We start from the raw sequence: 57,671 nt of genomic DNA, 5'->3' as shown, positions 1-57,671 counted from the left end.
CCGGGCTGCTGTTGGCGAATCCGCATTTCCCATGGGTGACCGCGCTGCGCTTCTATCAGCTGCACCTGACGATCCCGGGCAAGCTGGATGTGATGGGCGCGTCGCTGACCGGCTTTCCCGGGGTCAACATAGGATTCAACCGGAACGTCGCTTGGACGCACACCGTCAATTCGTCGCGGCATTTCACGCTGTTCTATCTTGCGCTCGATCCGGCCGATCCCACCCGCTACCTGATCGATGGGCAAAGCAAGCCGATGACGCGCCGAACGCTGACCGTCGAGGTGCCAGACGGCAAGGGCGGCTTCACCCCGGTCACCCGGACCCAGTACGCCACCGAGCACGGCCCGCTCATCAAGATCCCGGGTCAGTTGGAGTGGACCGCGTCTGCCGCCTTCGCCCTGCGTGATGCCAATGCCGACAACGACCGGCTGTTCATGCAGTGGTGGGAAATGGACAAGGCCGACTCGATCCAGGCCTTCAAGTCCTCGGTCGAAACGCTGCTGGGCATTCCCTGGGTGCAATCGATCGCGACCGACAAAGCGGGCAATGCCTACTACGCCGATCTGACGCCCGTGCCGCATGTGACTGCAGCGAAAGAGGCCGCGTGCATCGGCGCGCCGTTCAGGCCGCTGATCGCGCAAGGGCTGTATGTGCTGGCGGGCACCACCGCGGCCTGCAACTGGGGCGACAGCGCCGATGCGCCCCAGCGCGGCATCTTTGCCGCCCGTGAATTGCCCAGTCTGATGCGCACCGACTATGTCCAGAACAGCAACGACAGCGCTTGGTTCACCCATCCGGCTCAGCCGCTGACCGGCTTTCCCTCCATCGTCAGCATCGACGGCAAGGAACTGAGCGGCCGCACCCGCATCGGCTTGAGCCAGATCGCCGCGCGCCTGGCCGGCAGCGACGGGCTGCCGGGCAATCGATTCGACATGGCGTCGCTGCAATCCATCGCGTTCTCCAACCGCTCCTACTTCGCCGGCCAATTGCTGGACGACCTGCGGACGGCCTGTGCGGGCGGCGGAAGCGTGACGGTCGATGGCAGCGCCGTCGACATCACCCGCGGCTGCCAGGTGATGGCCTCCTGGGACGGCAAGGCCGAGTTGAGCAGCGTCGGCTGGCCGCTGTTCTTCGCTTGGCAACAGTCGATCAAGGCGAGTGGGGTGAATTTCTGGACGGTGCCGTTCGATGTCGCCGATCCGGTGAACACCCCGCGCGGCCTGCGGGTGAGCGACGCCGCAGTGACCGAGGCCGCACGCGTGGCGATGGCGCGCGCGATGCGCTCGCTGGACCAGCAATCGCTGGACTACACCCGGCCTTGGGGCGAGATCCAGGTGGCGGTGCGCGGGGCCAAGCGCATCCCCATGCATGGCGGCAACAGCGCCGACATCTATAACGCCATCGTGAGCGTTCCGATCGGGGATGGACAGTTCGATGTGCGCTTCGGCTCTTCCACCATCTGGACGGTCTCTTTCGATGGCGATGTGCCGCGGGCCGAAGGCTTCCTCACCTATTCGCAGTCCACCGATCCGACCTCTGCGCATTTCTCGGACCAGACCGAACGCTTCAGCGCCAAGCAATGGATCCGCTTTCCCTTCACGGAGGCCGCGATCAGCGCCGACCCGACGCTGACCACCCAACGCCTGCGGGAATGAGCCGTGGCCGAGGACGGGATGAGGCGTGGTGGAGGCGTGATTGACGTGTGGATGAGGTGCAACTGAGGCGAGGTCGCGTTCGCCGCGCTGACGTCCTCGGGTGGACGTCAGCGCGTGGACGTGTCCCTGCAGGTTCGATGCGAACACCGGGCAGGGTCAGGTGTTTACAGTCCGGATCGAACTGAGGTACACCTCAGCCTCCCACCCTGGAAGGCGCCGCGAGCAAGGGGCTTGGATGCGCGCCAGGGACGACAACCCGCTGATCGTTGGCTTGCCCGTGCAGCGTACGGGGCCGGCCTTCGGTCCTGGCAATTGACGGCGCCCGACGCACGATTCCTTCATGGCCATGTTTGCGCAGCATCTGTTGAACACCGGCGTGCGCAAGCGCGAAGTGCTGGGCTGGTCGATGTACGACTTCGCCAACTCCGGCTACACGACCGTGGTCCTGACGGCCGTCTACAACGCCTATTTCGTCGGTGTGCTGGCCAAGGACCATGCCTCGGCCACCTTGCTGTGGACGTCGTTGATCGCCTTCTCCAGCTTCCTGGTGATGGTCACCATGCCGGGTCTGGGCGCCTGGGCCGACGCGCATGGGTCCAAGAAGCGCTTGCTGGGGATCTGCACCGTGGGATGTGTGCTGTCGACGGCGGCCCTGGCCTGGTTCGGCCCGGCGCAGCTGTGGTGGGCGGCTGCGGCGGTGGTGCTGTCCAATCTGTTCTTCTCCTACGGCGAATCGCTGATTGCGGCCTTCCTGCCGGAGCTGGCGCGGCGCGATGCGCTGGGTCGGGTCTCCGGCTGGGGCTGGGCGTTCGGCTATCTGGGCGGCATGTTGTCGCTGGGGATCTGCCTGGCCTATGTGCTGCGCGCTCAGGCCGCGGGGAACACCGCGGAACAGTTCGTTCCGGTGGCCCTCTTGATCACTGCCGGCCTGTACCTCATGGCCGCCGCGCCGACCTTCCTGCTGCTGCGCGAGCGCGCCGATCCCTGCGCCACCCGACGCGCGGGCCGCGTGGGTGCGGGGCTGGGCCAGCTCTGGGCCTCGTGGCGCCGGGCGCGCGCCTATCCGGACTTCCTGCGCCTGCTGGCCTGCGGCACCAGCTACCAGGCCGGCATCGCTGTGGTGATCGCCCTGGCGGCGGTGTATGCGGAGCAGGCCTTGGGGTTCACGCAGGCGCAGACCATGTCGCTGGTCTTCCTGGTCAACATTGCCTCGGCCGTCGGCGCCTTCGGCTTCGGCTATTTCGAGGACCGCATCGGGCACCAACCCGCGCTGGCCTACACGCTGGTGGGATGGATGCTGATGACCGCACTGGCCTACCTGGCCACCAGTGCCTGGCTGTTCTGGATTGCCGCTGTCATTGCGGGCCTGTGCATGGGATCGAGCCAGTCCTGCGGGCGGGCGCTGGCCGGCGCCCTGGCCCCGCATGACCGGCTGGCGGAGTTCTTCGGACTCTGGACCTTCGCCACCCGGCTGGCAGCGATCATCGGCCCGCTGACCTACGGCGCGGTCACGGTGCTGACCGCAGGCAACCATCGCCTGGCGATCCTGTCGACCGGCGTGTTCTTCGTCCTGGGATGGTGGTTGCTGCGCCGGGTGAACATGGCCCGAGGCCTGGCGCGCGCGCTGGTCTGAACGTCTGGACAGGATCGCTGACCGCAGCGCGCGCCGCCAGCTCAGAACGCGCTCTTGACGACGCCGCCGTCGACCCGGAGCGCGGCGCCGGTCGTGGCCGATGCCAAGGGACTGGCCACATAGGCCACCAGCGAGGCCACCTCCTGCGGCGAGGCGAAACGCCGGATCAGCGAGGTCGGGCGCACCTGGTCGAAGAACTCGGCCTCCACCTGTTCGAAGCTTTTGTCGCTCGACCGCGCCATGCCATCGACGAAGTCCCCCACACCGCGCGACTTGGTGGGCCCCGGCAGCACGCTGTTGACGGTGATGCCGGTGCCTGCCACCGACTCGGCCAGCCCGCGCGACACCGCCAGCTGCGCGGTCTTGGTCATGCCGTAGTGAATCATCTCGGTCGGGATCTGCACCGCGCTCTCGCTGGAGATGAAGATGATCCGGCCCCAGTTGGCCTGCTTCATGCCGGGCAGTACGAGGCGGGACAAGCGCACGCCGCTCAGGACATTCACGTCGAAGAAGTGCAGCCAATCGGCATCGGGAATGTCCTCAAAGGCCTTGGCCTCGAAGATGCCGAGGTTGTTGACCAGGATGCTGATGCCGGGATGGCGTCGCACCAGCTCCTCGGCCGCATCGGCGCGACTGAGGTCCCCGGCATAGCCCAGCACCGTGCCTGAGGTCTCGGCGCGGATGCGGGCCACCGCGTCATCCACCGCCGCCTGCGTGCGGCCGTTGACGATCACGCGGGCACCTTCCCGCGCCAGCGTGAGCGCAATGGCGAAGCCGATGCCTGCGGTGCTTCCGCTCACGAGGGCCAGTTGGTCGTTGAGTTGCAGGTCCATGTCGATCTCCAGGAGGGTTCGGATGAATCAAAGGGGGCTCGATCCGCTGCGCCATCGCGCCAGTGCACGGCGTGCCTCAGCACACGGCGCACTGGTTGTTGCGTCGCGGTACTTGGCGTGAGGGTGATGATGGCGGGGAATCGGCCACTGCGTTGCGCCGGCCGGACTTGCCCCTCGAGCCACACCGCCTTCGGACCTCTGTCCCACGGCGATGCGCCGATGCGCCCGTCATCTCGTGACGAGGACGTTCTGGACGGCGCGGCCCCTCGCTCCGAGCTCATCCTGAGACTGGAGCGGTCGCCGGTCGCTCAATGGGATGTCGTCGAGGCGGCCGTATCGGCAGCGCCGGGCTCACTGGCCGCGCGGCCGTTGGGATCTTCCGATGACACCGCCTTCATGTCGGCGAACGAGATCGGCACCGACGTGTGCTGATGCACCACCCGCCATTGGCCCGCCTCGCGTTGCAGCACGGCCGACAACCGGTCCTCCATGGACCGCAAGGTGGCGCCGGACCGGTCGATGGCCGCGAATCGCAGCAGCGCGCTGCCGGCGGCGAGATCGCCCGACGACCAGGCCGAGACCTGGCGCCAGGTCACCTGCACGCGCTCCTCGCCCAGGCTGCCCAACCAGTCGTCGATCATGGCCCGCCAGGCCGGCTTACCCTCCAGCGACCAGCGCTCCCAGCAGTCGAAGACCTTCAAATCATCGGCGTAGAGCGCGGCGCAGCGGCTGGCGTCCTTGTCGAAAACCGCGCGGGCGTACTGGTCCAGGAAGTCGTCGAAAGGGGAGCGGCTCATGGCGGGATCCGGTGGGTCGAGGAAGGCCCTCGGTGAGACGACGTTCAATGGCGTCGGTTTTCGACGGCGCCGCATCCAGCGCCACATCGCGGGCCCCATCAAGCGCCGTGCCCGTGCTCCGTGCGCCGCGCCTCGGCCGCCTCAGGCGCTGATCTGCGTCGCCTGGAGATCCGTCCACCCCAGCGCTTCGTGGGCCAGTCGTTCCAGGGGCACCGGGTCGCCGGTGCTTTCCAGCACGATCGACGCTTGCGCCGGTGCGGGCAAGCCCAGCGCCTCCCAGCGCCGCTGGGCCTGGCGGGCGACAGCGTCCTCGATGTTGAGCACCTGAACTTCCGGCCCCAGCGCGGCCTGGATCTGCGGCTGCACCAGCGGATAGTGGGTGCAGCCCAGCAGGACGGTGTCGACGCCGGCGTCGCGCAGCGGGGCGCAGTAGGCGTCGATCAGCTGTTGGAGTGCCTCACTGCGCAGGTCGGCTTTCTCGATCAGCGAGACCAGGCCTGGGCAGGCCTGGCTGATGAGCCGGACATCCCCGGCATGGGCGGCCACCAGGTCCTCGTAGCGACGGCTGGCGATGGTCGCGGTGGTGGCCATCACGCCGATCCGGCCGTTGCGGGTGGCCGCGACCGCCGGCTTCACGCCGGGCTCGATGCCCACCACCGGCCAATCCGGCCAGCGCTCGCGCATGGCGTTGACCGCATGCGCGGTGGCAGTGTTGCAGGCCACCACCACCATGCGCGCCCCCGCCGTCCGCAGATGCTCGGCCACCCGCAGGCTGCGCTCGCGGATGTAGTCGCTGCTGCGTTCCCCATACGGGGCGTGCGCGGCATCAGCCACATAGTGAAGCGGGACATCGGGCAGCCGCGCGCGCAAGGCCTTCAACACCGTCAGACCGCCCACGCCGGAGTCGAAAACGCCGAGACTGGGCGGCAATGCCGCGCCAGCCCGCGTGATGGGCACGGCCGAGGTGGAAGGCGCCAGCGGTGCGCCGGAAGGCGGAGAGGTGGATGGCGAGGTCAACGACGAGGCAGCCGGCGGCGCGCCGAACGCCCCGGCCGAGCGGGGCAGGGCGGGGGCGGTCGAGTGGCCATGCGAGGGGGAGGCGGCATCCAGCGGCGAACCGCGGCCGATGGGCGGGAGGTCGGGCGTCGTCATATCAGGGGGAGCAGTCTAGAAGATTCCCGCTTGGCGGCGCCGGCGTCATGGCTAGAATAGAACGATCGTTCGTTTTATTTTGATCCCAGGCCGTCGCGGGTCGATGCGACCTGACGGCTGAGTGACACGGGTGCGGCGCAGGCCTCCCATAGAATCGAATTAACGTTTACGTCAATCCGCCTGGAGTGCTTCGATGAAGGTATTGGTCCCCGTCAAACGAGTCGTCGATTACAACGTCAAGGTGCGCGTCAAGAGCGACGGCACCGGTGTGGACATCGCCAACGTGAAGATGTCCATCAACCCCTTTGACGAGATCGCCGTGGAAGAGGCTGTGCGCCTCAAGGAAAAGGGTGTGGTCACCGAGGTGATCGCCGTGTCCTGCGGCGTCACGCAGTGCCAGGAAACCCTGCGCTATGCGATGGCCATCGGTGCCGATCGCGCCATCCTGGTCGAGACCGCCGCCGATGCCGAACTGCAGCCGCTGGCCGTGGCCAAGCTGCTGAAGGCGCTGGTGGACAAGGAGCAGCCGCAGATGGTGATCCTGGGCAAGCAGGCCATCGACGACGATTGCAATCAGACCGGCCAGATGCTGGCCGCGCTGACCGGCATGCCGCAAGGCACCTTCGCTTCCAAGGTCGAGGTCGTTGAGGGCAAAGTCAACGTCACCCGCGAGGTCGATGGCGGCCTGGAGACGGTCAGCCTGTCGCTGCCGGCAGTGGTCACCACCGACCTGCGCCTGAATGAGCCGCGCTATGTGACGCTGCCCAACATCATGAAGGCGAAGAAAAAGCAGCTGGACGTGGTCAAGCCGGCCGATCTGGGCGTGGATGTGACGCCGCGCATCAAGACGCTGTCGGTGGCCGAGCCGGCCAAGCGCGGCGCCGGCATCAAGGTGCCGGATGTGGCGACCCTGGTGTCCAAGCTCAAGACCGAAGCCAAAGTGATTTGACCCACCCCCATCCCGCCTCGCGCGCGTGAGGCGAGCGCACCCGAAGACGCCGGCTGTGCCGGCGTCGCGGGATCCGCAGGGTTAAGACATCGACGTCGGCCAGGCCGACGCGCATGGAGATAAGACATGACCTCTCTCGTCATTGCTGAACACGACAACACGTCCCTGAAGGGCGCCACCCACCACACCGTGACCGCCGCCGCTGCGCTGGGCGGCGAGGTGCATCTGCTGGTGGTCGGATCGAATGCCGCCGGCGTGGCCGCGGCCGCCGCCAAGATCACCGGCGTGACCAAGGTGCTGCATGCCGACGGCGCCCAGTTCGCCGAAGGCCTGGCCGAGAACGTCGCCGCGCAGGTGATCGCGATCGCCAAGGACTACAGCCATCTGCTGTTCCCCGCCACCGCGGCCGGCAAGAACGTCGCCCCGCGCGTGGCTGCGCTGCTGGATGTGGCGCAGGTCAGCGACATCACCAAGGTGATCAGCCCCGACACCTTCGAGCGTCCGATCTACGCCGGCAATGCAATCGCCACGGTGCAATCGCTGGATGCGGTGAAGGTGATCACGGTGCGCACCACCGGTTTTGATTCCGCCGCAGAAGGCGGCAGCGCATCGGTGGAAACGCTGACGGCCGCCGCTGACAGCGGCAAGAGCAGCTTCGTCGGCCGTGAGGTCACCAAGAGCGACCGTCCGGAACTGACTGCCGCGAAGATCATCGTCTCGGGCGGCCGCGCGATGGGCAGCAGCGACAAGTTCAATGAAGTCCTGACCCCGCTGGCCGACAAGCTGGGCGCGGCCCTCGGTGCCTCGCGTGCCGCGGTGGATGCGGGCTATGCGCCCAACGACTGGCAGGTGGGCCAGACCGGCAAGATCGTGGCGCCGCAGCTCTACATCGCCGCCGGCATCTCGGGCGCGATCCAGCATCTGGCCGGCATGAAGGATTCGAAGGTGATCGTGGCGATCAACAAGGATCCGGAAGCGCCGATCTTCTCGGTGGCCGATTACGGCCTGGAAGCGGACCTCTTCACCGCCGTGCCGGAGCTGGTCAAGGCCCTGTGATCGGGGTCTGAGTTCCGCCAACGGACGGCAGACGGCCGCGCGCGGTCCCAGGACCGACGCCGCCACACGAACAGGGCGCCCGCCGACGAAGCGCGGCGCCCTTTTTTCATCCGGAGACAAACCATGACTTACCGCGCCCCGATCAAGGACATGCTGTTCGACATGCAGGCCCTGGCTGGCCTGCAGACGCTGTCCGAGCAGATTCCCGCCTTTGCCGATCACGGTCTGGATACCGCTCAGGCCGTGCTGGAGGAGTCGGCGAAGCTGAATGAGGATGTCATCGCCCCGCTGAACTTCGAGGGCGACAAGCATCCGTCCACCTTCAAGGACGGCCAGGTGTTCACCACGCCGGGCTTCAAGGACGCGTTTCGTCAGTATGTCGACGGGGGATGGCAGGGGCTGCAGCATCCCGAGGCTTACGGCGGCCAGGGGCTGCCCAAGACCATCGGCACGGCGTGTGGCGAGATGGTGCAGGCGGCCAATGTCAGCTTCGCGCTGTGTCCGCTGCTGACCGATGGCGCGATCGAAGCGCTGCTGACCGCCGGCAGCGAGGCTCAGAAGCGTCTCTTCATCCCGAAGCTGCTGTCGGGCGAGTGGACCGGCTCGATGAACCTGACCGAGCCGCAGGCCGGTTCCGACCTCGCGCTGGTGCGGACCCGCGCCGAGCCGCAGGGCGACGGCACCTACCGGGTCTTCGGCACCAAGATCTACATCACCTACGGCGAGCATGACCTGACCGACAACATCGTCCATCTGGTGCTGGCCCGGGTGCCCGGTGCGCCGGAGGGCGTGAAGGGGATCAGCCTGTTCCTGGTGTCGAAGTTCCTGGTGAACGAAGACGGCTCGCTGGGGGCGCGCAACGATGTGCACTGCGTGTCCATCGAGCACAAGCTCGGCATCAAGGCCAGCCCGACGGCGGTGCTGCAGTTCGGCGATCACGGCGGCGCCGTCGGCACGCTGATCGGCGAGGAGAATCGCGGCCTCGAATACATGTTCATCATGATGAATGCGGCCCGCTTCGGTGTGGGCCTGCAGGGCATCGGTGTGGCGGACCGGGCCTATCAGAAGGCGGTGTCCTATGCGAAGGACCGGGTGCAGTCGCGTCCGGTGGACGGCTCGCAGCCGGGGCCCGCCGCGATCATTCATCATCCCGATGTGCGCCGCATGCTGATGACGCAGCGAGCGTTGGTGGAGGGGTGCCGGGCGATGGCTATCGATGCGGCCGCCGCCTACGACATCGCCCATCACCACGAGGATGCCGACGCCCGCAAGGAAGCGCAGGCCTTCTATGAATTCATGGTGCCGCTGGTCAAGGGCTACAGCACCGAGATGAGCCTGGAGGTCGCCTCGCTGGGCGTGCAGGTGCATGGCGGCATGGGCTTCATCGAGGAAACCGGCGCGGCGCAGTACTACCGCGACGCACGGATCCTGACCATCTACGAAGGCACCACCGCGATCCAGGCCAACGACCTGGTCGGTCGCAAGACGGTGCGTGACGGCGGTGCCTTCGCCCGCGGCGTGGCCGCACAGATCGAAGAGACCGAAGGCGCGCTGGCGGCCAGCGGCAGTGCCGATGCGCAGGCGGTGCGGACGCAGTTGGCGGCGGCACGGGCCTCGTATGTGCAGGTGGTGGACTTCATTGCCTCGCATGCCAAGGCCAAGCCCAATGCCGCCTTCGCCGGTTCGGTGCCGTATCTGATGCTGGCGGGCAACCTGATGGCGGGCTGGCAGCTGGCCCGTTCGCTGCTCGCGGCGCAGGAGCGGCTCAGCGCGGGTGACGACACCCAATTCATGACGGCCAAGATCGCCACGGCGCGCTTTTATGCCGAGCACATCCTGCCGCGCTGCCATTCGCTGCGCGATGCGGTGGTGAACGGCGCTGACAGCACGATGGCGCTGCCGATCGACGCGTTCTGACCCGTTCCGAAGCGTTCTGACGCGCGTCCGAAAGCGAAGCGGCCGCGGCGTCGGGCGCCGGCTGGGACCCGGTCGGCGCGACGATGCTTCGCGATCCGCCCCGACGCACGGTGACTCATTTCCAACGAACCGAAGCACCGGTGCGTCGAAGCCTCGACGCACCGAACCCAAGAGGAGACCTCAGGTGGCACTTCCCGCGTTGTTCAACTCATTGCGCTTGCCGGTGATCGGCTCGCCGCTGTTCATCATCAGCAATCCGAAGCTGGTCATTGCCCAGTGCAAGGCCGGCATCGTCGGATCGATGCCGTCGCTCAATGCGCGGCCGGCGGAATTGCTCGACGACTGGCTCGCCGAAATCACCGAGACGCTGGCCGCGCATGACCGGGCGCATCCGGAGGCGCCGGCTGCACCGTTTGCGATCAACCAGATCGTGCACAAGAGCAACGACCGTCTGGAGCACGACATGGCACTGTGCGCCAAGTACAAGGTGCCGATCGTGATCACCTCGCTGGGCGCGCGTGAGGACGTCAATGCGGCGGTGCACGGCTGGGGCGGGGTGGTTCTGCACGACATCATCAACAACAAGTTCGCCCACAAGGCCATCGAGAAGGGCGCGGACGGCCTGATCGCCGTGGCGGCAGGGGCCGGTGGCCATGCGGGTGTGAAGAGCCCGTTTGCGTTGATCCAGGAGATCCGTGAATGGTTCGATGGCCCGCTGGCGCTGTCGGGCTCGATCGCCAGCGGTGATGCCATCCTCGCGGCGCAAGCGATGGGAGCGGACCTGGCCTACATCGGCTCGGCCTTCATCGCCACCGAAGAGGCGCGCGCGTCGGACGACTACAAGCAGATGATTGTCGAGAGCAACAGCGACGACATCGTCTACAGCAACCTGTTCACCGGTGTTCACGGCAACTACCTGCGCGGCTCCATCGTCAAGGCGGGCCTGGATCCGGACAACCTGCCTGAGAGCGACCCCACGAAGATGAACTTCGGCGGCAACGGTGCCAAGGCCTGGAAGGATGTGTGGGGCAGTGGACAGGGCATCGGCGCGATTCGCGAGGTGCTGCCTGCCGGCGAACTGGTCGCCCGCTTCGATCGCGAGTACCGCGCTGCCCGCCAGCGCCTGGCGATCGCCTGAAGACCGCTCCGTAGGCCGCCGCCGCCCCGACAAACCGAGGACGGACCGGCCACCCTCTCCCCATCGATGACCCGTTCGTCGAGTCGCTCTGGGGATCGTTCGTGGAACCGCTCAGTGAACCGCGCGGTGAATCGATCGATGAATTGATCGGTGAACGGTGCGGTGATTGGTGTGGGGCAATTGCTCGGTGATTCGAGCAGGCGATGCCGGCCTCCCTGGGAGTGAATGCGAAGCGCCTGAACGGACAGGGAGGCCGGCATTGCCTGCGACTGCGCTGTTGGCGGAAGGAAGGGGTGACCGACGCGATGGCGGAGAGCCTCCGCCGAGCGCCGCTTCTGCTTGAAGGCGGTGAGACGAGAACGCGCAAAGGGGGAAGCTCGGTCGTGATTGAAGCGGACGATGCCGGCCTCCCTGGGAGTGAATGCGAAGCGCCTGAACGGACAGGGAGGCCGGCATCGTCTGCGACCGCGCGGTTCGTGGCGGTGCAGGACCCTTGTGCGCCATAGCGCGAAGGAATGCCGCGCAAGATCACTGCACGAACGAAAGAAGAAAGAAGCCCCGTCATTTCGCAACCCACCCAGAAAGCTCCCCTTCGAGGAGCTTTTTTCATTTCCGAAAGGAAAAAACAACCGTCCGATCGGTCGAAACGGGCGTTTTTCGCCCGTTGGTTGCGCTATCCGCATCCTTGTCGCGCCATTGACCCCCTGAAACTGCGGAAAACTGCGCAGCTTTCGGCACTTCAAATGAGGGATTGACCTTCCATGTAAAAACCGGGCTAGACCTGAAATGTAAGCAATGGTTTGATGGACGACATTCCAATCATTTCAAGTCGTCAGGGAGAGCCTCATGAAGTTGGCCGACGTCCGAATCGGATCACGTCTCGCGGTGGCATTCGCCGTCATCATTGCCTTGTTGCTGGTCATTTTGGGCGTGGGCATCCGCGTCATCAACGGTGTCAATGACACCATGAGCCGGGTGGTCGAGGACCGCTATGCGCTGATCGCGCTCACGACTCAGGTCAAGAGCGTGGGCGACCGAGGCGCCATCACTATTGGCCGCCTGCTGCTGGCGTCCACGCCGGAAGCGACCAAGAGGTACATGGACGACTACGCCGGTATCCGTCAGACCAACTCGGAGAACCTGGCCAAGCTCGAGAAGATGCTGCGCACCGATGAGAGCAAGAAGCTCTTCGAGGAGCAGTCGGTCGCGCGCAAGGAATACGGCGCAGTCGTGCGGAAGATCTTTGACCAGCTCGCCGCCGGCCAGCGCGAATCGGCGATGGCGCTCTACCAGGATGAGTTGCCCGGTCCCCAGGCTCGCTATTACGCGCTGATCGACAAGATGGTCGACTATCAGGCCGCCAGCATGGCCGGCGATGTGGCCGAAGCTCTGGATCGGTCCAGCAGTGCCAAGCTGGACATGGTCGGTGCCTCCGCCCTGGCGTTGCTGATGGGCATCGGCACGGCGCTGTTCATCACCCGCTCCATCACCCAGCCGATCGAGCGCGCCATCAAGCTGGCGGAATCGGTGGCCGCGGGTGACCTGACCTATCGGATCCAGGTGACCGGCAAGGATGAAGTGGCCCGTCTGATGACGGCGCTGCAGAACATGGTCGAGAACCTGCACCGGATCGTCACCGAAGTCCGCACCGGGGCCGACACCATCTCCAATGCCGCTCAGGAAGTGGCCCAGGGCAACCAGGATCTGTCGGCCCGCACCGAGCAGCAGGCCAGTGCGCTGCAGCAGACCGCCTCCGCCATGGAGCAGCTCACCGCCGCCGTGCGCATGAGCGCCGACCATGCCGGCGAAGCGAACCGTTCGGCCACCTCGGCCTCGGGCATTGCCACGCAAGGCGGCGAGGTGGTGGGTCAGGTGGTGGAGACGATGACCTCGATCTCCACCGCCTCGCGCCGCATCGTCGAGATCATCAGCGTCATCGATGGCATCGCCTTCCAGACCAACATCCTGGCCCTGAATGCGGCGGTGGAAGCCGCTCGGGCCGGTGAGCAGGGCCGCGGCTTTGCGGTGGTGGCGGCCGAGGTGCGCAGCCTGGCGCAGCGCAGCGCCACGGCGGCCAAGGAGATCAAGCACCTGATCGACGACTCGGTCCATCAGGTCGACACCGGCAGCCGCATGGTGCAGCAGGCCGGCGAAACCATGCAGCAGGTCGTGACCAGCATCCGCCAGGTGAGCCATGTGGTGGCGGAGATCACCGCCTCCAGCCGCGAGCAGAGCGACGGCATCGAGCAGGTGAATTCGGCCGTCATTCAGATGGATGACTCGACGCAGAAGAACGCCGCGATGGTGGAGCAGAGCACGGCCGCCGCGCGTGCGCTGCAAGACCAGGCCAGGCAGTTGAATGACGCGGTGCGTGCCTTCGCCCTCTGAGGCGGGCCGCACGCGACAGGCAAGGCGCCGCGAGCCCGCGGCGCCCCAGGCGGTGATGCCAGGCCCACGGCCTGATGCAGGCACCGCCGCCGGCCGGTGACACACCACCGGGCCGGCACGACAGGTGGGTTGGAGGGGACTGGAGACAAGACCGGCCACAGAGCCGGAGGTCACGCAGCCCGGGAGGAATCCGACCGCTGTCCGACCGCCGTTCATCGAGGACGGTGGATCGGTTGGCACAGGCGCCGTTCGAGCGTCGAGGGTCACCCGTGGGCGTGAAGAGCCCGTCTCAGCCGAGCAGCCTCTTTCATCGTCAAGGGAGTCGACATGTCAGTCCACACATCGTTCGGGCGTCACGCCTGGGCGCTTCGCTGCAATTTCGATCGCGATACCGATCCGTCGGACGCGACGGTTTCCGAATCGCCGCGCCTGCGGCCCGGCATCGCCGCGCTGCTCGAGGCATTTCGCCGCAACGGCCATCAATGGGCGCGACTGGATCCGCTGGCGATGCCCGATGAAGCCAGCGCCGAGGCGCCGGCCTTGGGCGACCGGTTCGACGATCCGCTGCTCCATCCGGCGCAGTTCGGGCTGTCACCTCACGACCCGGTCGCGGACGATGGCGCCACAGTGCTGGGCGCCTCGGATGTGGGGGCCTTGCGAGAGCGGTTGCAGGCCCTGTATTGCGGCACCTTGTCGCTGGACCTGTCCGCGGTGCGGGATGAGGACCGTCGCCGCTGGTGGCAGCAGCGCATGGAGGCGCCCCAGGCGCCGCTGACCACGGCCGGCGCGCGCGATCTGCTGGCCCGCCTGGCGCGGGTGGAAGGCTGGGAGCGCCATCTTCAGCAGCGATTCCCCCATGGCAAGCGCTTTTCGCTGGAGGGTTGCGAAGCGCTGCTGCCGTTGCTGGATGCGGTACTCGACGCCGCCGCAGGACAGGGCGTCGATCAGGTGCTGATGGGCATGCCGCATCGCGGCCGGGTGAATGTGCTGGTCAACCTGATGGGCCGTCGCGTCGATGAGATCACCGACTACTTCGAGACCGCGCCGGCGCATCCGGAGCGGCAGCGTGATCTGGTCTATCACCTCGGCGGCGAGTCGCAGGTCCAGACCTCGAACGGCCCGGTGCGGGTGCGGCTGTCGGCCAATCCTTCGCATCTGCAGAGCGTCTATCCCGTCGTTGTCGGCATGACGCGCGCGGCGCGATCGACCGCCGCCGATCGGCCCGACCGCTGCATGGCGGTTGTGATGCACGGCGACGCGGCCTTTGCCGGCCAGGGCGTGGTGATGGAGACCTTGGCCATGGGTCAGAAGCCCGGCTATGAGGTGGGCGGCGTGGTCCACATCATCATCAACAACCAACTCGGTTTCACCGAGCCCAACCGCATGGATGCGCAGGCTGCACGCTACTGCACCGATCCCACCCGCATGGTGGATGCGCCGGTGCTGCGCGCCAGTGCTGATGATCCGGAAGCGGTGCTGCGGGCGGCGCGTCTGGCCGTGGACTACCGCGCGCGCTTCGGGACCGACGTGGTGATCGACCTTGTCGGCTATCGACGGTTCGGCCATTCCGAGCATGATGTGCCGGCATTGACCAGTCCCGACCTGTATCGGCGCATCCCTGCCAAGCCGGGGGTGACGACGCTGTATGCGCAGCAGCTGGCGGCCAGCGGTCGGCTGGCACAGGCGGTGGCCTCTCAACTCGCTGATGAGGTCAATGCCTTTGATCCCGCGAGTCCCCTGTTGAGTGCGACGCCAATCGGTGGCGAATCGACGACGCCTCCGAACGGCGCCGTCAATGGCGCGGCGAACGCATCTTCCGCTGCAGGCGCGTCGAAGGCACCGAGCGATGTCATGCCGCTGCACGAGCTGCTCACCGCGCTGGCCGATCTGCCGCCCTCGTTCCAGCCGCATCCGCTGCTGCGTGACCAGTTGGCACGCTGGCGCGCCATGGCGGCGGACGACCGACAGCCCGCGGACTGGTGCACCGCCGAGGCGCTGGCCTGGGCACAGGTGCTGCAGGCCGGCGTGGGCGTGCGCCTTTCGGGTCTGGATGTGCAGCGCGGCACCTTCTTGCATCGGCATGCGGTGTGGCATCACCAAGGTGGCGAGGGTGCGACCTCGTCGGCCCCGGCGCCGTCCACCTGGACGCCGCTGGCGCGCTTTGCCAGCAAGGCCGCTCGGTGGGAGGTCCACAACTCGGTGCTTTCGGAAGAAGCGGTGCTGGGCTATGAATACGGCCACAGCGTGCAAGGGCGCGATGTGCTCACCGTCTGGGAGGCGCAGTTCGGCGACTTCGTCAACGGCGCGCAGGTCTATCTCGACCAGTACATCAGCTCCGGCGAAGAGAAGTGGGGCGTGGACGCCTCGCTGACCGTGCTGCTGCCGCATGGCTATGAAGGTGTGGGGCCGGAGCATTCGAACGGTTTCCTCAGCCGGGTGCTGCAGCTCTGCGGTGCGGACAACCTGCGGGTGGCCATGCCCTCCACCTCGGGCCAGTACGCGCAGCTGCTGCGTCGTCAGGCCTTGGACCCGGTGCGCAAGCCGCTGATCGTGCTGACGCCCAAGGCGGTGTTGCTCGGTGAGTCCCGCAGCCATACCCCGGTGGGCGAGGTGGCGGGCGGCCACTTCCAGACGGTGCTGGACGATGCCAGCCTGGATGAGGCGCAGGCCGGCGCGGTGCGGTCGATCGTGCTGTCCAGCGGCAAGGTGCATTACGACCTGCTGTCCGGTCGGGAGGCGCAGCCGGAGGCCGCATCGACCGCGCTGGTGCGGGTGGAGCAGCTCTATCCGTTCCCGTCGGCGGCGCTGGCGGCCGTGTTGCGTCGCTATCCGCAGGCCGAGCAGATCACCTGGGTGCAGGAAGAGACCCGCAACCAAGGCGCCTGGCACTTCGTCCGCGATGAACTGACGTCGCTGCTGCCGGCGGGCGTGGCCCTGCGGGAGGTGTCCCGCGCGGTGACCGCCGCCGGCGCGACCGCGTCGGCAGCGATTCACCGGCAGCAGCAGGCGGCGTTGGTGCGTCGCGCGCTGACGGTCGATCTGAGTGCCGACATCGACTGACGGACGCATCCAGCGGCGAATCCGGCGGCGAATCCGTCGGTCCATGCGCTGACCCATGCGCCGGCGGAGCGCGGCGGTCCGGCCTCGGTGCGACATCCCATCGCGCCGAGGCGGGCGTCACTTCATCGTCGTGAAGCGGCCCTGCGGCCGATCGTCCGATCGATGCACCGCCTGCACCGTGTTCTTCCTCGCCCACGGCATGCGGGCAGATCTTTCGATCCGCGCGTATGGCACTGTCCGGTTTAGCGGGCCGCCGGGGGCGTCTCGCCGACAGCGACCGGGGTAGACATCGCCATCGTGAAGATGTCCATCAGCCCCTTTGACGAGATCGCCGTGGAAGAGGCTGGGCGACTCTAGGAAGAGGGGGGGGATTAAAGCACTGTGGAATCCAGTGTGAAATGGATGGTGGAAGACATACCAATATTGCCAGAGGAATCTTGCGCCTGCACCATCAGATATTTCTCACCGTCGGTACCGAAAACGCTGGAAGCAATCTCACGCGTCTTGGACCAATCAGACCACGACAGCCCATTATCCTCGCTGTAGCGGATTTGATCATCGGTGAACAAGCCTGCGACCTGGATCGTTCCGTCAGACGTGATGCCGTCCGTCGAAGAGGCGCCCGTGTCATTTTTCAGCGAGAGAATTGGGGCCTTCGGAGGAGTGCCGTCGTAGACGAGCGTGAAGGTACGTGTCGCCACGTTCCCAGCCTCATCGGTCGATGTCGCCATCAGCGTATTAACACCTGGCTCTAAATAGCCCGCAATCCACACGGCCGAACCTCCGGCGTCAATGTTGTATGTTTGTCCGGCGAAGGTGACTTTCGTTTGGCCATCAGATGTCACTTTGAATGAGCTATATGTGTTCAGGTACACAACTTGTGACGCTGGCCAGAATTTCACTTCTTTAATGGGGATGATTTCAATGAGCGGGGCTACCGTGTCCACTTTCAACGTCACCGTGGTTTCAGCACCTGCGTTGCCAGCTTCATTGACTTGACGGACGAGCACTGTGTTGCTGCCCTCTTCGAAATATCGGGTGGAAAGAACGCCGTTGTCAGTCCCCAGGCGCCAATGATCATCCCCACCCACCTTGAATTCCCAATGCGCGTTGGGGTCCAATGCGCCAATTGCAAGATAACCGTTTGCTGAGATCAGATTGTTGGTTGCCACGGTGCTGCTGTTTTTCATCACAGACGCTGACAACAGCCCGGGCGTTGAAAAATCGACGGAGAGGTCGAGTGACTGGATGTTGCTCACATTGCCTGCGCCATCCGTCTGCCGGACGTCAACCCTCTGACTTCCTTGAAGTAGATCGGTCGATGGCAGTGCACTGCCTTGCCCATGATGCCAATCGCCGCCGTCCACGCGCCATTCCCACGTCCCGCCTGCCTCGAGTTGGGACAGGTTGACAGAGCCAGACGCGTTCAGCACCGGCACGGCGCTGCTTGTCGTCAGAACAGGCGCGTCGGGCGCTGTCTGATCCAACTGAACGACCAGCGTTTTAATGATCACGGTTTCCGGGTCATCGCCCTGCTGGTAAACCTCAACGACATTGCTTCCGTCCTTCAAGGCTTCCGCGGGGATCTGGGCATGTGTCCCCAGTGTCCAGGTCGCACTGCCATTCACCCGGTAATACCAGGGGGCGTCGTTGGCCAAGCCGGTCACCGAGATCGTGCCGTCGTGGGTCAAGCCGTCGGTCGGTGACATACCGGTGTCGTTGACCAATGCCAACTCCGGCGAGGAGTCAGGCGCACGCACGCGCACCGCCATCGTCGCGATATCGCCGATTTGCCCTTGATCATCGATCTGTGCCACTGTCACCGCATGCACGCCCCTGCTGATCGCATCGGCGGGAATGGACTGACCCTCGCCTGTTACCCAGACCGTGGAGTTGTCCAATCGGTAGACCCAGCGATTGCCGGGCGAGGTCAATTGAACGTCGATATGGTCGGACGGATCAATCGTGCTCCGTCCGCTGCCAGTAGACAGGCGCGGCGCCTGTAAAAGCGGATGCGCTGCCGAATCAGCCGGTGTCATCGAACGGTCGGGTTGGGATGACGAGGCGGATTCGGAGGGGCTTCGTCCGGGCACTGTTGATGGCGACACCAAGCTGGGTTGCTGCCCTGCGGCGCCGCTTCCGCTGCCTAGCGCGGCAGCTGCGAATGCCACTCCGCCGACACCGCCGATGAGCCACGGCAACGGCAATAGCGCACCACAATTCTGATTGTCATCGCCTGCCTGCCCCTCTTTGCGACATGAGGTGTCGGTGGCCTCGGTCGGTTCGCTCAAAGACAGGTCCGGCTCACTGGAAGGCGCCGAGTCGGCGGGGGCGGTCGGAGGGTTTGGAGCCCCTGCGTCAGCGATGTTGTGCTCGAACAGGTCGCTGGGCTCTCTGTCAACTTGCGAGACAACCGCGTCCGGGAGGCCCGTCTCATTGCCTTTGACGGCTTTTGACGTTTGACGGCCTGCAGTTTTCCTCGAAGCAAGTTGGGCGGCGTTGATGGCTTGGACGGGTTGGTTCACAGGTATTACTCCGTTGGGTACTGGTTACGAAAGCGCAGGCATCAGTTTCAGCGCCTGAGCTGTCACATGGCACCTCAACAAATCCGTGGTTTACGGAGCTCGAATGGCAAAAACCTGCAGCATCGTGTGCAGTTAATAGTTATTTCGAGTCCGAGCTACCCGCGCTCACCGCGCCACTCAACCGCTACGCTCAGCCGCTGTACTGCGTCGATTCCCGGGGACGGCGGCAGTCTCCAGTCTCCACGGCGGCCGTGGGGGTCGCCTGGGCGGGTCGAAGCAGGTCTTCTCTTGAACGACTGGCGACGGCCGTTGGCTGAAAGCCAGCGACGAGTGAGCGACCAGCGGATCTGCATGTCGCTCGTCCGCTTCTGCTGTGATCCATGGCCCGCCCCGTGGGGGAGAGGGAGGGTGAGTGCCTCACGCCGCAGCGTCGGGCGAAGCGCGCCATCGGCGCCTGTGAGCAAGCGGCTGAAGCCCCGGCACGCCCTCCCGGGCACGCCGAGGACCGCCTCACTTCATCGTGGTGAAGCGTCCTTCCGGTCGGTCATCGGAACGATGCACCGTCTGCACCGACTTTTGCATCGCCCAAGGCCGCACTTGATGGTGCGGTGGTTAAAGCACTGTGGAATCCAGTGTGAAATGGATGGTGGAAGACGCACCGATATTGCCAAGGGTGTCCATCGCCTGCACCATCACGCGTTTCTCACCGTCGTTACCGAAAACGCTGGAAGCAATCTCACGCGTCTGTGACCAATCAGACCACGACAGCCCATTGTCCTCGCTATGGCGAATTTTATCCTCGTACTGCAAACCTAACACCTCGATCGTTCCGTCAGACGTGATGCCGTCCATCGAATAAGCGCCTGTGTCATTTTTCAGCGAGAGAACTGGGGCCTTCGGAGGAGTGCCGTCGTAGACGAGCGTGAAGGTACGTGTGGTCACGTTCCCAGCCTCATCGGTCGCTGTCGCCACCAGGGTATTGGTGCCTTCCTTCAAATAGCCCGCAACCCACACGGCCAAACCTCCGGCGGCAATGTTATATGTTTGTCCGGCAAAGGTGACTTTCGTTTGGGTGTCAACTTTCACTTTGAACGAGCTATCCGCATTCAAGTACATGTAATGTTCATTTGGCAGGAAAGACGCCTCTTTAATGGGGATGATGTCGATGACCGGGGCCACCGTGTCCACATTGAACGTCACCGCGGTTTCCGTACCTGCGTTACCGGCTTCATTGACTTGACGGATGAGCACTGTGTTGCTGCCCTCGTCGAAATATCGGGTGGAAAGAACGCCGTTGTCATTCCCCAGGCGCCAATGATCATCCCCACCCACCTTGAATTCCCAATGCGCATTGGGGTCCAATGCGCCAATTGCAAGATAACCGTTTGCAGAGATCAGATTGTTGGTTGCCACGGTGCTGCTGTTTTTCATCACAGACGCTGACAACTGCCCGGGCGTTGAAAAATCGACGGAGAGGTCGAGTGACTGGATGTTGCTCACATTGCCTGCGCCATCCGTCTGCCGGACGTCAACCCTCTGACTTCCTTGAAGTAGATCGGTCGATGGCAGTGCACTGCCTTGCCCATGATGCCAATCGCCGCCGTCCACGCGCCATTCCCACGTCCCGCCTGCCTCAAGTTGGGACAGGTTGACAGAGCCAGACGCGTTCAGCACCGGCGCGGCGCTGTTTATCGTCAGAACAGGCGCGTCGGGCGCTGTCTGATCCAACTGAACGACCAGCGTTTTAATGACCACGGTGTCCGGGTCATCGCCCTGCTGGTAAACCTCAACGACATTGCTTCCGTCCTTCAAGGCTTCCGCGGGGATCTGGGCATGGGTCCCCAGTGTCCAGGTCGCACTGCCATTCACCCGGTAATACCAGGGGGCGTCGTTGGCCAAGCCGGTCACCGAGATCGTGCCGTCGTGGGTCAAGCCGTCGGTCGGTGACATACCGGTGTCGTTGATCAACGCCAACTCCGGCGAGGAGTTAGGCACATGCACGCGCACCGCGATCTTCGCGAAATCGCCGATTTGCCCTTGATCATCGACCTGTGCCACTGTCACCGCATGCACGCCCCTGCTGATCGCATCGGCGGGAATGGACTGACCCTCGCCTGTTACCCAGACCGTGGAGTTGTCCAATCGGTAGACCCAGCGATTGCCGGGGGAGGTCAGTTGAACGTTGATATGGTCGGACGGATCAATCGTGCTCCGTCCGCTGCCAGTAGACAGGCGCGGCGCTTGTAAAAGCGGATGCGCTGCCGAATCAGCCGGTGTCATCGAACGGTCGGGTTGGGATGACGAGGCGGATTCGGAGGGGCTTCGTCCGGGCACTGTTGATGGCGACACCAAGCTGGGTTGCTGCCCCGAGGCGCTGCTTCCACTGCTGAGCGCGGCGGCTGCGAATGCCACTCCGCCGACACCGCCGATGAGCCACGGCAACGGCAATAGCGCATCACAATTCTGATTGTCATCGCCTGCCTGCCCCTCTTTGCGACATGAGGTGTCGGTGGCCTCGGTCGGTTCGCTCAAAGACAGGTTCGGCTCACTGGAAGGCGCCGAGTCGGCGGGGGCGGTCGGAGGGTTTGGAGCCCCTGCGTCAGCGATGTTGTGCTCGAACAAGTCGCTGGGTTCGTTGTCAGCTTGCGAGACAACCGCGTCCGGGAGGCCCGTCTCATTGCTTTTGACGGCTTTTGACGTTTGACGGCCTGCAGTTTTCCTCGAAGCAAGTTGGGCGGCGTTGATGGCTTGGACGGGTTGGTTCACAGGTATTACTCCGTTGGGTACTGGTTACGAAAGCGCAGGCATCAGTTTCAGCGCCTGAGCTGTCACATGGCACCTCAACGAATCCATGGTTTACGGAGCTCGAATGGCAAAAACCTGCAGCATCCTGTGCAGTTAATAGCTATTTCGAGTCCGAGCTACCCGCGCTCACCGCGCCGTTTGGCCACTCAATCGCTCCGCTGCGCTCAGCCGCTGTATTGCCGCAATTTCCGGTAACGGCGGCAGGTTCCATGGCCGCCGTTGCGGTGGCCTGGACTGGTCAAAGCAGGTCCCTTTTGAACGACCGGCGACGGCCGTTGGCTGAAAGGCAGCGATGGGTGAGTGACCAGCGGATCTGCATGTCGCTCGTCCGCTGCTGCGGTGATCCATGGCCAGCCACGGGCCCCGTGGGGTGAGGGGTGAGGGTTGAGTGCCTCACGCCGCGTCGGCGACGCGCGCCATCGCCGCCTGTGAACAAGCGGCTGAAGCTCCTCGGCACGCCCTCCCGGGCGCGCCGAGACCGCCTCACTTCATCGTGGTGAAGCGTCCTTCCGGCCGGTCATCAGAACGATGCACCGTCTGCACCGATTTCTTCATCGCCCACGGCCGCACCTGATGGTGGATGGGGATCAGCAGCACCTCATCGCGCAGGCGCAGCAGACCCTCCCTCAGCAGCGCATTGCGCTTGGACACATCGCCCTCGACCTTGGCGGCATCGATGATCTGATCGAGCTTCGCGTCGCTGATGCGGAAGTAATTGCCGCTGCCGTCCGCGCCGCCGGTGCGGGTGTGGGTCAGCGATTGCAGCGTGTAGAGCGCGTCATAGGTCGGCACGCCCCAGCCGTAGAGGAACAGCTGGTACTCGAAGGCCTGCAGCTTGGGGCTGTAGGTGCTGAAGGATTCGGTCTGCAGCCGCGCCTTCACGCCGATCTTGGTCCACATCGCGGTGACGGCGACGCAGATCTCCTCGTCATTGACATAGCGGTTGTTGGGGCAGTTGAAAGGCACCTCGAAGCCGTTGGGATAACCGGCCTCCGCCAGCAGCTTGCGGGCGCGTTCGATGTCGGCCTTGGCCGGTAGGTCGATGTCCGGCGTGTTGCCGTTCACGCCCGGTGCCACCATGATGCCCGCCGGCACCGACAGGCCGCGCATCGTGGCGCGCTTGAGGGCCTCGCGGTCGATGGCGATGGACAGCGCCTCGCGCACCCGCTTGTCCTTGAACGGGTTCTTGCCTTGGACGCTGCTGTTCTTCAACTGGTCGCTGCCCTGGTCCAGGCCGATGAAGATGGTGCGCACCTCATTGCCCTCCAGCACGCCCAGACGGCCGTCGGAGCGCAGCCGGGCGACGTCCTGGGTGGGGATGTCGGTCAGCAGGTCCACATCGCCGGAGATCAGTGCGGCCACGCGGGTCGGGTCTGACTTGATCGGCGTGTAGATGATCTCTTCGACATTGGTCGCGTTCTTCGCATCCCACCAGTCCTTGTTCTGGACCATGGTGATGCGCTGGTCCGGCTGCCAGCCGGTGATGCGGTAAGGGCCGGTGCCATTGGCCGCGCGGGTGGCCACCGTCTCTTCCTTGGACTTGAAGTCCGGCAGGTTGGTGGCCTTGTTCTTCTCCGCCCAGGTCTTGCTCATGATGCGGAAATCGACGATTTGGCGCAGCAGGATCGGATTGGGCGCCGCCAGGATCAGATCCACCGTGTGGCTGTCGACCTTGCGGATCTCGGTGATGCCGGCAATGAACGGATGCATGGTGCCGTTGGGCTGCCGGATGCGGCCGAAGGAGAAGACCACGTCGTCCGCGGTGAAGGGCGTACCGTCGTGGAACTTGACGCCCTTGCGCAGCTCGAAGCGCCACTGGGTGGGGCTGGTCTGCGTCCATTTGGTCGCGAGCGCGGGCTCGACCTGATAGGTCTTGTCGTAGCGGGTCAGGCCTTCGTAGCCCTGCTGGGCGATGGTGTTGGTGGTGCTGTGGTTCTGCGAATGCGGATCCAGCGTCAGGATGTCGTTCTGCGCCGCCCAGCGCAGCGTCGCCGCCTGAGCGGTCGGCACCACCGTGACCGCAGTGGCCAGCGCGAGGCCGACCCCCAGCGCCAGGGAGGTCAGCGGCGTGCGCCGCGATGGCTGTGCCTCGGCCAGCAGGGCGGCGCCGGGGCGCCGTTCGTTCTCGTTCCAGCGCGCGGTGCGCATCCAGGCGTCAATCAGTCGGGTGGACATGAGCGTGCAACTCCCTGCGGTTCGTGATGCGGGGAATGCTATCGGGGCCTGAGCGCCCGGAACGTCCGGCGGCACTGGGGATTGCCCGGATCAACCGAAGAAAAAATCGAGCTGGGGGCTCGGAAAGTCAGCGCGTTGGCCCGTCATTGGGGAAGACGGAACGGGCGCGGGGGTGAGCGCACCGTCAAAGCGACGCGGGGCGAATCTTTCGATCCGCCCCGCGCCGCGTGGTCTGCTATGGCCGGCGAGCCGGTATCAAGCGGCCGGTGACCGTCCGTCGTCGTTCACTTGACGGTGGTGAAGCGTGCTTCCGGCCGGTCGTTGGAACGGTGCGGCGTGTCGACGTTGGCACGCACCACCCACGGACGCACTTGATGGTGCAGCGGGATGAACAGATGCTGATCGCGTACCCGCAGCAGGGCGTCGCGCAGCAGGGCGTCGCGCTTGACGGCGTCGGTTTCGCTCTTGGCGGCATCGATCAGCTTGTCCAGTGTCGCATCGCTGACCTTGGAGAAATTGAAACTGCCGTCCGCGCCACCGCCGGTGCGGGTATGGGCCAGGGCCTGCAGCGAATAGAGTGCATCGCGGGTGGAAACGCCCCATCCCAGCATGAACAGCGGCGATTCGAAGCGCTGGAAGAGCTGGCTGTGCTGCGACATCGGCTGCGCCACCAGGCGGGCCTGGATGCCGATCTTGCTCCACATCGACACCACGGCCAGGCAGATCTCCTCGTCGTTGATGTAGCGGTTGTTGGGGCAGTTGAGCGGCACCTCGAAGCCGGACGGGTAGCCGGCCTCGGCCAGCAGCTTCCTGGCCTTGGGCAGATCGGGCGGCAGGGGTTTGTCGATGTCGGCGGCATGGCCGTTGACGCCGGGGGCGACCATCAGCGCGGCGGGCACCGACATGCCGCGCATGATGCTCCGCTTGATGGCTTCCCGATCGATGGCCAAGCTCAGCGCCTCCCGCACGCGAGCATCCTTGAACGGGTTCTTGCCCTTGACCGAGGCACCACGCAGTTCGTCGCTGCCCAGGTCCATGGCGAAGAAGATGGTGCGGGTCTCCGGGCCTTCGATCACCTTGAGCTTGGGGTCCTGCTTGAGCTTGAGCACGTCCTGCACCGGCACGTCGGTGAGCATGTCCACATCGCCGGTGACCAATGCCGCGACCCGGGTCGGATCGGATTTGATCGGCAGATAGCTCAGCTCGGTGATGTTGCCGCGCGGCTTGTCCCACCAGCTCTTGTTGACCTCCATCGTCACCTTCTGGTCGGGCTGCCAGCCGGTGATCTTGAACGGTCCGGTGCCGGACGCATTGCGGCTGGCGAAGTTCTCGTCCTTGGATTTGTAGTCTGCCTGCTGGGTGGCCTTGTTCTTCTCCGCCCAGGTCTTGCTCATGATGCGGAAGTCGATCAGATTGCGCAGCAGGATGGGCTGCGGCGCCTCCAGGATCAGGTCGATGGTGTAGTCATCGATCTTCTTGATTTCCTTGATGCCGGTCACATAGATCTGCATCGTGCCCTGCGGCTGGCGGATGCGCTGGAAGCTGAAGATCACATCGTCAGCGGTGAAGGGCGAGCCGTCATGGAACTTGACGCCGCGGCGCAGCTCGAAGCGCCATTGGGTGGGGCTGACGGTGGTCCATTTGGTGGCCAGGCAGGGCTCGACCTCCCACTGCTCGTTGTAGCGGGTCAGGCCCTCGTAGGCATGCTGCAGGATGGCGCTGGTGGTGGTGTGATCCTGCGAGTGGGGATCCAGCGTGAGGACGTCGTTCTGCGCCGCCCAGCGCAACGCCGCCGCCGAGGCGCCGCCCGCCGCGCCGAGGGCCAGCGCCGTGGCCAGGGCAACGCCCAGCCACGGGCGCGGTGCGCGAGGCATCGGGCGGGGCGTGCTGCGGTCCGATGGCGGTCGTGGTGATCGAGTGGATCCGGAACTGCAGGGACGGCGGAAAAGGCTGACCATGGGCATGACTCCTGGGGGCATTGGGGAAGCGCAGCCGCTCGGTTCGCGCCCTTGGGTTGGGATGGACCGGGCGTGGGTGAGGCCGCGCGTCCCTTGACGATGCAAGCGACGGGCCATGCTAGGGGACGCGCCGTGATTTCAGACTAGCGGTTGTCCGGAGGCGCGTGTCCCGAGTGGCGGGTTTACCGGGTAACGGGGTACCGGGGTAACAGGCTAACGGGGACGCAGATCCCTTTCCGGTTCACGGTTCCGTTCCCGTTCCCGTTCCCGTTCCCGTTCCCGTGCTCGTCATCGACGGCGGTGGGGTGTCGCGGTCGTGAGGGGCGGCCGGAGAGGGCGCAAGCGCGGCGATCGCCTCCAGGTCCGCATCGCAGCCGACGCCGGCGGCGATCATGCGCCGCGCCCAGCGCCGGACGAGGCGATTGAGCCACGCGTCCGGGCGGGCGCGTGGCCAGCCCAGATAGCGTGCGGGATGCACCAGCATGCCGCAGCGGTACTGTCGTGCCTCGGCCGACCACTGCAGCGCCCGACAGGCGCCGGTGCGACGGCCGCTGACGATCACCCCCACCGGGCACGGTTCTGCCAGGCAGCACAAGCCGCAGCCGTTGCACGGGGCACCCGGCGCGGGCTTGGGCGGTGCGTCCGGCTGCAGCCAGATCACGGTGGAAACGACACGGGCCATGCACCACTGTAGCGGTGCATGGCCCGTGGGGCTTGCGGGGATCCTGCCGCGGTCTTCAGGCGCCAGCGCTGGCACCGATGCGGGTCGCTGGCCGGGTCAGGTCTTGACGCCCAGCTCGCGCAGGCGCTCTTCCAGATACTCGTGCGCGGTGTAGCGGTCGGACAGCACCACGTCATTGCGGGGATGCAGGAACAGCGGCAGCGAGACGCGGCTCTTGGTGGCGCCGTCACCGGTCGGATTGACCACGCGGTGCTGGGTCGACGGGTAGTAGCCCTGCGAGGCTTCCTGCAGCATGTCGCCGATGTTGATGATCAGCATGCCGAAATCGCCGGGCACGTCGACCCAGGCGCCGTCCTTGTCCAGGACCTGCAGGCCGGGTTCGTTCGCCGCGGGGAGGATGGTCAGCAGGTTGATGTCGCCGTGGGCAGCGGCGCGCAGCGAGCCAGCGGGCTCCTGCCCGGTGAGCGGCGGATAGCGCAGCACCCGCAGCAGGGTCTGTTTGCTGTCCTTGATCATCTGCGAGAGCGGCTCGCGGTAGTTCTTCGCGATCTCCGCCGGGGTGTGCTGCTCCACCCAGGACAGCAGCTCCGCCGCCAGGTCGTTGGCGATGCGGTAGTACTGCATCGCATCGTCCTTCAACGACGCAGGAATACGGCCCCACGGATAGATGTGGAAGTATTCCTTGATGTCCTTCTGGGTATGGCCCTTGGCGGTTTCCGAGATCTCGGTGGAGAAGTAGCCGTCCTGCGTCTCCTTGGAGAACGCGAAGGCCTGCTTCTCGTCGCCGTTGAAGAAGGCCAGCCAGTCGGCGTAGATCTTCTCGACCAGGCTCTGCGGGAGGGGATGGTTCACCAGCACGCCGAAACCGGTCTCGTGCAGGGAACGGGTGAATTGCTCGGCCGCATCGGCGGCGCGGTAGTCGACAACTCGAACTTGCATGTGGGATCTCCTGTGTCCCCGCGGTCCGCCATTCAATCGCGGGGCGGAACCGCGCCGCGAAGTCTAGGCCATGCCCCCACGGATCGCAAACGTTTGGGACCGACTGCGGCACGCCACACGCAAAGGAAACGGCGGTAACACCGTGTCTCGTGCGGTTGCCGATGCGGGCGGTGGATGGGGTGTCGGCGCCCGCCCCGCAGCGCACGTTGTGGCTGTGCCTGACCGACTTTGCCTCTCTCACACATCGTGGGTACTGCGTAGACGGCGGGCGCGCACGCACCGGTGTGGTGACCTAGACTTTCCGTCGAAAAGTGGACGCCCGCGCCACAGCGCTGGATCAGGCAAGGTGCTACAGTCCCGCGCTGTGACTAGAGGTCCTTCCCGTCCCCTTTTCTGGCAACAGACAAGGCGGGTCGCAATCCGCCAACCGGTCAAGCCGTGTCGCGGAAGGTTTACTAACCAGCCGATAGCCCTGGAAGCCGGGGCAAGAGGTGAGCGAAGATGATGCAGCAATACAGGTCGAACTCCTACCTGTTCGGGGGCAATGCCCCTTACGTCGAGGAAATGTACGAACAGTACCTCGACAACCCGGGCGCCGTGCCAGACAACTGGCGTGCCTATTTCGATGCCCTGCAGCACGTGCCTGCAGTGGACGGCAGCGACAAGCGGGATGTTCCGCATGCGCCGGTCATCGAGTCCTTCGCCCAGCGCGCCAAGGCCAATGCCCTGAACACCAAGGTGTCCAGCGCGGAACTGGAAGTCGCGGGCAAGCAGGTCCATGTGCAGTCGCTGATCGCGGCCTACCGTTCACTCGGCTCCCGCTGGGCCGACCTGGACCCGCTCAAGCGCACCGAGCGCCCCAAGATTCCCGAGCTGGAGCCCTCGTCCTACGGTCTGACCGAGGCCGACATGGACATCAGCTTCAGCGCGACCAACACCTACTTCACCAAGGCCGAGCGCATGACCCTGCGCGAGATCGTGCAGGCCCTGCGTGAAACCTATTGCGGCTCCGTCGGTGCAGAGTTCATGCACATCACCGAGCCCACCGAGAAGCGCTGGTGGCAGGAGCGCCTGGAGGCGATCCGCAGCAAGGCCGCCTACTCGGCCGAGAAGAAGAAGCACATTCTCGACCGCCTGACCGCGGCCGAAGGCCTGGAACGCTATCTGCACACGAAGTACGTCGGCCAGAAGCGGTTCTCGCTGGAAGGCGGCGAAAGCTTCATCGCCTCGATGGACGAGCTGGTGCAGAGCGCCGGTGCCAAGGGCGTGCAGGAAATCGTGATCGGCATGGCCCACCGCGGCCGTCTGAACGTGCTGGTCAACACCCTGGGCAAGATGCCCAAGGACCTGTTCGCCGAGTTCGAGCACAAGGCCCCCGAGGACCTGCCCGCCGGTGACGTCAAGTACCACCAGGGTTTCTCCAGCGATGTGACCAGCCCTGGCGGCCCGGTTCACCTGAGCCTGGCGTTCAACCCGTCCCACCTGGAAATCGTCAACCCGGTCGTCGAAGGCTCGGTCAAGGCACGGATGGACCGTCGCGGCGACAAGTCCGGCGACCAGGTCCTGCCGGTGCTGGTGCACGGTGATGCGGCCTTCGCCGGCCAGGGCGTCGTGATGGAAACCCTGGCACTGGCCCAGACCCGCGGTTACTACACCGGCGGCACGGTCCACATCGTCATCAACAACCAGATCGGCTTCACCACCAGCGACCCGCGCGACACCCGCTCGACGCTGTACTGCTCCGACGTCGTCAAGATGATCGAGGCGCCGGTGCTGCACGTGAATGGCGACGATCCGGAAGCCGTGGTGCTGTGCACCCAGCTGGCGCTGGAATACCGCCAGCAGTTCAAGAAGGATGTCGTGGTCGACATCGTCTGCTTCCGCAAGCTGGGCCACAACGAGCAGGACACCCCCGCGCTCACCCAGCCGCTGATGTACAAGACCATCGCCCAGCATCCCGGCACCCGCAAGCTGTACGGCGAGAAGCTGGTGGCCCAGGGCGTGCTGGACGCCGAAGGTCCGGACGGCATGGTCAAGGCCTTCCGCGCCGCGATGGACGAAGGCCGTCACACCGTCGATCCGGTGCTGACCAACTACAAGAGCAAGTACGCCACCGACTGGAGCCCGTTCCTGGGCAAGAAGTGGACCGACAGCTGCGACACCGCGCTGCCGAGCGCCGAGTGGAAGCGCATCTCGGAAAAGATCACCACGCTGCCGGTGGGCTTCAAGGCCCACTCGCTGGTCGAGAAGGTGATCGCCGACCGCGCCGCCATGGGTCGCGGCGAGATCAATGTGGACTGGGGCATGGGCGAGCACATGGCCTTCGCCTCGCTGGTGGCGTCGGGTTATCCGATCCGCCTGTCCGGTGAAGACTGCGGCCGTGGCACCTTCACCCACCGCCATGCGGTGCTGCACGACCAGAACCGCGAGCGCTTCGACGAAGGCATCTACATTCCGCTGCAGAACGTGGCCGAAGGTCAGGCGCCGTTCGTGGTGATCGACTCGATCCTGTCGGAAGAAGCGGTGCTGGGCTTCGAGTACGGCTATGCCGCCGCCGAACCCAACACGCTGACCATCTGGGAAGCCCAGTTCGGCGACTTCGCCAACGGCGCCCAAGTGGTGATCGACCAGTTCATCGCCTCGGGTGAAGTGAAGTGGGGCCGTGCCAACGGCCTGACCCTGATGCTGCCGCACGGCTATGAAGGCCAGGGCCCCGAGCACAGCTCGGCTCGCCTGGAGCGCTTCATGCAGCTGGCTGCGGACAACAACATGCAGATCGTGCAGCCGACCACGGCTTCGCAGATCTTCCACCTGCTGCGTCGTCAGATGCTGCGCATGTTCCGCAAGCCGCTGGTCATCATGACCCCGAAGTCGCTGCTGCGTGCCAAGGATGCGACCTCGCCGGTGAGCGAATTCACCAAGGGCGAGTTCCGTACCGTGATCCCGGAACTGGGCACCGATTTCGACAACGCCAAGGTCAAGCGCATCGTGGCCTGCTCGGGCAAGGTGTACTACGACCTGGTGAAGGCCCGTGGCGACAAGAAGGACGTGGCCATCATCCGCGTCGAGCAGCTGTATCCGTTCCCGCACAAGGCCTTCGCCGCCGAGGTCAAGAAGTACCCGAACGCGACCGAGATCGTCTGGTGCCAGGACGAGCCGCAGAACCAGGGCGCCTGGTTCTTCGTGCAGCACTACATCCACGAAAACATGGTGGACGGTCAGAAGCTGGGTTATGCAGGCCGTCCGGCTTCCGCATCGCCGGCCGTCGGTTATGCCCACCTGCACCAGGAGCAGCTCAAGGCGCTGCTGGATCAGGCCTTCGGCAAGCTGAAGGGCTTCGTGCTGACGAAGTGAGTTATTGCGGACGCCAGGCGCCGCAATGACAACCGCGCCGGACGGTGATCCCGTCCGGTGCGGTCAGGCGCAAGGCTCCGGTTTACTGAAAACCGAGAGAAAAACATCATGGCAATCGTTGAAGTCAAAGTTCCCCAACTGTCGGAGTCGGTCGCGGAAGCCACCCTGCTGACCTGGAAGAAGCAGCCCGGCGACGCCGTGGCGATCGATGAAATCCTGATCGAGATCGAGACCGACAAGGTCGTGCTGGAAGTGCCGGCACCGTCCGCCGGCGTGATCACCGAGCTGACCGTGGCCAACGGCGGCACCGTGACCTCCGACCAGGTCATCGCCAAGATTGACAGCGAAGCCAAGGCCGGCGCCGCCGCCCCGGTCGCCGCCGCACCCGCACCGGCTGCTGCCGCGCCGGCTGCCGCTGCCGCGTCGTCGGACAGCACCAGCAAGGCGGGCGTCGCCATGCCGGCCGCTGCCAAGCTGATGGCCGACAACAACCTGGCCGCCGGCACCGTGTCCGGCACCGGCAAGGATGGTCGTGTCACCAAGGGTGATGTGCTGGGTGCGATCGAAGGCGGCGCCAAGCCGGCCGTCGTGACCGCACCGGTCGCCGCGCCCACCGCCCCGGCCGCCAAGCCGCTGCCCGCCGTGGCCGCGCCGACCGCCGCCAACCTGGGCGATCGCCCGGAACAGCGCGTGCCGATGAGCCGCCTGCGCGCCCGCATCGCCGAGCGCCTGCTGCAATCGCAGTCGACCAACGCCATCCTGACCACCTTCAATGAAGTGAACATGGCGCCGGTGATGGACCTGCGCAAGAAGTTCCAGGACAGCTTCACCAAGGAGCACGGTACCAAGCTGGGCTTCATGAGCTTCTTCGTCAAGGCGGCGGTGCATGCGCTGAAGAAGTACCCGGTGCTGAATGCGTCGGTGGACGGCAACGACATCGTCTACCACGGCTATTTCGACATCGGTATTGCCGTCGGCTCGCCGCGCGGCCTGGTGGTGCCCATCCTGCGCAATGCGGACCAGATGAGCTTCGCCGACATCGAGAAGAAGATCGCCGAGTTCGGCAAGAAGGCGCAGGAAGGCAAGCTGGGCATCGAAGAGATGACCGGCGGCACCTTCTCGATCTCCAACGGCGGCACCTTCGGCTCGATGCTGTCCACGCCCATCATCAACCCGCCGCAATCCGCGATCCTGGGCGTGCACGCCACCAAGGACCGCGCGGTGGTGGAGAACGGCCAGATCGTGATCCGTCCGATCAACTACCTGGCCATGTCCTACGACCACCGCATCATCGACGGCCGTGAAGCCGTGCTGGGCCTGGTGGCGATGAAGGATGCGCTGGAAGATCCGGCCCGTCTGCTGTTCGACATCTGAGCATGTCCACGGCGCGACCGCCTCGCGTCGTGGCCGCGGAGGCCACTCATTCCCCGCGCGGACTGTCCGCGCCTGGAAGGGGTGACCGCCGCGCCTGTTGAGGCGGTCGCTCGCGACGCCCCGGCACTTCGGGGTCTGCGAACAAGGAATCAAATTCATGAGCAAGCAATTCGACGTCGTCGTCATCGGCGGCGGTCCTGGTGGCTACATCGCCGCCATCCGCGCAGCGCAGCTGGGTTTCAACACCGCCTGCATCGACGAGTGGAAGAACGACAAGGGCGGCCCCGCGCCCGGCGGCACCTGCACCAACGTCGGCTGCATCCCGTCCAAGGCCCTGCTGCAATCCAGCGAGCACTTCGAGCACGCGGGTCACGGCTTCGCCGACCATGGCATCTCGATGAACGACCTGAAGATCGACATCGCCAAGATGATCGGTCGCAAGGACGCGGTCGTGAAGCAGAACAACGACGGCATCCTTTACCTGTTCAAGAAGAACAAGGTCACCTTCTTCCACGGTCGCGGCGCGTTCGCGGCGGCCAAGGATGGTGGCTATGAGATCGCTGTGACCGGCGCTGCTGCCGAAACGCTGCAGGCCAAGCACGTGATCATCGCCACCGGCTCCAACGCCCGCCAGCTGCCGGGCGCACCGTTCGACGAGGTCAACATCCTGTCCAACGACGGTGCCCTGCGCATTCCCGCCGTGCCGAAGAAGCTGGGCGTGATCGGCTCCGGCGTGATCGGCCTGGAAATGGGCTCGGTGTGGCGTCGCCTGGGTGCGGAAGTCACCATCCTGGAAGCGCTGCCGGCATTCCTGGGCGCCGCGGATGAATCCGTCGCCAAGGAAGCCGCCAAGGTCTTCAAGAAGCAGGGCCTGAACATCGAGCTGGGTGTGAAGATCTCGGCGGTCGAGAACGGCAAGGACGGCGTGTCGGTGAAGTACACCGATGCCAAGGGGGCCGAGCAGACGCTGGCGGTCGACAAGCTGATCATCTCGATCGGCCGTGTCGCCAACACCATCGGCCTGAATCCGGAAGCGGTCGGTCTGAAGCTGGACGAGCGCGGCGCGATCGTCGTGGACGGCGACTGCAAGACCAACCTGCCGAACGTCTGGGCGATCGGTGATGTGGTGCGCGGCCCGATGCTGGCCCACAAGGCGGAAGAAGAAGGCGTGGCCGTGGCCGAGCGCATTGCCGGCCAGCATGGACATGTCAACTTCAACACCATCCCCTGGGTGATCTACACCAGCCCGGAGATTGCCTGGGTCGGTCGCACCGAGCAGCAGTTGAAGGCGGATGGCGTGGCCTATAAGGCGGGCCAGTTCCCGTTCCTGGCCAATGGCCGTGCCCGCGCCCTGGGTGACACCACCGGCTTCGTCAAGTTCCTGGCCGATGCCAAGACCGACGAGATCCTGGGTGTTCACATCATCGGCCCGATGGCCTCGGAGCTGATCTCCGAAGCCGTGGTGGCGATGGAGTTCAAGGCCTCGGCCGAAGACATCGCCCGCATCTGCCACGCGCACCCGTCGCTGAGCGAAGCCACCAAGGAAGCGGCCCTGGCCGTGGACAAGCGCACGCTGAACTTCTGAGCCCCGGCTCTCGAACGGCGTGAAAGGGGCGGCGATGAGTCGCCCCTTTTTCCTTGACGGGTCGGCCCGTTGAAGCCCGCTCAAGCGCAGGCCCGATTGATCGTGAACCGAGCCTGGTTTGATCTCTGACGCACCGTCGTCGCCTCTTTCTCCGACCCCAGTCCTGACTACCCGTATGACCAACGTCACCGAGCTCTACCAGCAGACCTTGGCCGAACGCGGCTACACCGCCGATCCCGCGCAGCTGCGGGCCGTGGCTGCACTGCAGCGCTGCCAGGACGAGTGGGCCGACTACAAGGCCCGGCGCTCCAATGCCTTCAGCAAGCTGCTGGTGCGCCCGCCGCTGCCGCGCGGTGTCTACATGTTCGGCGGCGTGGGGCGGGGCAAGAGCTTCCTGATGGACTGCTTCTATCAAGCCGTTCCGCTCACCCGCAAGACGCGGCTGCACTTCCACGAATTCATGCGCGAGGTGCATCGCGAGCTGCAGGAACTCAAGGGTATTCAGGATCCGCTGGAAGAGCTGGGCAAGCGCATCGCGCGGCGCTTCCGGCTGATCTGCTTCGATGAATTCCATGTCGCCGACGTCACCGACGCGATGATCCTGCATCGGCTGCTGGATGCGATGTTCCGCAACCGCGTGTCGATCGTCACCACCTCCAACTTTCATCCGGACGGCCTCTATCCAAATGGCCTGCATCGTGACCGCATCCTGCCGGCGATCGAGCTGCTGAAGGCCCATCTGGAAGTCATCAACGTCGACAACGGCACCGACTATCGTCAGCGCTCGCTGGAGCATGTCGAGCTGTACCACACGCCGCTGGATGAGCGGGCGGAGCAGGCGCTCACCGAAGCCTTCGAATCCCTGGCCGAGGCGCGGGACGAGGATCCGCTGCTGCACATCGAGCACCGCGAGATCCGATCGCGCCGACGTGCGGGCGGCGTGGTGTGGTTCGATTTCCGGCAGCTCTGCGGCGGGCCGCGCTCGCAGAATGACTACCTGGAATTGGCGACCCAGTTCCACACGCTGATCCTGTCCAACGTGCCGGCGATGCCGCCGCGACTGGCCAGCGAGGCGCGGCGCTTCACGCTGCTGGTGGATGTGCTGTATGACCGTCGCTGCAAGCTGATCATCTCGGCCGAGGTGCCGGCCGAACAGCTCTACACCGAGGGGCCGCTGGCCCACGAGTTTCCGCGGACCGTGTCAAGGCTCCAGGAAATGCAGTCTCAGGAATACTTGGCGCTGGAGCGTCGGGACGTCGATACTTCATTGACCTGATGCACTCCTGACTTCATGACGCGCCCGACTGTCTTCTCACCGCTGCTCTCCCCGACGCTACGTTCCGCCCTGGGTGTGCTGAGCCTGTTGGGGGCGTTGGCCGCCAGTCCGGCCAGGGCCCAGGCCCCCGCCGACGTGCAGGTCCAGGCCCAGGAGGAAGCGAAGGAAGCGCAGTCCAAGGCCGCCCGTGCCGCCGAGCGGGCTCGGGTGGAAAAGTACTATCGGGACAAGCTGGCCGAATGCCATGCGCGTTTCGCGAGCACCGGCTGCGACGAGGATCTGCGAGCCGAGCGCATCCAGGCCCTTCGCCCGTTGCAGAAGGCCGATCAGGAAGCCAATGCCCGCGATCGCCAGCGTCGCGCGCAGGCCCAGCGGGCACGCGTCGAGGAAAAGGATCGGCAGGCCGCAGCCGATGAAGGTCGTCGCAAGACCGAGAGCGTGCGCGCGGCCGATCAGCCGGCCTCCGCCGCGGCTTTGCCGCCAGCCCGGGCGCCGCGGGCGAATCCGCAGTTCCATCAACGTCAGGTCGATCGCGAGGCCGAAGCGGCGAAGCGAAAGGCGGCGGCCCGACGGGAAGCGGCCGAGGTCCGTCGCCAGCAGGCGGAGGAAAACGCCCGTCAGGCCGAGGCGCTGCAAAAGAAGCGCGCCGCCAAGCCGGTGGATCCGAAGCGCCCGGCGCCCGCCCATCTGCCCACGCCCTCCGCCTCCGACATCCAGGGACTGCCCCCGCGTTGACGCGGTTCGACGCGGACCCGTTTGCCTGGATTGCCTCGATTGCCTGGATGGGCCGGATGCTCCGGACTGTCGAGACTCCTGGGGCTCTCCGGTTGTACCGGCTGAACCGTCCCATCGGCCGATCCGTCGTTCCATCGACCTGACCAGCGGCGTCAGGGCAGCAAAAAAGGCGCCTCGGCGCCTTTTTGACATTTCAGTTCCCCGCTGCGGCCATCCGGGAGGATGCCGGCGCGGAGCAGGGGACCGGTGTCACTCCATCGGATCGAGGCGGACGATTGCGATCGACAGGTTGTCGCCGGTGCCTTTGGCGCGCTGGCGGGCCTTGCTCACAAGCAGCTCGGCGCCATCGCGCGGCGGCAGGCTGTGCAGCACCGTGCCCAGTTCAGCGGGCGTGAAGTAGTGCCAGAGGCCGTCGCTGCAGGCCATCAAGCTGTCGCCGATCTCCAGGTGCTCGATGGTGGATTCCACCGGGGTTGGTTCCTGCACCGTGCCCAGGCAGGCGGTCAGCAGGTTGGACTGCGGATGGACCTGGGCTTCTTCCTCGGTGATCTGGCCTTCGTCGACCAGCCGCTGCACATAGGACTGGTCCAGCGACCGCAGCTTCATGTTGGGACCGCGGAAGTGGTAGAGCCGCGAGTCGCCGGTGTGGATCCAGTGGCAGCGCCGCTCGGCCGTGACCATGAAGCCGGCCAGGGTGCTGTGCGGCTCTTCTTCCGCCGAGATCGCGGTCAGGCGGATCATCAGATGCGCTTCGGAGACGATCTGGCGCAGCAGCTCGGCTTCGTCTTCCTCGCCGGGGACGAAGCGCTCGAACAGCTGCTGGGCGGTGAGGATGACCTGGTCGGCTGCCTTGCGGCCGCCGCTCTTGCCGCCCATGCCGTCCGCGCAGATGCCCAGGACCCAGCCGCTTTGACGCGGATGGGCCATGATCTGGACCTGGTCTTGTTGATACAGGCGATCGCCTCGATGGATGCCGGTGGCGGCGTTGAGGCGATAGCCTGGGGATGTGCGACTCATCCCAAAACTATAATCGCCCGGCCCGGCCTTTCGGTCGAGTGATTCCCCCCGCATGGATGAACAACTTCACTCGCCGGCCCGCCGTCTGATCGAATTGCGCATGGCGCATGCCGAATTGGACGACCGCATCGACGTCTTGTCCGACCTCCAGCCGGCCGATGAGCTCTCCCTGCGACGCCTGAAAAAGCAGCGTCTGGCCCTGCGTGACGAAATCACGCGGCTGGAGCTGGCTGGTGATCCCGATGAACCCGCCTGAGACCGATCACCCCCTTGCGGACGCCGCCGCGTCCATCCTCACGCCTTGGGGCGACGACGACCCGGATGAGCTGGCCGCACTGCTGGCTGGTGCCTCCGAGGCGCCGGGCGAGTCCGCATTCGCGACGCCTGCCGCGCCCGCGAGGGCCGATGCCATGCGGCCTGGCGAGCTGGAACAGGCGGTGGTGGCAGCGTTCGACATCGGCGGGCCGCTTTCACGCGCCGATGGCGCCTATGCCCCACGCGAACCCCAGCAGCGCATGGCGCAGGCCGTGGCGCAGGCCATCGCCGCGCGCGAGACGCTGGTGGTCGAAGCCGGCACCGGTGTGGGCAAAACCTTCGCCTATCTGGTGCCTGCGCTGCTGTCCGGCGGACGCACCCTGATCAGCACCGCCACCAAAAGCCTGCAGGACCAGCTGTTCATGCGGGATCTGCCGCGGCTGCTCGACACCTTCGCGCTGCCCCTGCGCGCCGCGTTGCTGAAGGGCCGAGGGAGTTACCTCTGCTTGCATCGAATGCAGCAGGCGCGCCACAGCGCCGAGCTGCCGGATCGACGGGCGGTGGCGCAGCTCGCCCGCATCGAGCGTTGGGCCCTGCAGACCCGCACCGGTGATTTCTCCGAGATCGATGGCCTGGATGAGCGCTCGCCGATCATTCCGGTGGTCAGTTCGACGCGCGACAACTGCCTGGGTACCGAATGTCCGTCCTATCGGGACTGTCACGTGGTGCGGGCACGGCGCGAGGCGATGGAGGCGGACCTGGTGGTGGTCAACCATCACCTGTTCTTCGCCGACATGGTGCTGCGCGACAGTGGCGTGGCGGAGCTGCTGCCCAGCGTGGAAGTGGCGATCTTCGACGAGGCGCATCAACTGCCCGAGGCCGGGCTGAACTTCCTGGGGCGGATGCTGGGCAGCGCCGCGCTGTTCGACTTCGCCCGTGACGCGCTGGCCGAAGGCCTGTCCCAGGCCAGAGGTTTGCAGGAGTGGCAGGAAGTGGCCGCCGGCGTCGAGCGCGCGGCCCGTGCGCTCCGCCTGGCCTGTGCGGGTGGGCGAGAGCTGCGCGGCATGCTCAAGCTGCGCTGGAACGAATGTGCAGGGCAGGCGGAATTCGAGGCCGCCTTGACGCAGTCGGCACAGGCCCTGGAGCAGGCCATCGACGCCCTGGCGGCGGTGATGGAGTCCAGCCCTGATTTGCATCGCCTGCATGAGCGGGCGGCCGAGCTTTATCAATTGGCGCTGCTGTTTGCGCGGCCGGCCGATCCGGGGGCGGTGCGCTGGGTGGATGTCGGCGTGCATCAGGTGCGTCTGGTCGAATCCCCGCTGGATGTGCGTGAGGCCATGCAGGAGCAACTGCAAGGCACGCCCAAGGCCTGGATCTTCACCTCCGCCACCTTGGGCGAGGATGAGCAGCTCGGTTGGTTCACCGAGCAGACCGGCCTGGGGGACTCCCGCACGCTGCGCGTGGGCAGTCCCTTCGATTACGCATCGCATGCCCGCTTGTATGTGCCGCGTCATTTCCCCAAGCCGTCCGAGCCGGATCACGGTGAATCCGTGGGATTGCTGGGTGCGCGCCTGGCCGCTCGGCTGGGTGGGCGCACCTTCATCCTGACCACCACGCTGCGCCAGTTGCAGACGGTCTCGGAGGTGCTGCGCCAGCGCTTCGACGAAGGTGGGCATCGCATCGAGGTGCTGGTGCAGGGCACCGCCCCGAAGCGCCAGCTCCTGCAGCAGTTCGTGCAGCAGCCGGCCTCGGTGCTGGTCGGGTCGGCCAGTTTCTGGGAGGGCATCGACGTGCCCGGCGAGGCGCTGCAATGTGTGCTGATCGACAAGTTGCCGTTCCCGCCGCCCAACGATCCCTTGGTGGAGGCGCGGGTGCAGCGTCTGGAAGCCGAGGGCCGCAATGCGTTCACCGAATACTTCATCGCCGAAGCCGCCATTGCGCTGAAGCAGGGCGCGGGCCGGCTGATCCGCACCGAGACCGATCGCGGTCTGCTGGTGGTGTGTGACCCCCGGCTGGCGGCGTCGCACTATGGGCGGCGTCTGCGGGACGCGTTGCCGCCCATGACGCAGGTGGCCGACGAGGCCGGTGCGCAGGCGTGGCTGGCCGAGCTGGCGGCGTCGCACAGCGATTGAACGCGCCGCGTGGGCGCTGCGGGGCATGCGGCGGACTTCCGGTGGCTCGCGCCCGCGCATTCATGTACGAGCAGGGCGGAAGGGCCTGGATGGAGTGGGCGACGTGATGGGTGGCCGGATCATGACGGCAGGGTGGCTGCGTGTCGGATGCGTGCCTGATGCCGTTGAGGGGCGCGCCGGTTGCGTCGATTGCGTCGATTGCGCCGATCGGCGAGGACCTCATCGCCATCGTCGTATCGGCGACCGCGCATGAAAAAGCCCGCTCGAGCGGGCTTTCGCTTTTGGCGCCATGACGGGTTGACCACTCTCCGCAGGCGGAGGCAACGGCGGCCACCGACCGCCATCGACGCTCATCGCTCGATCGCGGCGCTTCTCGATCTCACCAGACCTGCCACCAAGCCTTGTCTTTGGCCTTCGGGCCGCCAGCGAGGTAGGCGCTGTCCGGGAAGCTGGCCTTCAGTACGCGCTCGGCGTCACTGCGCAGCTGTTCGAGCCCCAGCTTGTCGTAGCTCTTGGCCATGATGAACAGGCCTTCTTCCAGCGCCGGTGCATTCTGGAACTCCAGCAGCGCCGCCTGGGCGCGGTTCGCGGCCGCCAGATAGGCGCCCCGATTGAAGTAGTAGCGCGCGACGTGGACCTCGTAGGCCGCCAGGCTGTTGGTGATGTAGTCGATCCGGACGCGACCGTCCTCCGAGTACTTGGACTCGGGGAACTGCTCCACCAGCTGCTTGAAGGCCTGCATCGAATCACGAGCGGCCTGCTGGTCGCGTTCGCTGATGTCCTGGCGCGCGATCCGGCCGAACAGGCCCAGGTCGTCATTGAAGTTGACCAGGCCCTTCATGTAGAGCGCATAGTCCAGCGCGGGGCTGGACGGATTGAGCTTGATGAAGCGGTCCAGCACCGTCACGGCCTGGACGCGCTCGCCGCTCTTGTAGTTGGCCCAGGCCAGATCCAGCTGCGCCTGCTGGCCCAGCGTGGTGCCCGCCGCACGGCCTTCGATGCGTTCGAGCGACTTGATCGCGCGGTCGTAGCTGCCGCTGATCATGTCCTCCTTGGCCTCTGCGTACAATTTCTCGAGGTTGGCCTGCGAGTTGGGGTCTTCCTTAGGCGTGGAAGAACAGCCGGACAATCCCACCACGGTGGCCATCACAGCGGTCAGTGCGAACGACTGCCACGCGGTGCGCGGCTGGCCGGCCCCAACGGTGGCCTTGTCGGCCGAAGTGCGGCGCAACGCCCAAGTCTCGATCATGGTCCCACGGGCTGGCAGAACTGCCGCCCTCTGCTGAAATTGGAGCGTTGATTATATGGTTCAGGTCGGCTCGACCCTGCCGCCCTCGGGCGAGCTTTACCGTGCGGATGCGGCCCCGGGAGAACCCTCAGTGCCGCCTGCGGACGATGGCCCGGAAGGGGCTGACGATGCGCAGGATGTCGGCGCGGAAGTGCCCGAACGGCGCGAGGCGGAAGCCGGTGTGTCCGAGCAGGGCCTTCGGTTGGATAAATGGCTGGTGCAACTGGCGCCGGAATTCTCCCGCAATCACCTGCAAGGGTTGATCGACCGCGGCTGCGTGCGGCTGGGTGGCCAATTGGCCACGCAGGCGTCACGCAAGGTGCGGCTGGGCCAGCGCCTGCAGCTCGATCTGGTGCCGACCGAGGAGGCCTTGGCCTTCCGCGCCGAGTCGATGCCGCTGGACATCGTCTTCGAGGACGAGCATCTGCTGGTGGTCCACAAGCCCGCCGGACTGGTGGTGCATCCAGCCGCGGGGAACTGGTCCGGCACGCTGATGAACGGGCTGCTGGCCCATCACGCTGGCGCGGCCACGCTGCCGCGGGGCGGCATCGTGCATCGTCTGGACAAGGACACCTCCGGCCTGATGGTCGTTGGCAAGAGTCTGCCCGCCGTGACGGCCCTGGTGCGGATGATCGCGGCCCGCGAGGTCCACCGGGAGTACCTGGCATTGGCGCACGGCCGTACGCCGGAGGCGTGGACGGTGGACGCGCCGATCGGCCGCGATCCGCAGTCGCGCACCCGCATGGCGGTTGTCGGCAGCGGCAAGCCGGCGCGCACCGATGTGTTCCGGCTGGCCGAAGGGGAGTGGTCCGATGCGCGCGAACTGCGGCGTACCGTCTCGGCCTTGCACTGCGTGTTGCACAGTGGACGCACCCACCAGATCCGGGTGCATCTCAGCCACAAGGGGCATGCGTTGGTGTCGGATCCGCTTTATGGTGGCGCCCAGGCGTTGGGACTGGCGCGCCAGGCCCTGCATGCCGCGCGACTGAGTTTTGCGCATCCCATCACGGCGCAGGCGCTGGCGTTTTCGGCGCCGCTGCCGGATGATCTGGCGGCGGCTTGGCAGCTCGCGGGTTTGCCCGATCCGCGATTTTGAGGTGGTGTCCGCCGCTGGGGCTACAATGCGAACCAGTTTTGCGCCAGACCGCAGCGGGCCCAGCAGTTGAGACCGCGCGCAGCGCCAGCGGCGAGGGTCCCGGTCGTTGACCGCCTCGCCCCGTTCCGCCCTCCTGTCGTTCCCCGCCGCTTCGTCGCGGCGCACGACGGAGGCGAGAGATCCCAAGCACAAGCAGATCGAACTGGTTCGGCACGGCTGTTGCCCTTGCCGACGCCCAAGATGGCGAACTACACGGACCGGACCGGCCTTGATGCCGGTCTCTTGAGCTGATGCCGATGAACACGCAGGAGGCCAAGCGTGTTCTGGAGACTGCCCTGTTATGCGCACAGGGGCCGCTGACCCTGCGCGACATGCGCTCGCTCTTCGCCGACGAGCTCAATGCCGACAGCGTTCGTTCGCTGCTGGACGAGCTCTTGCGCGATTGGGAGGGGCGGGGTGTTGAATTGGTGGCGCTGGCCTCGGGCTGGCGCTTCCAGAGTCGTCCGGAACTGCGCGAACATCTGGACCGGCTGAATCCGGAAAAACCGCCTCGCTATTCCCGGGCGGTGCTGGAGACGCTGGCCATCATTGCCTACCGTCAGCCGGTGACGCGCGGCGATATCGAGGACATCCGCGGCGTGGTGGTCGCAACACCGATCATCAAGCAGCTGGAGGACCGGAACTGGATCGAGGTGATCGGTCACAGGGAAGCGCCCGGGCGTCCGGCGCTGTATGCGACGACGCGGCAGTTCCTGGATGACCTGGGGCTGTCGAGTCTCGAGCAGTTGCCGGCGCTGATTCAAGGGGGCGACCCCACGCCGATCGCCGGCGCGCTGCAGGGCTCCCTGCTGGAGGAACTGCCAGCGGAGATTCGTGAAGCCGAGGACATCGTGACCGACGGTGTGCCCTTCGGTGGTGCGCCTGAGGCCAGCGAGACGCCGGTCGGTGGTGATGGTGCTGTGGCGGCATCCGGCGAGGTGGTCCCCTCCGGCGCGCCGGGTGCTGAAGCGAATGTGGTGAATGCGGCGGGTGCGGCGGACGTGGTTGATGCGGCGAAGGCGGCTGCTGAGCCTGATGCTGGTGCTGGTGTTGGTGCTGGTGCTTCGGCGGACGTCGCGGCACCGGAGGTCCCGGCGATGGATGGCGAGCTGACAGCCGCAGGGCAGGCATCTCCTGTGCCGGAGTCGGAGACCACCGAGTTGAAAGACGACGTGCCGGCGCTGCCGAGCGAGCACGAGGGGTCGAATGGCGTTGCAGCTGTCCTTCAGGTGGGCGGCGGCGACGAGGGCGTGGAAGCCTTGGCGCACGCCGATGAACTGCCCGTGGATGAGTCGCGCGGGGATGCCTTGGTCGACGCGGGGAACGCGACGGCGGAGTTGTCCACTGGGGAGGAAATCCCCACTCAGGCCGAGACGTCGGCGCAGGTCGACGTCGAACCGCAAGCAATTGAAAAACCGAGGTCGGGCGCGGACAGCGCATCGACCAATGAACAACAGGTCGGGGTCGTCAACCCCGAGTCTCCCCAAAGCGCTCCCTGAACGGGGAGCCGTGTCCACCGCTGACAAGGTGCAAGCCGACACATGAATTCCAACGACATCGACGATTCCAAGCCCGACACGCCGACGGCCACGCCCGACGCGACGACCGAGGCGCCCGCCCGTCCGAAGCGAGCCCGCAAGACGGCCGCTGCGAGCGCGGAAGCGGTGGCGGCCCCGGCACCTGAGGCGGCGACCGAGGCTGCGGCTGAAGCGCCACCCAAGCCTCGCACCCGCCGTAAGCCGGCGGCTGCCCAGGCCGAGATCACTGAGGCGGCTGACGCCGCGCCCGCTGCAGTGGCGGCGGCTCCCGCGGAGACGGCAGGCGACAGCGAAGCGCCTGCCAAGCCCAAGCGTCGCACCCGCGCCAAGGTGGCTGATGCCGACCCGGCTGCCGATGCGGTGGAATCGGCGGTGACGGCTTCGGCCGCCGCGACGATTGATGCTGCGCCAGCGCCGGTGTCCGCCGTGGCGGAGGCGGTGCAGTCTCCGGCGGCGGGTGATGCCGGCGAGGCATCGACCGACGCGGGCGCCGAGGAATCCGATGGCCGCTCGGGGCGCAATCGCCGCCGTCGCGGACGCGATGGCCGTGAGCCCCGCGAGGCGCGCGATGCGGCCCAGGGCGCTGGCCAAGGTGCTCAAGGCCCTCAGGGCGGACAGGGTGGTGCGGCAGCGGCGCAAGACGGTCAAGCCGCCGGCGCAGCGCCCAAGGCCAATGCCGCAGAACTGCAAGCCCAGGCCCAGGAACGCTTCGACGACCTGCTGTCCGGCGCATTCGATGAAGACGATGCGGTTGCGGGCGAGGACGCTGAGCTTGATCTCGACCTCGACGATGTTGGCGAGGCCGTCGAGACTGCCGAAGGCGATGCCGACGCAGGTGTCGATGGTCCGGGCAAGCGCGTGCTGGCCCCCGAGCCTGATGCGCCGAAGCTGCAGAAGGTGCTGGCCCAGGCCGGCGTGGGCTCTCGTCGCGACATCGAGGACATGATCGCCAAGGGTCAGATCACGGTGAACAACGAAGTCGCGCACGTCGGTCAGCGCATCTCCTACGGGGATCGGATCGCGGTGGCCGGCAAGCCGATCAAGGTGCGCATTGCCCCGATCGCGCCGCGCATCCTGGCCTATCACAAGCCCGTCGGCGAAGTCGTGACCTTCAACGATCCCGAGGGCCGTCCCACCGTCTTCCGCAACCTGCCACGGCTGCCTCAGGGCAAATGGCAGTCGGTCGGCCGGCTGGACCTCAATACCGAAGGCCTGCTGCTGTTCACTAATTCCGGTGAGCTGGCCAATCTGCTGATGCACCCGCGTTTCGGCGTCGAGCGTGAATATGCGGTGCGTGTGCTGGGTTCGTTGAGCCCGGAGCAGAAGAGCACCCTGTTGACCGGCGTGGATGTCGACGGCCAGCAGGCGATGTTCAAGAGCATCGTCGACGGCGGCGGTGAAGGCGCGAACCGCTGGTATCGCGTGGTCATCACCGAAGGTCGCAACCGCGAAGTGCGCAAGCTGTTCGAAACCGTCGGACTGGCCGTGAGCCGGCTGATCCGGATTCGCTATGGCACGGTCGTGCTGCCGCGTGGCCTGAAGCGCGGTGTGTATGTGGAGCTGGGTGACGGGGACGTGCGCGTCATCCGCCAACTGGCCGGCAACGTGCCTCAGGAGCGTGGTGATCGCGCCGACCGGGGTGATCGTGGCGGTGACCGGGCTGACCGGGGTGATCGCAACGACCGCGGCGGCAAGCGCCGTCGCAGTGGCGGCAACGGGGGGCCGCGTCCGAGCCGTCCCGAGGCGCCGCGCAGCGAGCAGCGTGCTCAGCCGCCGCAGCATCAGCAGCGTCCGCCGCAGGAGCGCCAGCAGCCTGAGCGCCAGCAGCAACAGGAGCAGCGTCCGCGTCGCCGAGAAGAGGATGATGACGACTTCATCCCGCGCCACGTCAATCCGTTGGAGCAGACCTTCGACCGCCGTTTTGCCACCAGCGGCAAGCGCGGCATTCCGCAGGGCTTCGGTCGGGGCGGGAGCGATCCCAGCCATGGCAACCCGGGCGGCGACCGGGGTCGTGGTCCGGGCGGCGAGCGCCAGCCCGATCCGATGAAGACATCCATTGGTTACATTGGCGCCGATGCGTTCATCAACCGGGGCAACCGCGGCGGTCGCCGTGGTGGTGGCGGTGGTGGCGGTGGTGGCAATGGCGGCGGTGGCCGCGGGCGCCGCTGAGCGCTGACCCTGTTCAGTCCGTGGTGACTGATCGGTTCAACCGTTCAGTCCATGGGTCCGGCGCCTCTCGGGAGGCGTCCCAGTAAGTTCCGGCCGGGCCGGTGCCCACGTCTGTGGCGCCTGATTCGCGCCGGATGCCCCTCTTCGACATCCAGTTGTCACCGGGGGCTTGACTTCACGCATTACAATGCGCGGCTTTGCCAAGCCCCAGATTTTCAAGGAAAAACAGATGGCCATCGAACGCACCCTCTCCATCATCAAGCCCGATGCCGTGGCCAAGAACGTCATCGGCCAGATCTACTCGCGCTTTGAAGGCGCTGGCCTGAAGATCATCGCCGCCAAGATGGCGCACCTGTCGCGCGGCGAAGCCGAAGCGTTCTACGCCGTGCACAAGGCTCGCCCGTTCTTCAACGACCTGGTGACCTTCATGATCTCCGGTCCGGTGGTGATCTCGGTGCTGGAAGGCGAGAACGCCATCCTGAAGCACCGTGACCTGATGGGCGCCACCGACCCGAAGAAGGCCGAAAAGGGCACCATCCGCGCTGACTTCGCTGACAGCATCGATGCCAACGCCGTTCACGGCTCTGACGCCCCGGAAACCGCCGCCAATGAAGTGGCGTTCTTCTTCCCCGGCATGAACGTCTACAGCCGCTGAGCGGCAATTGCCTCTGGACTCTGGGCCATGAGGCCTTAGGGAAAGAGGTCACGACGATGGACGCGGTCAACCTGCTCGGATTCGATCTGCAAGGCCTTGCCGCGTACTGCGAGCAGCTGGGGGAGAAGCGCTTTCGCGCAACCCAGCTGTTTCGCTGGATCCATCAGAAGGGCGCGTCGGACTTCTCGCAGATGTCCGATCTGGCCAAGTCGCTGCGCGACAAGCTGGCTGGACGCGCCCACATCGCCGCTTTGCCGGTGATTTCCGAACACATCTCCGCCGACGGAACGATCAAGTGGTTGTTCGATGTCGGCCAGGGCAATGCGGTCGAGGCGGTCTACATCCCCGAAGACGACCGCGCCACGCTGTGCATTTCCAGCCAGGCCGGTTGCGCCGTGGGATGCCGCTTCTGCTCCACCGGCCATCAAGGCTTCAGCCGCAACCTCGAGACCTGGGAAATCCTGGCCCAGCTCTGGTATGCCGAGCACAGCCTGCGCCTGCGCCACAAGACCGACGCGCGCATCATCTCGAACGTCGTGATGATGGGCATGGGTGAGCCGCTGCAGAACTACGGCGCCTTGGTGCCGGCACTGCGCGTCATGCTGGATGACCACGGCTACGGCCTGTCGCGCCGGCGGGTGACGGTGTCGACCTCCGGTGTGGTCCCGATGATCGACCGGCTGCGTGATGACGTGCCGGTGGCGCTGGCGGTGTCGCTGCATGCGCCCACCGATCCGTTGCGCGACCAACTGGTGCCGCTCAACCGCAAATACCCGATCGCCGAGCTGCTGGACAGCTGCAACCGGTATCTGGAACGCGCCCCCCGGGACTTCATCACCTTCGAGTACTGCATGCTCGACCAGGTCAACGACTCCCCGGAGCAGGCCCGCGAGCTGATTGCGCTGGTCAAGGGCAAGGTGCCCTGCAAGATCAACCTGATCCCGTTCAATCCGTTCCCGGCCTCGGGCCTGAAGCGAAGCTCGAACGAGCGGGTGAAGGCGTTTGCCGACCTGCTGATCCAGGCGGGCCTGATCACCACGGTGCGCAAGACCCGTGGTGACGACATCGATGCCGCCTGCGGCCAACTCGCCGGCGAGGTCCAGGACCGGACCCGAGTTCATCTCCGCATGGTGCGTGCCCCCGTCGTGGTTCAGCGAGGCGCCGCAGCCAACCCACCCCCCCCTCCGACACCCACCCGCACATGACCACCCTGATGCCCGGCTCCGTCTTCCTGCGCCCTTCGGCCCGGATTCTTTCCGCCGCGCTGCTGGTCGGTCTGATGTTGTCGGGTTGCGGGGCGTCCAAGCCGCCGCAGCAGGGGCCACGTACCGCCAGCGATGCGACCGATGTCGATCGCCGTGCCTCGGTCCGCATGGAGCTGGCGAGCGGTTATTTCTCGCGCGGCCAGTACGACACGGCACTGGACGAGCTCAAGCAGGCGCTGATCGCCAAACCGGACCTGCCCGAGGCGATCACGCTGCGCAGCCTGATCTACGCCGCCATGGGTGAGTACAACCTGGCGGAAGAGGGCTTCCGCAAGTCGCTGGCTCAGCGGCCCGATGGCGACACACTGCACAACTACGGCTGGTTCCTCTGCCAGCGCCAGCGCTATGCGGAGGCCTATCCGCAGTTCGAAGCGGCGGTGGCCGACCCGAAGTACCGCACCCCTGGCCGCTCGTGGCTGGCGTGGGGCGTGTGCGAGGCGCGCGAAGGCCGGCTGGTGCCGGCACAGCAGCACCTGGCCAAGGCCTTCGAGGTCGAGCCGGGCAATCCGACGATTTCGATCAATCTCGGCGAGGTGCTCTACCGCCTCGGTGAATATGAACGCGCCCGCTTCTATGCGCGACGCGTCAACAACAACCTGGAGCAGGCCAATGCCTCCAGCCTCTGGCTGGAATTGCGGATCGAGCGCCGCATGGGCAACACGGCCAACATGGAAGACCTCGGCAAGCAACTGCGAAACAAATATCCGCAGGCGGCCGAGACCAAGGCTCTGAACAGTGGTCGATTCGATGAATGAGGGACATCGCATGACATCCACGGCGGCCGATGAGGCGCCCGCAGTCGACACGACTGCATCCACTGCCGCGACGCCGGTGACCGCCGGTGCCGCGTTGCGCCGTGCGCGCGAGTCTCGCGGCCTGCACATTGCCGCACTCGCCGCGACGCTGAAGGTGCCGCAGTCCAAGCTGGAGGCCATCGAGGCCGACCGCTATTCGGAGCTGCCGGACGCCACCTTTGCACGCGCGCTGGCCCGCTCGATGTGCCGCGCCCTCAAGGTGGAGGCGGAGCCCATTCTGGCCATGCTGCCGCGCGGCGGCAGCGAGGCCTCGCTGGACCGGGTCTCGCCGGGCCTCAATCAGCCCTTCCGTGAACGCGCCGCCAGCCAGGAACCGATGCTGTCGCCTGCGCTGCTCAAGAGCCCGGTTGCGTTGGGTGTCGCCGGTCTGCTGATCGCTGCCGTGGTGGTGTATGCGCTGCCCTCGAGCTGGATCGACGACGCCATGCTGCGCATCAAGCAGTCGACGTCCTCGACCTCTGGCTCGACGAGCGCCACGTCCACCTCGACACCCGGCGTCGCCGGCACCTCCAGCGAGCCGACGTCGGTCGACGCGCCGTCGGCCAGCGCGCCCGTGACGGCGCAGGGCACCACCGAGATCGCTGCGCCGCTGCCCGCACAGGCACCGACCACGACGACGACACCGACGCCCGCGCCTGTCGTTTCGGTGCCGGCCTCCGCAGCCGGCACAGTCCCGCCCGGGGGCCGCACGGGCACCGCCGCCGGCACGGCGACGGGCACGGCAACCAGCGCACAGAGCGCCGCACCGAGCACCGCACCGAGCGCCGTGCCCAACACGGCGCCGAACACCGTCGCGCAATCGCCCGCCCCAGCCGGCAGCGCGCCGCTGCGGGTGAAGACCAGCGCCGAGTCCTGGGTGGAAGTGGTGGATGCCCGCGGCCAGGTGCTGCTGTCGCGTCTGCTGCGCCCGGGTGATCAGGTCGATGTGAACGGCACCGCACCGCTGAAGCTGCGGGTCGGCAATGTGTCCGGCACCGAACTGGTGTTCCGCGGACAGCCGGTGGACCTGGCAGCGCGTTCCCGAGACAACGTGGCCCGTCTGGAACTGAACTGACGGGCCTCTGACGGAAGACAGCAGGTATCGACCGACACGCCGCCGTCCGCCGTCTGCCCCACCGACTGCCGCAAGACCTCACCATGACCATCGATTCCGCCGCCATCGCCCTCAGCACCGACGCCTCGGACGACCTGTCGTCCCTGATCGCTGCCGCGCAGCCCGCCGCCCGTCGCAGCCGCCAGGCCCACGTTCGCTGGGGTGACCATGTGGTGACCATCGGCGGCGATGCGCCGGTGCGGGTGCAGTCGATGACCAACACCGACACGGTGGAGGTGATCGAGACCGCGATCCAGATCAAGGAACTGGCGGTCGCGGGCTCCGAGCTGGTGCGCATCACCGTCAACACGCCGGAAGCGGCGGAAGCGGTGCCGCACATCCGCGATCAGCTGGACCGCATGGGCGTCCATGTGCCCTTGGTGGGCGACTTCCACTACAACGGCCACCGCCTGCTCACCGAGCATCCGGCGATGGCGCAGGCCCTGTCGAAGTACCGCATCAACCCTGGCAATGTGGGCAAGGGCGACAAGAAGGACCGTCAGTTCGCCCAGATGATCGAGGCGGCGGTGAAATACGACAAGGTCGTGCGCATCGGCGTCAACTGGGGCAGCCTGGACCAGGAGATCCTGGCCCAGATGATGGACGACAACGCCCGCCGCACGGCCCCCTGGGACGGCAAGCAGGTGATGTACCAGGCGCTGATCCAGTCCGCGCTGTCGTCGGCCACCTATGCCCGCGAGCTGGGCATGAATCCGGACAACATCATCATCAGCTGCAAGGTCAGCGGCGTGCAGGACCTGATCTCGGTCTACCGCGCGCTGTCCCGCCGTTGCGACTATGCGCTGCACCTCGGACTGACCGAAGCCGGCATGGGCACCAAGGGCACGGTCGCGTCGGCGGCGGCGCTGTCGGTGCTGTTGCAAGAGGGGATCGGCGACACGATCCGTGTGTCGTTGACGCCGCAGCCCGGCGAATCTCGCACCCAGGAAGTGGTGGTGGCCTTGGAGATCCTGCAATCGCTGGGTCTTCGCGCCTTCAACCCCAGCGTCACCGCCTGTCCCGGCTGCGGCCGCACCACCAGCACCACCTTCCAGGAACTGGCCAAGCAGATCGACGACTTCCTGCGCGCCCAGATGCCGATCTGGCGGGGCAAGTATCCCGGCGTGGAGAACATGAAGGTGGCGGTGATGGGCTGCATCGTCAACGGCCCCGGCGAGAGCAAGCATGCCGACATCGGCATCAGCCTGCCAGGCAACGGTGAAGCCCCGGCCGCACCGGTCTTCATCGACGGCGAGAAGGCCCTGACCCTGCGCGGCGACAACATCGCCAACGAGTTCCACGCGCTGGTCGAGAACTACATCGAGAAGCGCTTCGGCGCCCAGTGATTTCCATGGCGCGCCCACCGGCGCGCACAGTGTTCCCCATCCAATGACAGACACCAAGAAGCTGCAACCCTTGCAAGCCGTCAAGGGCATGAACGACATCCTGCCGCCGGAAGCCGCGCGGTGGGAATGGCTGGAAGCCAAGATGCGCAGCGTGCTGCAGCGCTACGGCTACCAGAACGTGCGCACGCCCATCGTGGAGCCCACGGCGCTGTTCGTGCGCGGCATCGGCGAGGTCACCGACATCGTCGAGAAGGAGATGTATGCCTTCGAAGACCGCGCCGACAAACACGGCCAGGCCGAACATCTGGCCCTACGCCCCGAGATGACGGCCGGCGTGGTGCGCGCCATGACCGAGCATTCCTTCCTGCGAGACTCCGGCCGGCGCCTCTACTACTTCGGCCCCATGTTCCGTCGCGAGAAGCCGCAGAAGGGGCGTTATCGCCAGTTCCACCAGATGGGCGTCGAGGCGCTCGGCTTTGCCGGTCCGGACGTGGATGCCGAAGTCATCCTGATGGGCAGCCGTCTGTTGCGCGAGCTGGGCCTGAAGGACGGCGAGCACTTCCGCCTCGAACTGAATTGCCTGGGTGAGCCGGCCGAGCGCCGCGCCCACCGCGAAGCGCTGATCGCCTATCTGGAGCAGCACAAGGCGCTGCTGGACGAGGACAGCCAGCGGCGCATGCACAGCAATCCGCTGCGTGTGCTGGACACCAAGAATCCCGCGCTGCAGGACATGGCCAACGGCGCGCCGAAGCTGCTGGACTTTCTGGGTGAATCGTCACTGGCCCACTTCAACGGGGTGCGCGCGATCCTGGATGCCGCCGGCATCCCTTACCAGATCAATCCGCGCCTGGTGCGCGGCTTGGACTACTACAACCTCACGGTGTTTGAATGGGTGACCGAGCGCCTCGGTTCCCAGGGCACGGTGTGCGGCGGGGGACGTTACGACTACCTGATCGAGCAGCTCGGCGGCAAGCCGGCGCCGGCCGTGGGTTTCGGCATGGGCATCGAGCGGCTGCTGCTGCTGTTGGAAGAGGTCGGCACGCTGCCGGAGGCGGATGTACCGGATGCGTATGCCGTCGTTCCTTCCGCGGAGGGTTTGGCGCAGGTGATGGTGACCCTGGAGGCCCTGCGTGCCGCCGGCGTCAAGGTGGTGATGCACCCCGGTCAGAGCAGCATGAAATCGCAGTTCAAGAAGGCCGATGCCAGCGGTGCCCGCTTCGCCCTGATCTTCGGTCCGGATGAACTGGCCCGCGGCGAAGTGGCGATCAAACCCTTGCGCAACGAAGGCGCGGCGCAGACCACCCGTTCTCTTTACCAAGCTGCCGACTGGGCGGCTGAACTCCGCACCGCATAATCGCGGCTTTCGCCGGTGGCGCCTCTGGGCGCTACCCGGCTCTCCACGACATTCAATCGACCGTTTCTCATGGCGTCTCATCTCGATCTCGAAGAACAGGAACAGCTGGAGCAGCTCAAGGCGTTCTGGAAGCGCTGGGGCAACACCATCACCTCGTTGGTGACCTTGGGGTTGCTGGCTTACGTCGGCTGGATGGGCTGGAACTACTGGCAGCGGACCCAGGGCGCCAAGGCCTCGGTCGTCTTCAGCGAACTGGAACGCGCGGTGCAGGCCGGTGACCTGGCCAAGGGGCAGGGCATGTTCGCCACCCTGAAGGCCGACTACGCCTCCACCGGCTATGCCGGTCAGGGCGCCTTGCTTACCGCCAAGCTGCAGCTGGACAAGGGCAAGCCCGACGACGCGCGCGCTACCCTGGTCTGGGCGGCCGCCGATGCCAAGGATGACGCCCAGCGCGACTTGGCGCGCCTGCGCCTGGCGGGACTGCAAATGGACGCCAAGCAACTGGACGAAGCCGGCAAGACGCTGGACGGGGTCAAGGGCGCGGACTTTGCGCCGCTGCTGGCCGACCGTCGCGGTGATCTGGCGCTGCTGCAGAACAAGCCCGACGTGGCCAAGACCGAATTCAAGAAGGCGTACGACGGCCTGGAAAAGCAGCTCGACTACCGTCGGATCGTCGAGGTGAAGCTGGCCAGCCTCGGCGTGGCGGTGGCTGAAGAGCCGCAGCCGGGAGCGGCGCAATGAGCGGCGCCCTGATGCAGACCCACGGCCGGTTCGAGCGTCAGGTCGTGAGCCGTCCCCGCTCACGCGCCCTGGACACCCTGTGGCGCGCGACGCTGCTCGGCGGCGTGGCGGTGTCGCTCAGCGCCTGCTCGCTGTTCGGCTCCTCCAAGGAAGCCAAGCCGGCGCCGCTGGAAACCTTCACCCCGGCGCTCAATGCCAGCGTTCAATGGGAAGCGCGCATCGACAGCGTGAAGTTCCCGCTGGCCATCAGCGCGCAGGACAAGCAGTTCGTGGTCGGTGATTCCGACGGCCAGCTCACTGCGCTGGCGGCCGACACCGGCACCCCGAACTGGCGTGTCAACGTCGGCAAGGGACTCAGTGCCGGCGTGGGCAGCGACGGCCGATTCGCTGCCGCCGTGACCCGCGACAACGAGCTGGTCGTCACCGAAGGCGACAAGATCCTGTGGCGCAAGACGCTGACCACGCCGGTGATCACCTCGCCGTTCGTGGCGGGCGAGCGGGTGTTCGTGCTGACGCTGGACCGCGTGGTGCTGGCCTATGACGCGCAGGACGGCCGCAAGCTCTGGGAGCTGCGTCGCCCCGGCGAACCGCTCACCCTGAAGCAGTCGGGCGTGATTGGCGCCTACCAGAACACGCTGGTGGTCGGCCAGGGCTCCCGCCTGGCGGGCGTGGATCCCAACCGTGGATTGCTGCTGTGGGAGGCCACCGTTGCCAACCCCCGCGGCACCAACGAGGTCGAACGGCTGGCGGATCTGGTCGGACCGATGGGGCGCGACAAGGAAGTCTTCTGCGCCCGCGCCTTCCAATCCGCCGTCGGCTGTGTGAATGCCGACCGCGGTTCGGCCATCTGGACCCGGAATTTCGCTGGAACCCAAGGCGTCAGCGTCGATGCCACGCTGGTGGTCGCCGCCGACGGCTCCGACCGCATCACCGCCTGGGGCACCCGCAGCGGCGATGTGCTCTGGACTTCCGACCAACTGCAAAACCGCAAGCTGAGCACCCCGCTGGTGACCGCCAAGGCCGTGATCTTCGGCGACAGCGAGGGCTATGTGCACTTCCTGTCGCGTGACAAGGGTCAGACCATCCAGCGAGTGCCCACCGACAGTTCCGGCGTGGTCACCGCGCCGGTGCTGCTGGGCAACACGGTGCTGGTTGCCACCCGAAACGGGCGCTTGTACGCGCTGCGCCAAGACTGAGCTATGAAACCTGTGATCGCCCTGGTGGGCCGCCCCAATGTGGGCAAGTCCACCCTGTTCAACCGGCTGACGAAGAGCCGTGACGCCATCGTCGCGGACTTCGCCGGCCTCACACGCGACCGCCACTACGGCGACGGCCGCCTGGGCGGTCGCGAGTACATCGTCATCGACACCGGCGGCTTCGAGCCCGACAGCTCGACCGGTATCGTCAAGGAGATGGCCAAGCAGACCCGCCAGGCCGTGGCCGAGGCGGATGCGGTGGTCTTCGTCGTGGATGTGCGTACCGGCCTGGCCGGCCAGGATCTCGACATCGGCCGCTATCTGCGCCAATGCAACAAGCGGGTCTTCGTGGCGGTCAACAAGGCCGAAGGCATGAGCGACTCGCCGTTGCTGGCTGAGTTCCACGAACTGGGCATGGGGGAGCCGCATCCGGTGTCCGCCGCGCACGGGCAGGGCATCCGCAGCCTGCTCGAAGCGGTGCTCGACAGCTTCGGCCCCGAAGAGGATGAGGATGAGGCCGCCGAGCCGGACGACGCCGATGAGCGCACCATCCGCCTGGCGGTGGCCGGTCGGCCCAACGTCGGCAAGAGCACGCTGATCAACACCTGGCTGGGTGAGGAGCGGCTGGTCGCCTTCGACATGCCGGGAACGACCCGCGACGCGATCAGCGTCGACTTCGAGCGCGATGGTCAGAAGTTCCAGCTGATCGACACCGCCGGTCTTCGCCGCAAGGGCAAGGTCTTCGAGGCGATCGAGAAGTTCTCGGTGGTCAAGACGTTGCAGGCGATCTCCGATGCGAATGTCGTGCTGCTGCTGATCGATGCGACCCAGGGCGTGTCTGACCAGGATGCGCACATCGCCGGCTATGTGCTCGACAGCGGTCGTGCGGTGGTGGTGGCGATCAACAAATGGGACGCCATCGACAGCTACCAGCGTGAGACCCTGGAGCGGCAGATCCAGACCCGGCTGGCCTTCCTCCGCTTCGCCCCGATCCTTCAGATCTCGGCGCTCAAGCGCCAGGGCCTGGGTCCGCTGTGGAAAGCGCTGGCAGATGCCTATTCATCGGCCTACCGCAAGATGACCACGCCGGTGCTGACCCGCCTGGTGCATGAGGCGGTCGAGCATCAGCAGCCCAAGCGCAGCGGCGTGTCCCGTCCGAAACTGCGTTATGCCCACCAGGGTGGCATGAATCCGCCCATTGTCGTCATTCACGGCAATGCGCTGGAGGGTGTCAGCGACGTCTACAAGCGCTACCTCGAAGGGCGGATCCGCGACCATTACAAGCTGGTCGGGACGCCTTTGCGCATCGAGATGCGGTCTTCGAAGAATCCATTCGCTGAAACCTGATCACACAGCGGTCCGGGGAAACCCGGGCCTGTGATAAGGTGCGGTCTTCCAACATCCTCTCTCTCTCACAACACGGAGCATATCGTGAGCAACAAAGGACAACTCTTGCAAGACCCTTTCCTGAACCTGCTGCGCAAGGAGCATGTGCCGGTCAGCATCTATCTGGTGAACGGCATCAAGCTGCAAGGCCACATCGAGTCCTTTGACCAATACGTGGTGCTGCTGCGCAATACGGTGACGCAGATGGTCTACAAGCACGCCATTTCGACGGTGGTTCCGGGCCGTGCCGTGAACTTCCATACCGGCGAGAGCGGCGACGCCCCTACCTGATCGACCGATCGGCGGCGCCCGGAGGCCCTGATCCAGCGGGCCTCGATCGCCTCCGACGGAGTCCCGCCCGCCACCCGGGCGGCTCGCGCAGTGGCGACAACGAGGCCAGCCCTCCAAGCTCTACCTTGACATCTCAAGACCCCACTCACCAGACGCCGCCCCCCGAGGCGGCGCGCGCCATTTTGGTGGGCGTCGACTTCGGCCGCGGCGAGGCCTTCGACGCCACCCTGGATGAATTGGCCCTGCTGGCGGAATCTGCAGGCGATACGCCCGTGGCCCGCGTCGTGGCCAAGCGCAAGGCGCCTGACGCCGCGCTGTTCGTCGGTTCAGGAAAAGCCGATGAAATCAAACTGATGGTCCAGGCCCACGACGCCCACACGGTGTTGTTCGATCAGGCCATCTCACCTGCCCAGCAACGCAACCTGGAACGCCATCTCGGCGTGCCGGTGGCGGACCGCACTGCGCTGATCCTCGAAATCTTTGCCGCCCGCGCCCAGAGCTTCGAAGGCAAGCTGCAGGTCGAACTGGCCCGTCTGCAATACCTCGCCACCCGCCTGGTCCGACGCTGGAGCCATCTGGAGCGCCAAAGCGGCGGCATCGGCATGCGCGGCGGCCCCGGCGAACGGCAGATCGAGCTGGACCGGCGGATGATCGATGACCGCATCAAGTCGATCAAGGAACGGCTGAAGAAGGTCCAGAAGCAGCGCAGCACGCAGCGCCGGGCGCGGTCGCGCAACGGCGTGTTCCGGGTCTCGCTGGTGGGCTACACCAATGCAGGCAAGAGCACGCTGTTCAATGCGCTGACCAAGGCCCGCACCTATGCGGCCAATCAGCTCTTCGCCACCCTGGACACGACCACCCGATCGCTCTATCTCGAAGAGGCCGGCACCAGCGTGTCGCTGTCGGACACAGTCGGCTTCATCCGCGATCTTCCGCACAAGTTGGTGGAGGCCTTCAAGGCCACGCTGCAGGAGGCCGCCGACGCCGATCTGCTGCTGCATGTGGTGGATGCGTCCAGCCCGGTGCTGACCGAGCAGATGGAAGAAGTCGAGCGGGTGCTGACTGAAATCGGCGCCCAGCACATTCCGCAGATCCTGGTCTACAACAAGGTGGACCTGCTGGATGCCGATCAGCGGCCCCGGGCGATCCAGGACTGGCTGCCCCGCATCGGTGGTGAGCACGGCGGACAGCGGTTGCCCCGCATCTTCGTCAGCGCGGTCGAGCACGACGGCCTGGACGAGTTGCGCGGCATGATCGCGTCGCTGATGCAGGCTGAACCGGTGCCTGAATACGCGGGTCTGGATGCGCGTGGCTTGAATCCGCAAGACCTGACCCAAGCTCCTTCCGACATCACCGACGGTTCCGACGACCCGCTGGCCAGATGACGGCGGGGATGCCCGATACTCGCAACAAGAATTCCTCATCAGGATGCGTATGAACCAAGACGACAGCATGTCCGTCGCTGGCCGTGGACGTGCCCCTCATCAGGGGACCGGCGGCCTGCGCCGCTGGGTGGGCCTGTGGATGAGCAACGGCCGCAATGAAGGCCCGCCGGATCTGGACGAGCTCTGGCGCGACTTCAACCGCAAGCTCTCGCGCCTGTTCGGTGGTCGCGGCGGTGACAGCGGCGGCACTGGCGGTGGCAATGGCGCCGGCGGCAACAACTTCCAGCCGGACATGAAGGGCGCCGGCATCGGCGCCGGTCTGGTGGTGGGTGTGGTGGCGCTGGGCTGGCTGGCCAGCGGTGTGTTCATCGTGCAGGAAGGCCAGCAGGGGGTGATCACCTCCTTCGGCAAATACAGCCGCACGGTGGACGCCGGCATCCAGTACCGCTTCCCGTACCCGTTCCAGGCGCATGAGGTGGTGCAGTTCACTCAGCTGCAGTCGGTCGAAGTCGGCGGGCGCAGCCAGGTCGGACAGGCCACCGGCCTGCGCGATTCGTCCATGCTGACGCAGGACGAGAACATCGTCGACATCCGCTTCACCGTCCAGTACCGGCTGAAGGATTC

The 57,671-nt window shown here is 65.9% G+C and carries 41 protein-coding genes and 1 pseudogene (2 of these 42 cut by a window edge); 31 read left to right on the top strand and 11 right to left on the bottom strand.

Annotated elements, in window-relative coordinates; genetic code table 11:
- Both N4261_RS19015 and N4261_RS19010 read left to right on the top strand, forming a co-directional pair.
- A protein-coding gene (locus N4261_RS19015; protein WP_261756840.1) for a penicillin acylase family protein crosses the window boundary here: on the top strand, window positions 1-1,655 show its 3' portion. The gene continues 814 nt to the left of window position 1, outside the view; 1,655 of the gene's 2,469 nt are visible here — the last part of the coding sequence; its start codon lies beyond the left edge, outside the window; the stop codon is at window positions 1,653-1,655.
- Between the two features lie 340 nt (window positions 1,656-1,995).
- Window positions 1,996-3,288, top strand: a complete 1,293-nt coding sequence (locus tag N4261_RS19010; RefSeq protein WP_261756839.1) for an MFS transporter — start codon at window positions 1,996-1,998, stop codon at window positions 3,286-3,288.
- Between the two features lie 41 nt (window positions 3,289-3,329).
- Here the strand turns inward: N4261_RS19010 and N4261_RS19005 are convergent, their stop codons facing one another.
- The 3 genes from N4261_RS19005 to murI all read right to left on the bottom strand — a co-directional run bounded on the left by N4261_RS19005 (window position 3,330) and on the right by murI (window position 6,070).
- A complete protein-coding gene (locus N4261_RS19005; RefSeq protein WP_261756838.1) occupies window positions 3,330-4,121 on the bottom strand; it encodes an SDR family NAD(P)-dependent oxidoreductase in 792 nt (263 codons plus the stop codon).
- Window positions 4,122-4,429: 308 nt separating this feature from the next.
- Window positions 4,430-4,918 (bottom strand): YybH family protein, encoded by a 489-nt coding sequence (locus N4261_RS19000; RefSeq protein ID WP_261756837.1) that lies wholly within the window; start codon window positions 4,916-4,918, stop codon window positions 4,430-4,432.
- Between the two features lie 141 nt (window positions 4,919-5,059).
- Window positions 5,060-6,070, bottom strand: coding sequence for a glutamate racemase (gene murI / locus N4261_RS18995; RefSeq protein ID WP_261756836.1), 1,011 nt, complete (start codon window positions 6,068-6,070; stop codon window positions 5,060-5,062).
- A 193-nt stretch (window positions 6,071-6,263) separates the two neighbouring features.
- On the opposite strand from murI, the gene N4261_RS18990 reads away from it, so the two are divergent.
- The 7 genes and pseudogenes from N4261_RS18990 to N4261_RS26165 all read left to right on the top strand — a co-directional run.
- Entirely contained in the window at window positions 6,264-7,019 is a 756-nt protein-coding gene (locus tag N4261_RS18990; RefSeq protein WP_261756835.1) for an electron transfer flavoprotein subunit beta/FixA family protein, read from the top strand.
- A 126-nt stretch (window positions 7,020-7,145) separates the two neighbouring features.
- Window positions 7,146-8,075, top strand: coding sequence for an electron transfer flavoprotein subunit alpha/FixB family protein (locus N4261_RS18985; protein WP_261756834.1), 930 nt, complete (start codon window positions 7,146-7,148; stop codon window positions 8,073-8,075).
- 123 nt (window positions 8,076-8,198) lie between these two features.
- Complete coding sequence (locus tag N4261_RS18980; RefSeq protein WP_261756833.1) at window positions 8,199-9,992, top strand: acyl-CoA dehydrogenase; 1,794 nt, start codon at window positions 8,199-8,201, stop codon at window positions 9,990-9,992.
- 184 nt (window positions 9,993-10,176) lie between these two features.
- Window positions 10,177-11,130, top strand: a complete 954-nt coding sequence (locus N4261_RS18975; RefSeq protein WP_261756832.1) for an NAD(P)H-dependent flavin oxidoreductase — start codon at window positions 10,177-10,179, stop codon at window positions 11,128-11,130.
- 846 nt (window positions 11,131-11,976) lie between these two features.
- Window positions 11,977-13,518: a methyl-accepting chemotaxis protein gene (locus tag N4261_RS18970; protein ID WP_261756831.1), complete on the top strand. Its 1,542-nt coding sequence runs from the start codon at window positions 11,977-11,979 to the stop codon at window positions 13,516-13,518.
- A gap of 327 nt (window positions 13,519-13,845) precedes the next feature.
- The gene (locus N4261_RS18965) at window positions 13,846-16,578 is read left to right on the top strand and encodes a 2-oxoglutarate dehydrogenase E1 component (RefSeq protein ID WP_261756830.1); all 2,733 of its coding nucleotides are present in this window, start codon (window positions 13,846-13,848) and stop codon (window positions 16,576-16,578) included.
- A gap of 261 nt (window positions 16,579-16,839) precedes the next feature.
- Window positions 16,840-16,932: pseudogene (locus tag N4261_RS26165) on the top strand (electron transfer flavoprotein subunit beta/FixA family protein); the annotation flags it as partial.
- A 17-nt stretch (window positions 16,933-16,949) separates the two neighbouring features.
- Here the strand turns inward: N4261_RS26165 and N4261_RS18960 are convergent.
- The 6 genes from N4261_RS18960 to N4261_RS18935 all read right to left on the bottom strand — a co-directional run bounded on the left by N4261_RS18960 (window position 16,950) and on the right by N4261_RS18935 (window position 27,662).
- A complete protein-coding gene (locus N4261_RS18960) occupies window positions 16,950-19,103 on the bottom strand; it encodes a hypothetical protein (protein ID WP_261756829.1) in 2,154 nt (717 codons plus the stop codon).
- 612 nt (window positions 19,104-19,715) lie between these two features.
- Complete coding sequence (locus N4261_RS18955; RefSeq protein WP_261756828.1) at window positions 19,716-21,869, bottom strand: hypothetical protein; 2,154 nt, start codon at window positions 21,867-21,869, stop codon at window positions 19,716-19,718.
- A gap of 522 nt (window positions 21,870-22,391) precedes the next feature.
- Window positions 22,392-24,083 (bottom strand): ABC transporter substrate-binding protein, encoded by a 1,692-nt coding sequence (locus N4261_RS18950; protein ID WP_261756827.1) that lies wholly within the window; start codon window positions 24,081-24,083, stop codon window positions 22,392-22,394.
- A gap of 284 nt (window positions 24,084-24,367) precedes the next feature.
- Window positions 24,368-25,957, bottom strand: coding sequence for an ABC transporter substrate-binding protein (locus N4261_RS18945; protein ID WP_261756826.1), 1,590 nt, complete (start codon window positions 25,955-25,957; stop codon window positions 24,368-24,370).
- A gap of 325 nt (window positions 25,958-26,282) precedes the next feature.
- Window positions 26,283-26,723, bottom strand: coding sequence for a hypothetical protein (locus N4261_RS18940; RefSeq protein ID WP_261756825.1), 441 nt, complete (start codon window positions 26,721-26,723; stop codon window positions 26,283-26,285).
- A 96-nt stretch (window positions 26,724-26,819) separates the two neighbouring features.
- A complete protein-coding gene (locus N4261_RS18935) occupies window positions 26,820-27,662 on the bottom strand; it encodes an isopenicillin N synthase family dioxygenase (RefSeq protein ID WP_261756824.1) in 843 nt (280 codons plus the stop codon).
- Between the two features lie 501 nt (window positions 27,663-28,163).
- Here N4261_RS18935 and N4261_RS18930 point away from each other — a divergent pair.
- The 5 genes from N4261_RS18930 (at window position 28,164) to N4261_RS18910 (ending at window position 35,986) form a co-directional block, all read left to right on the top strand.
- Window positions 28,164-31,016 (top strand): 2-oxoglutarate dehydrogenase E1 component, encoded by a 2,853-nt coding sequence (locus N4261_RS18930; protein ID WP_261756823.1) that lies wholly within the window; start codon window positions 28,164-28,166, stop codon window positions 31,014-31,016.
- 108 nt (window positions 31,017-31,124) lie between these two features.
- Window positions 31,125-32,390: a 2-oxoglutarate dehydrogenase complex dihydrolipoyllysine-residue succinyltransferase gene (odhB, locus tag N4261_RS18925; protein WP_261756822.1), complete on the top strand. Its 1,266-nt coding sequence runs from the start codon at window positions 31,125-31,127 to the stop codon at window positions 32,388-32,390.
- Window positions 32,391-32,547: 157 nt separating this feature from the next.
- A complete protein-coding gene (gene lpdA / locus N4261_RS18920) occupies window positions 32,548-33,975 on the top strand; it encodes a dihydrolipoyl dehydrogenase (protein WP_261756821.1) in 1,428 nt (475 codons plus the stop codon).
- A 175-nt stretch (window positions 33,976-34,150) separates the two neighbouring features.
- On the top strand, window positions 34,151-35,251 hold the full coding sequence (gene zapE / locus N4261_RS18915; RefSeq protein WP_261756820.1) for a cell division protein ZapE: 1,101 nt from the start codon (window positions 34,151-34,153) through the stop codon (window positions 35,249-35,251).
- A gap of 15 nt (window positions 35,252-35,266) precedes the next feature.
- On the top strand, window positions 35,267-35,986 hold the full coding sequence (locus N4261_RS18910; protein ID WP_261756819.1) for a hypothetical protein: 720 nt from the start codon (window positions 35,267-35,269) through the stop codon (window positions 35,984-35,986).
- A 249-nt stretch (window positions 35,987-36,235) separates the two neighbouring features.
- Here N4261_RS18910 and N4261_RS18905 read toward each other — a convergent pair whose 3' ends face one another.
- Window positions 36,236-37,003 (bottom strand): PP2C family protein-serine/threonine phosphatase, encoded by a 768-nt coding sequence (locus N4261_RS18905; protein WP_261756818.1) that lies wholly within the window; start codon window positions 37,001-37,003, stop codon window positions 36,236-36,238.
- A gap of 52 nt (window positions 37,004-37,055) precedes the next feature.
- Here N4261_RS18905 and N4261_RS18900 point away from each other — a divergent pair, with 52 nt between their 5' ends.
- Complete coding sequence (locus N4261_RS18900) at window positions 37,056-37,259, top strand: YdcH family protein (RefSeq protein ID WP_261756817.1); 204 nt, start codon at window positions 37,056-37,058, stop codon at window positions 37,257-37,259.
- A gap of 154 nt (window positions 37,260-37,413) precedes the next feature.
- A complete protein-coding gene (gene yoaA, locus N4261_RS18895) occupies window positions 37,414-39,390 on the top strand; it encodes a DNA repair helicase YoaA (RefSeq protein WP_435532078.1) in 1,977 nt (658 codons plus the stop codon).
- Window positions 39,391-39,769: 379 nt separating this feature from the next.
- Here the strand turns inward: yoaA and N4261_RS18890 are convergent, their stop codons facing one another.
- Window positions 39,770-40,639 carry an outer membrane protein assembly factor BamD gene (locus tag N4261_RS18890; RefSeq protein ID WP_261756816.1) on the bottom strand — a complete coding sequence of 290 codons (870 nt, stop codon included), beginning with the start codon at window positions 40,637-40,639 and terminating at the stop codon, window positions 39,770-39,772.
- Between the two features lie 55 nt (window positions 40,640-40,694).
- Here N4261_RS18890 and N4261_RS18885 point away from each other — a divergent pair, with 55 nt between their 5' ends.
- The 15 genes from N4261_RS18885 to hflK all read left to right on the top strand — a co-directional run.
- Window positions 40,695-41,774, top strand: a complete 1,080-nt coding sequence (locus N4261_RS18885; RefSeq protein ID WP_261756815.1) for an RluA family pseudouridine synthase — start codon at window positions 40,695-40,697, stop codon at window positions 41,772-41,774.
- 296 nt (window positions 41,775-42,070) lie between these two features.
- Window positions 42,071-43,312 carry an SMC-Scp complex subunit ScpB gene (gene scpB, locus N4261_RS18880; protein WP_261756814.1) on the top strand — a complete coding sequence of 414 codons (1,242 nt, stop codon included), beginning with the start codon at window positions 42,071-42,073 and terminating at the stop codon, window positions 43,310-43,312.
- A gap of 42 nt (window positions 43,313-43,354) precedes the next feature.
- Complete coding sequence (locus N4261_RS18875) at window positions 43,355-45,520, top strand: pseudouridine synthase (protein ID WP_261756813.1); 2,166 nt, start codon at window positions 43,355-43,357, stop codon at window positions 45,518-45,520.
- 229 nt (window positions 45,521-45,749) lie between these two features.
- Window positions 45,750-46,175 carry a nucleoside-diphosphate kinase gene (gene ndk, locus N4261_RS18870; protein WP_261756812.1) on the top strand — a complete coding sequence of 142 codons (426 nt, stop codon included), beginning with the start codon at window positions 45,750-45,752 and terminating at the stop codon, window positions 46,173-46,175.
- A 56-nt stretch (window positions 46,176-46,231) separates the two neighbouring features.
- Window positions 46,232-47,380, top strand: a complete 1,149-nt coding sequence (gene rlmN / locus N4261_RS18865; protein ID WP_261756811.1) for a dual-specificity RNA methyltransferase RlmN — start codon at window positions 46,232-46,234, stop codon at window positions 47,378-47,380.
- Complete coding sequence (gene pilW, locus N4261_RS18860; RefSeq protein WP_261756810.1) at window positions 47,377-48,195, top strand: type IV pilus biogenesis/stability protein PilW; 819 nt, start codon at window positions 47,377-47,379, stop codon at window positions 48,193-48,195. The genes rlmN and pilW overlap by 4 nt, the downstream gene beginning before the upstream one ends.
- A 10-nt stretch (window positions 48,196-48,205) precedes the next feature.
- Window positions 48,206-49,309: a RodZ domain-containing protein gene (locus tag N4261_RS18855; protein WP_261756809.1), complete on the top strand. Its 1,104-nt coding sequence runs from the start codon at window positions 48,206-48,208 to the stop codon at window positions 49,307-49,309.
- Window positions 49,310-49,392: 83 nt separating this feature from the next.
- On the top strand, window positions 49,393-50,694 hold the full coding sequence (gene ispG / locus N4261_RS18850; RefSeq protein WP_261756808.1) for a flavodoxin-dependent (E)-4-hydroxy-3-methylbut-2-enyl-diphosphate synthase: 1,302 nt from the start codon (window positions 49,393-49,395) through the stop codon (window positions 50,692-50,694).
- A 43-nt stretch (window positions 50,695-50,737) separates the two neighbouring features.
- On the top strand, window positions 50,738-52,048 hold the full coding sequence (gene hisS, locus N4261_RS18845; protein ID WP_261756807.1) for a histidine--tRNA ligase: 1,311 nt from the start codon (window positions 50,738-50,740) through the stop codon (window positions 52,046-52,048).
- Window positions 52,049-52,117: 69 nt separating this feature from the next.
- Window positions 52,118-52,789 carry a YfgM family protein gene (locus N4261_RS18840; protein ID WP_261756806.1) on the top strand — a complete coding sequence of 224 codons (672 nt, stop codon included), beginning with the start codon at window positions 52,118-52,120 and terminating at the stop codon, window positions 52,787-52,789.
- Window positions 52,786-53,985: an outer membrane protein assembly factor BamB gene (bamB, locus tag N4261_RS18835; protein WP_261756805.1), complete on the top strand. Its 1,200-nt coding sequence runs from the start codon at window positions 52,786-52,788 to the stop codon at window positions 53,983-53,985. The genes N4261_RS18840 and bamB overlap by 4 nt, the downstream gene beginning before the upstream one ends.
- A 3-nt stretch (window positions 53,986-53,988) precedes the next feature.
- Complete coding sequence (der, locus tag N4261_RS18830) at window positions 53,989-55,332, top strand: ribosome biogenesis GTPase Der (protein WP_261756804.1); 1,344 nt, start codon at window positions 53,989-53,991, stop codon at window positions 55,330-55,332.
- An 84-nt stretch (window positions 55,333-55,416) separates the two neighbouring features.
- Window positions 55,417-55,662 carry an RNA chaperone Hfq gene (hfq, locus tag N4261_RS18825; RefSeq protein ID WP_261756803.1) on the top strand — a complete coding sequence of 82 codons (246 nt, stop codon included), beginning with the start codon at window positions 55,417-55,419 and terminating at the stop codon, window positions 55,660-55,662.
- Window positions 55,663-55,787: 125 nt separating this feature from the next.
- Entirely contained in the window at window positions 55,788-57,047 is a 1,260-nt protein-coding gene (gene hflX, locus N4261_RS18820; RefSeq protein WP_261756802.1) for a GTPase HflX, read from the top strand.
- Window positions 57,048-57,186: 139 nt separating this feature from the next.
- Window positions 57,187-57,671 carry the beginning of an FtsH protease activity modulator HflK gene (gene hflK / locus N4261_RS18815; protein WP_435532077.1) on the top strand. Its footprint extends 709 nt past the window's final position, so 485 of the gene's 1,194 nt are visible here — the first part of the coding sequence; the start codon lies at window positions 57,187-57,189; the stop codon falls past the right edge of the window.

This window comes from Roseateles amylovorans, from assembly GCF_025398155.2.
GTDB classification, from domain to species: Bacteria; Pseudomonadota; Gammaproteobacteria; order Burkholderiales; family Burkholderiaceae_C; genus Roseateles; species Roseateles amylovorans.
This window is presented reverse-complemented; position numbering and strand designations above follow the sequence as displayed.

What these genes read in the sequence shown, in the direction of transcription:
- N4261_RS19010 (WP_261756839.1), top strand. Translation starts at nt 1,996, where the DNA reads ATGGCCATGTTTGCGCAGCATCTGTTGAACACCGGCGTGCGCAAGCGC.
- hisS (WP_261756807.1), top strand. Translation starts at nt 50,738, where the DNA reads ATGACAGACACCAAGAAGCTGCAACCCTTGCAAGCCGTCAAGGGCATG.
- N4261_RS18990 (WP_261756835.1), top strand. Translation starts at nt 6,264, where the DNA reads ATGAAGGTATTGGTCCCCGTCAAACGAGTCGTCGATTACAACGTCAAG.
- N4261_RS18875 (WP_261756813.1), top strand. Translation starts at nt 43,355, where the DNA reads ATGAATTCCAACGACATCGACGATTCCAAGCCCGACACGCCGACGGCC.
- N4261_RS19005 (WP_261756838.1), bottom strand. Translation starts at nt 4,121, where the DNA reads ATGGACCTGCAACTCAACGACCAACTGGCCCTCGTGAGCGGAAGCACC.
- zapE (WP_261756820.1), top strand. Translation starts at nt 34,151, where the DNA reads ATGACCAACGTCACCGAGCTCTACCAGCAGACCTTGGCCGAACGCGGC.
- scpB (WP_261756814.1), top strand. Translation starts at nt 42,071, where the DNA reads ATGAACACGCAGGAGGCCAAGCGTGTTCTGGAGACTGCCCTGTTATGC.
- N4261_RS19000 (WP_261756837.1), bottom strand. Translation starts at nt 4,918, where the DNA reads ATGAGCCGCTCCCCTTTCGACGACTTCCTGGACCAGTACGCCCGCGCG.
- N4261_RS18945 (WP_261756826.1), bottom strand. Translation starts at nt 25,957, where the DNA reads ATGCCTCGCGCACCGCGCCCGTGGCTGGGCGTTGCCCTGGCCACGGCG.
- N4261_RS18840 (WP_261756806.1), top strand. Translation starts at nt 52,118, where the DNA reads ATGGCGTCTCATCTCGATCTCGAAGAACAGGAACAGCTGGAGCAGCTC.
- N4261_RS18910 (WP_261756819.1), top strand. Translation starts at nt 35,267, where the DNA reads ATGACGCGCCCGACTGTCTTCTCACCGCTGCTCTCCCCGACGCTACGT.
- N4261_RS18890 (WP_261756816.1), bottom strand. Translation starts at nt 40,639, where the DNA reads ATGATCGAGACTTGGGCGTTGCGCCGCACTTCGGCCGACAAGGCCACC.
- yoaA (WP_435532078.1), top strand. Translation starts at nt 37,414, where the DNA reads ATGCGGCCTGGCGAGCTGGAACAGGCGGTGGTGGCAGCGTTCGACATC.
- bamB (WP_261756805.1), top strand. Translation starts at nt 52,786, where the DNA reads ATGAGCGGCGCCCTGATGCAGACCCACGGCCGGTTCGAGCGTCAGGTC.
- lpdA (WP_261756821.1), top strand. Translation starts at nt 32,548, where the DNA reads ATGAGCAAGCAATTCGACGTCGTCGTCATCGGCGGCGGTCCTGGTGGC.
- N4261_RS18900 (WP_261756817.1), top strand. Translation starts at nt 37,056, where the DNA reads ATGGATGAACAACTTCACTCGCCGGCCCGCCGTCTGATCGAATTGCGC.
- N4261_RS18985 (WP_261756834.1), top strand. Translation starts at nt 7,146, where the DNA reads ATGACCTCTCTCGTCATTGCTGAACACGACAACACGTCCCTGAAGGGC.
- ispG (WP_261756808.1), top strand. Translation starts at nt 49,393, where the DNA reads ATGACCATCGATTCCGCCGCCATCGCCCTCAGCACCGACGCCTCGGAC.
- N4261_RS18980 (WP_261756833.1), top strand. Translation starts at nt 8,199, where the DNA reads ATGACTTACCGCGCCCCGATCAAGGACATGCTGTTCGACATGCAGGCC.
- pilW (WP_261756810.1), top strand. Translation starts at nt 47,377, where the DNA reads ATGACCACCCTGATGCCCGGCTCCGTCTTCCTGCGCCCTTCGGCCCGG.
- N4261_RS18940 (WP_261756825.1), bottom strand. Translation starts at nt 26,723, where the DNA reads ATGGCCCGTGTCGTTTCCACCGTGATCTGGCTGCAGCCGGACGCACCG.
- der (WP_261756804.1), top strand. Translation starts at nt 53,989, where the DNA reads ATGAAACCTGTGATCGCCCTGGTGGGCCGCCCCAATGTGGGCAAGTCC.
- N4261_RS18970 (WP_261756831.1), top strand. Translation starts at nt 11,977, where the DNA reads ATGAAGTTGGCCGACGTCCGAATCGGATCACGTCTCGCGGTGGCATTC.
- N4261_RS18855 (WP_261756809.1), top strand. Translation starts at nt 48,206, where the DNA reads ATGACATCCACGGCGGCCGATGAGGCGCCCGCAGTCGACACGACTGCA.
- N4261_RS18930 (WP_261756823.1), top strand. Translation starts at nt 28,164, where the DNA reads ATGATGCAGCAATACAGGTCGAACTCCTACCTGTTCGGGGGCAATGCC.
- N4261_RS18965 (WP_261756830.1), top strand. Translation starts at nt 13,846, where the DNA reads ATGTCAGTCCACACATCGTTCGGGCGTCACGCCTGGGCGCTTCGCTGC.
- rlmN (WP_261756811.1), top strand. Translation starts at nt 46,232, where the DNA reads ATGGACGCGGTCAACCTGCTCGGATTCGATCTGCAAGGCCTTGCCGCG.
- N4261_RS18935 (WP_261756824.1), bottom strand. Translation starts at nt 27,662, where the DNA reads ATGCAAGTTCGAGTTGTCGACTACCGCGCCGCCGATGCGGCCGAGCAA.
- ndk (WP_261756812.1), top strand. Translation starts at nt 45,750, where the DNA reads ATGGCCATCGAACGCACCCTCTCCATCATCAAGCCCGATGCCGTGGCC.
- N4261_RS18905 (WP_261756818.1), bottom strand. Translation starts at nt 37,003, where the DNA reads ATGAGTCGCACATCCCCAGGCTATCGCCTCAACGCCGCCACCGGCATC.
- odhB (WP_261756822.1), top strand. Translation starts at nt 31,125, where the DNA reads ATGGCAATCGTTGAAGTCAAAGTTCCCCAACTGTCGGAGTCGGTCGCG.
- N4261_RS18950 (WP_261756827.1), bottom strand. Translation starts at nt 24,083, where the DNA reads ATGTCCACCCGACTGATTGACGCCTGGATGCGCACCGCGCGCTGGAAC.
- N4261_RS18885 (WP_261756815.1), top strand. Translation starts at nt 40,695, where the DNA reads ATGGTTCAGGTCGGCTCGACCCTGCCGCCCTCGGGCGAGCTTTACCGT.
- murI (WP_261756836.1), bottom strand. Translation starts at nt 6,070, where the DNA reads ATGACGACGCCCGACCTCCCGCCCATCGGCCGCGGTTCGCCGCTGGAT.